The 57,671-nt window shown below is 53.1% G+C and carries 52 protein-coding genes (1 of these 52 running past the window's edge); 32 read left to right on the top strand and 20 right to left on the bottom strand.

Annotation, left to right across the window (positions count from 1 at the left end):
• The 5 genes from EKD02_RS05450 to EKD02_RS05430 all read left to right on the top strand — a co-directional run.
• Nucleotides 1-409 carry the final stretch of a S66 peptidase family protein gene (locus EKD02_RS05450; RefSeq protein ID WP_011889285.1) on the top strand. The gene continues 548 nt to the left of window position 1, outside the view, so 409 of the gene's 957 nt are visible here — the last part of the coding sequence; its start codon lies beyond the left edge, outside the window; its stop codon occupies nt 407-409.
• A 128-nt stretch (nt 410-537) separates the two neighbouring features.
• Nucleotides 538-819 carry an ATP-dependent Clp protease adaptor ClpS gene (locus tag EKD02_RS05445; RefSeq protein ID WP_011889284.1) on the top strand — a complete coding sequence of 94 codons (282 nt, stop codon included), beginning with the start codon at nt 538-540 and terminating at the stop codon, nt 817-819.
• A gap of 100 nt (nt 820-919) precedes the next feature.
• On the top strand, nt 920-2,389 hold the full coding sequence (locus EKD02_RS05440; RefSeq protein WP_160460110.1) for a glycine--tRNA ligase: 1,470 nt from the start codon (nt 920-922) through the stop codon (nt 2,387-2,389).
• Between the two features lie 39 nt (nt 2,390-2,428).
• A complete protein-coding gene (locus EKD02_RS05435) occupies nt 2,429-3,571 on the top strand; it encodes a geranylgeranyl diphosphate reductase (protein ID WP_011889282.1) in 1,143 nt (380 codons plus the stop codon).
• Nucleotides 3,572-4,300: a DUF3593 domain-containing protein gene (locus tag EKD02_RS05430; protein ID WP_126341686.1), complete on the top strand. Its 729-nt coding sequence runs from the start codon at nt 3,572-3,574 to the stop codon at nt 4,298-4,300.
• On the opposite strand, the gene EKD02_RS05425 is transcribed toward EKD02_RS05430, so the two are convergent.
• The 3 genes from EKD02_RS05425 to EKD02_RS05415 form a co-directional block, all read right to left on the bottom strand.
• A complete protein-coding gene (locus tag EKD02_RS05425) occupies nt 4,239-5,921 on the bottom strand; it encodes a S41 family peptidase (RefSeq protein ID WP_126384356.1) in 1,683 nt (560 codons plus the stop codon). The two genes, EKD02_RS05430 and EKD02_RS05425, sit on opposite strands and share 62 nt — an antisense overlap.
• 29 nt (nt 5,922-5,950) lie before the next feature.
• Nucleotides 5,951-6,814 (bottom strand): 2,3,4,5-tetrahydropyridine-2,6-dicarboxylate N-succinyltransferase, encoded by an 864-nt coding sequence (locus EKD02_RS05420; protein ID WP_126384353.1) that lies wholly within the window; start codon nt 6,812-6,814, stop codon nt 5,951-5,953.
• 82 nt (nt 6,815-6,896) lie between these two features.
• On the bottom strand, nt 6,897-8,591 hold the full coding sequence (locus tag EKD02_RS05415) for an Rne/Rng family ribonuclease (protein ID WP_126384349.1): 1,695 nt from the start codon (nt 8,589-8,591) through the stop codon (nt 6,897-6,899).
• Nucleotides 8,592-8,818: 227 nt separating this feature from the next.
• Between EKD02_RS05415 and rnhB the strand changes: the two genes are divergently transcribed.
• From rnhB to gyrB, 3 genes are all read left to right on the top strand, one after another.
• Complete coding sequence (gene rnhB / locus EKD02_RS05410) at nt 8,819-9,490, top strand: ribonuclease HII (protein WP_244924405.1); 672 nt, start codon at nt 8,819-8,821, stop codon at nt 9,488-9,490.
• Nucleotides 9,487-9,882, top strand: coding sequence for a YraN family protein (locus EKD02_RS05405; RefSeq protein WP_126341681.1), 396 nt, complete (start codon nt 9,487-9,489; stop codon nt 9,880-9,882). The genes rnhB and EKD02_RS05405 overlap by 4 nt, the downstream gene beginning before the upstream one ends.
• Before the next feature lie 76 nt (nt 9,883-9,958).
• Nucleotides 9,959-11,887 carry a DNA topoisomerase (ATP-hydrolyzing) subunit B gene (gyrB, locus tag EKD02_RS05400; RefSeq protein WP_011889275.1) on the top strand — a complete coding sequence of 643 codons (1,929 nt, stop codon included), beginning with the start codon at nt 9,959-9,961 and terminating at the stop codon, nt 11,885-11,887.
• On the opposite strand, the gene EKD02_RS05395 is transcribed toward gyrB, so the two are convergent.
• From EKD02_RS05395 to EKD02_RS05375, 5 genes are all read right to left on the bottom strand, one after another.
• The gene (locus tag EKD02_RS05395; RefSeq protein WP_126341680.1) at nt 11,876-13,195 is read right to left on the bottom strand and encodes a peptidylprolyl isomerase; all 1,320 of its coding nucleotides are present in this window, start codon (nt 13,193-13,195) and stop codon (nt 11,876-11,878) included. The two genes, gyrB and EKD02_RS05395, sit on opposite strands and share 12 nt — an antisense overlap.
• 67 nt (nt 13,196-13,262) lie before the next feature.
• A complete protein-coding gene (gene secF / locus EKD02_RS05390; RefSeq protein WP_126384343.1) occupies nt 13,263-14,198 on the bottom strand; it encodes a protein translocase subunit SecF in 936 nt (311 codons plus the stop codon).
• Nucleotides 14,199-14,222: 24 nt separating this feature from the next.
• Nucleotides 14,223-16,007 (bottom strand): protein translocase subunit SecD, encoded by a 1,785-nt coding sequence (gene secD, locus EKD02_RS05385; protein WP_126384340.1) that lies wholly within the window; start codon nt 16,005-16,007, stop codon nt 14,223-14,225.
• 153 nt (nt 16,008-16,160) lie between these two features.
• A complete protein-coding gene (locus EKD02_RS05380) occupies nt 16,161-17,456 on the bottom strand; it encodes an NAD(P)/FAD-dependent oxidoreductase (RefSeq protein WP_126384337.1) in 1,296 nt (431 codons plus the stop codon).
• A 15-nt stretch (nt 17,457-17,471) separates the two neighbouring features.
• Nucleotides 17,472-17,813: a c-type cytochrome gene (locus EKD02_RS05375; protein ID WP_011889270.1), complete on the bottom strand. Its 342-nt coding sequence runs from the start codon at nt 17,811-17,813 to the stop codon at nt 17,472-17,474.
• A gap of 417 nt (nt 17,814-18,230) precedes the next feature.
• Between EKD02_RS05375 and mnmG the strand changes: the two genes are divergently transcribed.
• The 3 genes from mnmG to EKD02_RS05360 all read left to right on the top strand — a co-directional run bounded on the left by mnmG (nt 18,231) and on the right by EKD02_RS05360 (nt 23,949).
• The gene (gene mnmG / locus EKD02_RS05370; protein WP_126384334.1) at nt 18,231-20,096 is read left to right on the top strand and encodes a tRNA uridine-5-carboxymethylaminomethyl(34) synthesis enzyme MnmG; all 1,866 of its coding nucleotides are present in this window, start codon (nt 18,231-18,233) and stop codon (nt 20,094-20,096) included.
• 149 nt (nt 20,097-20,245) lie between these two features.
• Complete coding sequence (locus EKD02_RS05365; RefSeq protein WP_185805699.1) at nt 20,246-22,648, top strand: DNA polymerase domain-containing protein; 2,403 nt, start codon at nt 20,246-20,248, stop codon at nt 22,646-22,648.
• A gap of 77 nt (nt 22,649-22,725) precedes the next feature.
• A complete protein-coding gene (locus tag EKD02_RS05360) occupies nt 22,726-23,949 on the top strand; it encodes an FprA family A-type flavoprotein (RefSeq protein ID WP_011889267.1) in 1,224 nt (407 codons plus the stop codon).
• Between the two features lie 67 nt (nt 23,950-24,016).
• Here EKD02_RS05360 and EKD02_RS05355 read toward each other — a convergent pair whose 3' ends face one another.
• The 4 genes from EKD02_RS05355 to dnaA all read right to left on the bottom strand — a co-directional run bounded on the left by EKD02_RS05355 (nt 24,017) and on the right by dnaA (nt 28,363).
• Nucleotides 24,017-24,322 (bottom strand): DciA family protein, encoded by a 306-nt coding sequence (locus EKD02_RS05355; RefSeq protein WP_011889266.1) that lies wholly within the window; start codon nt 24,320-24,322, stop codon nt 24,017-24,019.
• 2 nt (nt 24,323-24,324) lie between these two features.
• Nucleotides 24,325-25,440: a DNA replication/repair protein RecF gene (gene recF / locus EKD02_RS05350; protein ID WP_126341673.1), complete on the bottom strand. Its 1,116-nt coding sequence runs from the start codon at nt 25,438-25,440 to the stop codon at nt 24,325-24,327.
• Between the two features lie 67 nt (nt 25,441-25,507).
• Nucleotides 25,508-26,632, bottom strand: a complete 1,125-nt coding sequence (dnaN, locus tag EKD02_RS05345) for a DNA polymerase III subunit beta (RefSeq protein WP_126341672.1) — start codon at nt 26,630-26,632, stop codon at nt 25,508-25,510.
• A 285-nt stretch (nt 26,633-26,917) separates the two neighbouring features.
• Nucleotides 26,918-28,363 (bottom strand): chromosomal replication initiator protein DnaA, encoded by a 1,446-nt coding sequence (dnaA, locus tag EKD02_RS05340; RefSeq protein ID WP_244924404.1) that lies wholly within the window; start codon nt 28,361-28,363, stop codon nt 26,918-26,920.
• 428 nt (nt 28,364-28,791) lie between these two features.
• On the opposite strand from dnaA, the gene rpmH reads away from it, so the two are divergent.
• Genes rpmH through rlmD form a run of 6 tightly spaced genes read left to right on the top strand, consistent with a single transcriptional unit; the run spans nt 28,792 to nt 33,585 of the window.
• On the top strand, nt 28,792-28,953 hold the full coding sequence (gene rpmH, locus EKD02_RS05335) for a 50S ribosomal protein L34 (RefSeq protein ID WP_011891004.1): 162 nt from the start codon (nt 28,792-28,794) through the stop codon (nt 28,951-28,953).
• 22 nt (nt 28,954-28,975) lie between these two features.
• Entirely contained in the window at nt 28,976-29,455 is a 480-nt protein-coding gene (locus tag EKD02_RS05330) for a ribonuclease P protein component (RefSeq protein WP_011891003.1), read from the top strand.
• 35 nt (nt 29,456-29,490) lie between these two features.
• On the top strand, nt 29,491-29,778 hold the full coding sequence (gene yidD, locus EKD02_RS05325) for a membrane protein insertion efficiency factor YidD (RefSeq protein WP_244924403.1): 288 nt from the start codon (nt 29,491-29,493) through the stop codon (nt 29,776-29,778).
• Nucleotides 29,779-29,780: 2 nt separating this feature from the next.
• Nucleotides 29,781-31,523, top strand: a complete 1,743-nt coding sequence (gene yidC, locus EKD02_RS05320; RefSeq protein ID WP_126384328.1) for a membrane protein insertase YidC — start codon at nt 29,781-29,783, stop codon at nt 31,521-31,523.
• 14 nt (nt 31,524-31,537) lie between these two features.
• Entirely contained in the window at nt 31,538-32,131 is a 594-nt protein-coding gene (locus EKD02_RS05315; protein WP_011891000.1) for a phosphatase PAP2 family protein, read from the top strand.
• Nucleotides 32,131-33,585 (top strand): 23S rRNA (uracil(1939)-C(5))-methyltransferase RlmD, encoded by a 1,455-nt coding sequence (rlmD, locus tag EKD02_RS05310; RefSeq protein ID WP_126384325.1) that lies wholly within the window; start codon nt 32,131-32,133, stop codon nt 33,583-33,585. Before EKD02_RS05315 ends, rlmD begins: the two co-directional genes overlap by 1 nt.
• Here the strand turns inward: rlmD and EKD02_RS05305 are convergent.
• The 6 genes from EKD02_RS05305 to EKD02_RS05280 all read right to left on the bottom strand — a co-directional run bounded on the left by EKD02_RS05305 (nt 33,552) and on the right by EKD02_RS05280 (nt 38,026).
• The gene (locus tag EKD02_RS05305; RefSeq protein WP_126384320.1) at nt 33,552-33,986 is read right to left on the bottom strand and encodes a YkvA family protein; all 435 of its coding nucleotides are present in this window, start codon (nt 33,984-33,986) and stop codon (nt 33,552-33,554) included. The genes rlmD and EKD02_RS05305 overlap by 34 nt on opposite strands.
• Nucleotides 33,983-34,798 carry a rhomboid family intramembrane serine protease gene (locus EKD02_RS05300; RefSeq protein ID WP_126384317.1) on the bottom strand — a complete coding sequence of 272 codons (816 nt, stop codon included), beginning with the start codon at nt 34,796-34,798 and terminating at the stop codon, nt 33,983-33,985. Before EKD02_RS05300 ends, EKD02_RS05305 begins: the two co-directional genes overlap by 4 nt.
• 29 nt (nt 34,799-34,827) lie before the next feature.
• The gene (locus EKD02_RS05295) at nt 34,828-36,021 is read right to left on the bottom strand and encodes a phosphoglycerate kinase (protein WP_126341668.1); all 1,194 of its coding nucleotides are present in this window, start codon (nt 36,019-36,021) and stop codon (nt 34,828-34,830) included.
• 119 nt (nt 36,022-36,140) lie between these two features.
• A complete protein-coding gene (gene mltG / locus EKD02_RS05290) occupies nt 36,141-37,115 on the bottom strand; it encodes an endolytic transglycosylase MltG (RefSeq protein ID WP_126341729.1) in 975 nt (324 codons plus the stop codon).
• Nucleotides 37,116-37,137: 22 nt separating this feature from the next.
• Nucleotides 37,138-37,464, bottom strand: a complete 327-nt coding sequence (locus EKD02_RS05285) for a chorismate mutase (RefSeq protein WP_126384314.1) — start codon at nt 37,462-37,464, stop codon at nt 37,138-37,140.
• Between the two features lie 46 nt (nt 37,465-37,510).
• Nucleotides 37,511-38,026: a YacP-like NYN domain-containing protein gene (locus EKD02_RS05280; protein ID WP_126384310.1), complete on the bottom strand. Its 516-nt coding sequence runs from the start codon at nt 38,024-38,026 to the stop codon at nt 37,511-37,513.
• 113 nt (nt 38,027-38,139) lie between these two features.
• Here EKD02_RS05280 and mraZ point away from each other — a divergent pair, with 113 nt between their 5' ends.
• The 15 genes from mraZ to EKD02_RS05205 are packed head-to-tail and all read left to right on the top strand — an operon-like array spanning nt 38,140 to nt 56,059.
• Nucleotides 38,140-38,610 (top strand): division/cell wall cluster transcriptional repressor MraZ, encoded by a 471-nt coding sequence (mraZ, locus tag EKD02_RS05275; protein WP_011890992.1) that lies wholly within the window; start codon nt 38,140-38,142, stop codon nt 38,608-38,610.
• Nucleotides 38,610-39,593, top strand: coding sequence for a 16S rRNA (cytosine(1402)-N(4))-methyltransferase RsmH (gene rsmH / locus EKD02_RS05270; RefSeq protein ID WP_011890991.1), 984 nt, complete (start codon nt 38,610-38,612; stop codon nt 39,591-39,593). Before mraZ ends, rsmH begins: the two co-directional genes overlap by 1 nt.
• 5 nt (nt 39,594-39,598) lie before the next feature.
• The gene (locus tag EKD02_RS05265) at nt 39,599-40,054 is read left to right on the top strand and encodes a hypothetical protein (protein WP_126384308.1); all 456 of its coding nucleotides are present in this window, start codon (nt 39,599-39,601) and stop codon (nt 40,052-40,054) included.
• 27 nt (nt 40,055-40,081) lie between these two features.
• On the top strand, nt 40,082-42,076 hold the full coding sequence (locus EKD02_RS05260; RefSeq protein ID WP_126384305.1) for a PASTA domain-containing penicillin-binding protein: 1,995 nt from the start codon (nt 40,082-40,084) through the stop codon (nt 42,074-42,076).
• The gene (locus EKD02_RS05255) at nt 42,073-43,620 is read left to right on the top strand and encodes a UDP-N-acetylmuramoyl-L-alanyl-D-glutamate--2,6-diaminopimelate ligase (RefSeq protein ID WP_126384302.1); all 1,548 of its coding nucleotides are present in this window, start codon (nt 42,073-42,075) and stop codon (nt 43,618-43,620) included. Before EKD02_RS05260 ends, EKD02_RS05255 begins: the two co-directional genes overlap by 4 nt.
• Nucleotides 43,617-45,038 carry a UDP-N-acetylmuramoyl-tripeptide--D-alanyl-D-alanine ligase gene (locus EKD02_RS05250; protein WP_126384299.1) on the top strand — a complete coding sequence of 474 codons (1,422 nt, stop codon included), beginning with the start codon at nt 43,617-43,619 and terminating at the stop codon, nt 45,036-45,038. The genes EKD02_RS05255 and EKD02_RS05250 overlap by 4 nt, the downstream gene beginning before the upstream one ends.
• A gap of 10 nt (nt 45,039-45,048) precedes the next feature.
• Complete coding sequence (mraY, locus tag EKD02_RS05245; protein WP_126384296.1) at nt 45,049-46,152, top strand: phospho-N-acetylmuramoyl-pentapeptide-transferase; 1,104 nt, start codon at nt 45,049-45,051, stop codon at nt 46,150-46,152.
• Nucleotides 46,149-47,546 carry a UDP-N-acetylmuramoyl-L-alanine--D-glutamate ligase gene (murD, locus tag EKD02_RS05240; RefSeq protein ID WP_126384291.1) on the top strand — a complete coding sequence of 466 codons (1,398 nt, stop codon included), beginning with the start codon at nt 46,149-46,151 and terminating at the stop codon, nt 47,544-47,546. The genes mraY and murD overlap by 4 nt, the downstream gene beginning before the upstream one ends.
• Nucleotides 47,546-48,709, top strand: a complete 1,164-nt coding sequence (locus tag EKD02_RS05235) for an FtsW/RodA/SpoVE family cell cycle protein (protein WP_126341661.1) — start codon at nt 47,546-47,548, stop codon at nt 48,707-48,709. Before murD ends, EKD02_RS05235 begins: the two co-directional genes overlap by 1 nt.
• Nucleotides 48,706-49,812, top strand: coding sequence for an undecaprenyldiphospho-muramoylpentapeptide beta-N-acetylglucosaminyltransferase (murG, locus tag EKD02_RS05230; RefSeq protein ID WP_126341660.1), 1,107 nt, complete (start codon nt 48,706-48,708; stop codon nt 49,810-49,812). The genes EKD02_RS05235 and murG overlap by 4 nt, the downstream gene beginning before the upstream one ends.
• Before the next feature lie 5 nt (nt 49,813-49,817).
• On the top strand, nt 49,818-51,227 hold the full coding sequence (gene murC, locus EKD02_RS05225) for a UDP-N-acetylmuramate--L-alanine ligase (protein ID WP_126384288.1): 1,410 nt from the start codon (nt 49,818-49,820) through the stop codon (nt 51,225-51,227).
• 48 nt (nt 51,228-51,275) lie between these two features.
• Nucleotides 51,276-52,073: a cell division protein FtsQ/DivIB gene (locus EKD02_RS05220; RefSeq protein WP_126384285.1), complete on the top strand. Its 798-nt coding sequence runs from the start codon at nt 51,276-51,278 to the stop codon at nt 52,071-52,073.
• Nucleotides 52,074-52,118: 45 nt separating this feature from the next.
• On the top strand, nt 52,119-53,411 hold the full coding sequence (gene ftsA, locus EKD02_RS05215) for a cell division protein FtsA (protein ID WP_126384439.1): 1,293 nt from the start codon (nt 52,119-52,121) through the stop codon (nt 53,409-53,411).
• A 42-nt stretch (nt 53,412-53,453) separates the two neighbouring features.
• Nucleotides 53,454-54,731, top strand: coding sequence for a cell division protein FtsZ (gene ftsZ / locus EKD02_RS05210; protein WP_126384282.1), 1,278 nt, complete (start codon nt 53,454-53,456; stop codon nt 54,729-54,731).
• Between the two features lie 32 nt (nt 54,732-54,763).
• Nucleotides 54,764-56,059, top strand: coding sequence for an acetyl-CoA hydrolase/transferase family protein (locus EKD02_RS05205; RefSeq protein WP_126341727.1), 1,296 nt, complete (start codon nt 54,764-54,766; stop codon nt 56,057-56,059).
• Nucleotides 56,060-56,142: 83 nt separating this feature from the next.
• Here the strand turns inward: EKD02_RS05205 and bchU are convergent, their stop codons facing one another.
• Nucleotides 56,143-57,162, bottom strand: coding sequence for a bacteriochlorophyllide d C-20 methyltransferase BchU (gene bchU / locus EKD02_RS05200; RefSeq protein WP_126384436.1), 1,020 nt, complete (start codon nt 57,160-57,162; stop codon nt 56,143-56,145).
• An 83-nt stretch (nt 57,163-57,245) separates the two neighbouring features.
• Nucleotides 57,246-57,671: integrase core domain-containing protein (locus tag EKD02_RS05195; protein WP_148102964.1), on the bottom strand; the 426-nt coding region annotated here is incomplete at its 5' end.

Genomic DNA, 57,671 nt, shown 5'->3' with positions numbered 1-57,671 from the left:
GATAGGGGGAAATCTCGCCGTACTTGCGTCTCTGGTTGGCACCCCATACATGCCTGATCTACAGGGGGCGATCCTCTTTCTGGAAGATGTCAACGAACCGGCATATCGCATTGACCGCATGCTCTCGCATCTTGCAAATGCAGGGCTGCTTGGAGGATGCAGAGGGATGCTTCTGGGAGCTTTTTCGGGTGAGATGACCGCCACCGAGCAGGAGGAGGCCCGTCTGAACAGCATCTTCACCTATTACAGCAGGGCGATGCTCAGTGGGGGCCCGGTTATGCAGGGGCTCTCCTACGGGCACATCCGTGACCTCATGACCCTTCCTGTGGGACTGACATGTTCGCTTGAAGTGGCTCCGGGCGGATCTTTTTCGCTTCAGGCATCTTCGCCGGCCGTCCTCCGCCCCTGAGTACTCCTTGCTTAGCGGCTCCTGACGCAGTATTTTCATCTATACTGTCGGCAGAAAGCCAACCCCGTAAATACCGAGAGAGAAAGACTGTTCACATGCAGAGAAACATACTGATCACACAGGTCGCAATGGAAGCGGAGCCGGAGACAAAAGTGCTTGCCTCAATTCCCGGCGTAGGAACTTCAGAACCATTTCGGGTGGTGCTGTTCAATGACGAGGAACACTCATTCGATGAGGTGATTTTCCAGATCATCAAGGCAGTCCGCTGCAGCAGGGCAAAGGCGGAGGCGCTGACCATGGAAGTCCACAACAGCGGCCGGTCGATAGTCTACACGGGGCCGATTGAGCAATGCATCAGGGTGAGTGCCGTCCTTGAAGAGATAGAGCTCAGAACAGAAATCCAGTCCTGACCCACCCTTCCTGCCATTTTCCCGCACTCTTTCTTATATTCGTTAGTCTGTTTTCTGCCCTTGTGGCAGTTGCCGCATTTTTCAACACTGTTTCAGCACCATGACCAATCCCGATTCAGCACGCGTCAAGGGTTCAGCGCCCGCGCCCGATAAAGTTATGCACAAACTGGTTTCACTTGCCAAACGGCGGGGCTTTGTTTTCCCTTCCTCGGAAATCTACGGTGGCCTCTCAGCCTGCTTTGATTACGGGCCGCTGGGCAGCGAAATGAAAAAGAACATCAAGGATCTCTGGTGGAGGGCGATGACCCGCCGCCACAGGAACATTGTGGGACTTGATGCATCAATCATGATGAACCCTACCGTTTGGGAGGCATCCGGGCATGTATCAAGCTTCAATGATCCAATGATTGACGACCGGACAACAAAGCGCCGCTACCGGGCCGACCACCTGATTGAGAACCATATTGAAAAGCTCCGCCGTGAGGGCAAAGAGGAACAGGCTCTTGCTGTTCAGGGTGCGTATGAAGCTGCCGGCACCGCTCCTGACCCCAACAAGGCGCTCTACTCGCTTATCATTGACGAAGGAATCAAGGCTCCCGACACCGGTTCCGGCGACTGGACGGATGTACGCCAGTTCAACCTGATGTTCCAGTGCGACATGGGCGCAGTTGCCGACACCTCCGGCACAGTATACCTGCGTCCGGAAACGGCACAGGGCATTTTTGTCAACTTCCACAATGTTCGTGAAGCATCGCGCATGAAGGTGCCATTCGGCATTGCGCAGATTGGCAAAGCGTTCAGAAACGAGATTGTGAAAGGGAATTTCATTTTCCGCATGGTTGAGTTTGAGCAGATGGAGATGCAGTACTTCGTCAAGCCCGGCACCCAGGTGGAGGCGTTTGAAGCCTGGAGGGAGGAACGGTTCAACTGGTACACCTCTTCACTCGGCATCTCACCTGAAAAACTTCACTGGTACAAGCACGACAAGCTTGCCCACTATGCCGACCTTGCCTACGACATCAAGTTCGAGTTCCCGTTCGGCATCGAGGAGATTGAGGGAATTCACTCCCGTACTGATTTTGATTTGAGCCAGCACCAGCAGTTCTCCGGCAAAAACATGGAGTATGTCGATCAGGTAACCAATGAGCGCTACACCCCCTATGTGGTGGAAACATCGGCAGGTTGCGACCGGCTCTTTCTTGCTCTGCTTTCAGACGCCTACCATGAAGATGTTATTGATGGTGAGGAGCGCGTACTGCTGAAACTCGCGCCGAAGGTTGCGCCTGTCAAGGCAGCGGTTCTGCCGCTGATGAAAAAGGGCGAAATGGCGGAGGTGGCTGAAAAACTCCGGGCAGAGCTGTCGGAACAGTTCCTGGTGCAATATGACGACGCTGCCTCAATCGGCAAGCGCTACCGCCGCCAGGATGAAATCGGCACCCCGTTCTGCTTTACCGTCGACCACCAGACCATTGAAGATGGCACCATAACCGTCCGGTACCGCGACACAGCGGCACAGGAGAGAATCAACATAACAGAGGCCGCTGCATTCCTTGCTTCCGCTATGGCATAAAGGGGAAGTTTTTCAGATAACCTCCATTCCGATGAACCAATGCGATACGATACGGCAGTCATAGGCGGAGGGCCCTCGGGGGCTGTAGCCGCAGCGGAACTTGCACGAGCGGGCCTTTCTGTGATCCTTCTTGAAAGAAACCTCGAAAATATCAAGCCCTGCGGGGGAGCCATTCCTCTCGGGCTTATAGAGGAGTTCTCGATTCCGGATGAACTGGTGGAGAAAAAGCTCTCCCGGATGCGGGCCCGTTCACCCAAAGGACGAACGATTGAGATGGTTATGCCGAACGGCTTCGTAGGAATGGTGCGCAGGGAAAAATTTGATCACTGGCTCCGCAGCGAAGCCGAAAAAGCTGGAGCCGAGGTGCGCGAAGGGCTGATGTCGTCAATCATGCCGACTGACGACGGCTACCTCATCACCACACTGAACGACAAGATCCCGCCCTTTGAGGCGCGCCACATCATTGGAGCTGACGGGGCGAACTCGAAAACCGCTGAAGAGCTGAGCTTCCCCCAAAACGAGCTGAAGGTGATTGCCATGCAGCAGCGGTTCCATTACACCCCCTCTATTGAACGGTTTCGCACTATGGTGGAAATCTGGTTTGACGGGGAAGTTTCACCCGATTTTTATGGCTGGATTTTCCCGAAGGCCGACCACCTGGCGATAGGAACCGGCACCGAGGACAACCGGCACAGCATCAAGGGCCTTCAGAAGCGATTCGTTGAAAAAATTGGAATAACCGACGCACCCTTTCTTGAGGAGGCGGCAAAAATCCCCATGAAGCCAAGAAAGTCATTTTCCTCAGCGAAAAACATTCTGGTGGGAGACGCTGCAGGCCTGGTTACACCTGCAAACGGTGAGGGCATATTTTTTGCCATGCGCTCAGGAAAGCTCGGAGCGCAGGCCATGATACGCCATATCAGGGAGGGCGCTCCTCTTCAGGAGTATGAAAAGGAGTTCCGCCGCCTGTATGCTCCGATCTTTTTCGGCCTCGAAGTGCTGCAGAGCGTTTACTACAAAACCGACCGGCTGAGGGAAAGCTTTGTTGCAATATGCGCCGACCGTGATGTACAGAACATCACCTTTGATTCCTACCTCTACAAAAAAATGGTTCCGGCAAAATGGGGCGTACAGATGAAGATTTTCTCCAAGAACATCTACCACCTGATCAAAGGAGGATAAATGCTGCTCTCCTTTCCCAACTGGATCATCCATATCTTCTCGTCGCTGGAGTGGCTGGCGGCCTCACTGCTGCTTGTGCGCTACGGACGCCTCATCGGCCGCAGGAGCGTCACCATATTGGGTCTCTCCATGCTGCCCCACTGGGCGGGAAGCCTCTCGGTGCTTGCATACCATATAACAACAGACACCGTCCCCTTTCTGCTTGATCTGTCGGAAATCATCAATCTTTTCGGAAGCATTTCCCTTCTTCTGGCAACAGTGAGCATTCTCAAAGAGACAAAGAAAGCCGCTCCGGCCGGCTTCATGGCGCTCATGGGCGCAATCATGATTTCCGGAAAACCGCAGTCGTGGCTCGGCGAGGATGTTTTTGATGCCATCCTGCAGCTCTCAAGCGTTGTCTATATTTCGTTTCTGATTGTGCTGCTTGTCATATGGCGACGCAACAGGGACCTCTTTTCAGGGCTGACTGTGGGGGGATTCTGGTTTGTTCTTGTCTTTATTTCGGTTACCGTCTTCTGCATGTATCTGGCAACCGAGGTCCGGGGCTACCCGACCCTCTCCCATGACGACCTTCTGCATGGCTCTGCAGAGAGTCTGCTGAGCATCAGCAATCTGATGATTGCCCTGGGAGTGCAGAAGAGCATCAGAAACTTTCAGAAACGCGCCCTCAGGGACGGAGCAGACGGGCGTATTGCCGGGGGGCTGAAAGCACCTCCGCAGCCTTTCTGAAAAGAGGGTCGCGGGCCAGCTCAAGGCGGCGGGCGGCCTTGGGGTCGCATAGCCGGACAATCTCTTCACGAAGCGCCACTGCAACATCCTCCGCAGCACCGGCAACCTCCATTTTCCTCAGCCGTTCAAGCTCATCCCGTCCAGCCTCAAGCACCTGCAGGCTCTTCTTTCCACCCTCACCCCCGTCAAAGCTCTCCATAAAGAGATCAAACCGCTTTTGGTCTGCAGAGCGGTAAGAAAAGTCGTGATTCTCAAGAAAATGGTTGAACGCCGGCATCAGAGCTGCGCTATCTGGAGATGCTCCAACGCCGGAAGCAGCCTGCTCGAGAGAGAAGAGGAACAGCATCCCCCGATAGCGCAGCTGGTCAAGATAGGCAGATTCCCCTGGAGCCTCAACGGTAATATCAGGAGCTATGCCCCCTCCGCCATAAACCTTCCTCTTTGCTGCCGTCCTGAACACTTCATGTCCATCGCCATCTCGTTTGCGGGGTGTCAGCACATCACGGGCAGAGGCCAAAGCGCCGTTCTCCTCTTTCTGGATAAGACGGCCCGACGGTGTGTAGTATTTTGCCGTGGTCAGCTTGAGAGCACTATCGTAGGGAAGGTTGATGACTGACTGAACCAGCCCCTTGCCAAAGGATCGTTCGCCGATCAGAATGCCACGGTCAAGATCCTGCACGGCACCGGAAACAATTTCCGCCGCAGAGGCACTTCTGGCGTTGATGAGAATGGCGAGCGGAATGTCGGACTCCTCCGGAGGCCGCTTGGTCGTGTAGGACTTTGTGCTGCCCGCAGAACGGCCGCGGATGGAAACAACAGGACTCTCCTCCGGCACAAACAGCGAGGTAACATCAACTGCTGCGTCAAGAAGACCTCCCGGGTTTTCCCGTAAGTCAAGAATAATACCCTTCGGAGGGCTGCCTGAATGTGCGGCCTCCTCCCTGATGCCCGCAAGAGCCTTCTGTACATCTTCAAATGAACGGGTGCCAAAGCTCTCCAGCCCGATGTAGCCAAACCCATCCACAAGACCACTGAAGGTCACCGTACTGAGCCTGATTTCCTCCCTCAAGAGCCCAAATGTCAAATGGCCCGAATTTCTGCGGGCCACCGCAAGGGCAAGAGGAACGCCGGCATTCCCCTTGATAAGTTCACGAACCCGGTCAAGGCTTTTTTTCTTGAGCTGAACCCCGTTGATTTCTGTAATCCGGTCGCCCACCCGCATTCCGGCCTTTGCCGCAGGCCAGCCCTTTTCCACTGATGTCACAAAGATGGAGCCCTCAATTGAGGCAATGGTGATGCCGATGCCGGCATACTGGCTGTTTGTCAGCTCACCGAGTTCTCGCGACTGCTCTTCGTCCAGAAAAACGGTGTAGGGGTCAAGGGGCTCAAGCATGCCATCAATGGCCGAATACGACAGCCGGCTGATGCTGAGCGTGTCCACATAGTTTTCGGCCACTTCACGATACACATCACCCAGAAGCTCAATGCCTTTGACGGCAGAAAAATAGCGGTCATCGGCAGCTTTGGCTGATAGGGAAGGGGGAGAATACAGATGAAACACAATAACCAGTGCGGCAGCACATGCCATGAAAAGCCGATGGTCTCCTGAATGCTGTTTCATGCCGTCATTGATTTTCCGGTTATCCCCCCTTACCGGAGAGCCTCTTCGAGAGCTGTGGCCGCATCCGTCCTTGCATCGCGGTACTTGATGATGATCGGGGTGTAGATTGACAGACCATGAACGGTAGCAAAATCGCCTTTCAGTCCGCGAGAGCCGGCAACGACCACGGCCCCTTCGGGAATGACAAGGGGGGAGTCCTCCGTTCTGCGGTGAATGGTATTGTTGACCATATCATAGACCGGGGTTGAACCGTTGAGAATCACGCCGGTCCCGATGACGGATCGCTCACCCACTATGGTGCCTTCATAAATGCCGCAGTTGCCGCCCACCATCACGCCGTCCTCAATGATGACAGGCATGGCTCCTACCGGCTCCAGCACGCCGCCAACCTGAACGGCCGCCGAAAGATGGACATTCCGGCCAACCTGGGCACAGCTGCCCACAAGAGCGTGTGAGTCAATCATGCTGCCTTCGTCAACATAGGCCCCCACATTCACATAGGCGGGGGGCATCATCACAACTGAGGGAGCAAGGTATGATCCGTCGCGGACCGAGGAGCCGCCGGGCACAATCCGCACACCGCAGTCGTCAGCAAACTGACGGAGAGGATAGGTATCCTTATCGATGAAGGTGAATGCGGAGCCTTCCGCCCCCGACTCCACCCGCCCGGCCTGAAGACGGCCAAGCTTCATGCCGAGCAGAATTCCCTGCTTCACCCAGCCGTTGACCTGCCAGACGCCATCAAGCTTTTCAGCTGCGCGCACATGGCCGCTGTTGAGCAGCTCCTTGAATTGCATAAAAGCGTCGCGGGCTCCCGCAACCTGCCCAACATCGGCTGCCGCATATTTGGCATAGCCGAGAATCTGTTCTTTCAGTGCATCATACGCTCCCATAATCAGTCTCCTTCGTGCTTTCGTTCTCCTCCCCCCGGGGCCGCCGCATCTGAGCCGCCTCATCGGGCGGGAGAGGTTTCATTTATAGATCGCCGTATTCGGCAGTAATGTCTTTGCTGTTTTTTCTTGAATAGAACCTGAAATCGTCACTCCTGAGACTCTCATCCTCTTTCACCCTCACAAAGAGGAGGTGCTGGAGAAACCACTTCATCTCGGTCTTCATGTCGCTGTTCTGTAGAGGCTCAATAACGGTAGGGCTTACATAGAGGTCGAGCTGCTGGAACTTCATGCTCTGCTGTAGAGCATATTTGCGCAGCCAGCGTTCAATCTGGTTGATTGTGGTGAACCGGGCCTGCACCACTCCCGAACCGCCACACGCCGGACACTGGTCGCCCATGCGCTGCATAAGGCTCGGCCGTATCCTTTCACGGGTAATCTGCATGACACCGAAGTCCGAGAGAGGGAGAATGTTGGATTTTGCACGGTCGTTGCGCAACTCTCCCTTCATGGTGTCGTACACCTTTTTTGAGTTGCGGCTATCCATCATGTCGATGAAGTCAACAACAATAATTCCGCCGATATCGCGAAGCCTGAGCTGCCGCACAACCTCACGGGCCGCCTCGAGGTTGGTTTTCAGGGAGTTCTCCTCCTGTTCCCGCTTGGCTGCATAACGGCCACTGTTGACATCAACAACCACCATGGCCTCGGTGTGCTCAATGATGATGTAACCACCAGACTTGAGCCATACCTTGCGTGAGAAAATGGACTCAACATCCTTTGCGATGCCGTACCCCTCAAAAAGCGGCAGCTTCCCCTGATAGAGCGACACATTCTTTACCATGTCCGGAGCCGCCCATTCAATGTAATTGAGCGTCTCCTTGTGTATGGAGGGGGAGTTTGCAACAATTTCGGTGACATCTGAATTCAGCGAGTCACGCAGAACACTCGAAATGATTGTGTCCTCCTTGAAAATAAGCTGCGGCGGAGTGGCATCCTTAAGTTTTTCCTCAATCTGCGTCCACTTGCCAAGCAGCATTTCAAGATCCTGTCGAAGGAGGGACTCTTCCTGCATTTCGGCAACGGTACGGATAATGGCACCGAACCCTTCGGGAAGCATGGAGCGGACAAGTTTTTTCAGGCGTGCACGCTCCTTACGCGACACAACCCTGCGGGAAACCGCCACCTGTCCTCCTCCAAACGGAAGCAGAACCATGAAACGGCCGGCAATGGTAATGTCGGAAGTGAGCCGTGAACCCTTTGTGCTGATGGGCTCCTTGATGACCTGGACAAGAATGGAGTCGTTCGCCTTGAGCTTGCCGGCAATCATCTGTGTATAGGACTGCCGTTTTTCAGCCTGCTCAGAGCGGCTGTCCTTCCCTGAGGCCGAAGGACCCCGTCCTCCGCTCCGCGCCACCGTCTTTGCGCCGGAAGGTTCAGCCTGGACCGCAGAACTCCCTTTTGCATCGCCCTCTTCATCTCCCTCACCACCATCATCGTCATCGTCATCGTCTTCAATCAGCGCCTTGTAATCTTCGGTTGTGGTGCCCACATCGGAAAAATGGAGGAAGCCGTCGGATTTCTGGCCGATATCGACAAACGCAGCCTTGAGCCCCTCAATAACCTTATGAACCCTGCCAAGATATATATCGCCAATGCTTCGGCGGCTTTCAGGCCGCTCAATGATCAACTCTGCAAGACGACCCTCTTCAACAAGCGCGACCTGTATCTCGTCGCCGGTCTTGTTCATCAGCAGCTGTTTTTTCACACTCTTCTTCATAGTAATATCAGACCTTTCCCTTTTTTAATAATGGACGGGAAGCCGCCGTTCATGCCCCGCCAAATGACCCTGCCTACGCACACCACATTCCCGGCACCCTCTCCTCCTGAGAGACGCCATCAATTCAGAAACCCCCGACATCAGGGGACGATGGGCGTCAGAAGCAAAAACAGTACTTGCAAGCTAACTATCAAGATAAGAAATTAAAGGGCTCCTGTACAACTTTGGTGCAACCGCCCCGATGTCCGGGGAAAAACGAACCGACAATAACAGGCACACGCATGCTGACCGACTATGAAGAGCAACTCTGGAACTCAATGGAGCGCATCTGCGGGATAGATGAGGCGGGCAGAGGCCCCCTTGCCGGACCGGTGGTTGCGGCTGCGGTGGTGTTCCCCCGCTGGTTCCGTCCCGGAAAGGGGATTCTCGGCCGCATGAACGACTCAAAAAAACTGTCGCCCTCACTGCGCCGGGAGATGGCGCCCGCAATACAGGATGCCGCCCTTGCCTGGTCGGTCTCAGTTGTTGATGCCCAAACCATAGACCGCATCAATATTCTCTCTGCAACCATGCTTGCCATGAACCGGGCGGTTGGCGGACTCGGACTCACGCCCGACATGCTCCTTGTGGACGGAAACAGGTTCTCCCCTGAAACTCCGGTTGCCTACAGAACTCTTGTAGGGGGAGACGCATACATCTACTCGATAGCTGCCGCATCAGTGCTTGCAAAAACTGCCCGTGATGCAATCATGAGCAGCTATGACCGGGAGTATCCGGAGTATGGATTCGCCCGGCATGCGGGATATCCGACCGCCATGCATATCAGCGCAATCCGCCAGCACGGGCGATGCCCCATACATCGCTTCAGCTTCAAGGTCAGGCGACTCAACGAAGCATGAACAGCAATCAGCCATGGCTCCTTGGAAGGGAAGGAGAGCGGATCGCCGCAGGGTTCCTTGAGAAGAAAGGCTACCGGATCGTGCAGCGAAACTTCCGGTTCCACCGCAACGAGATAGATATCATTGCCATGGACGGAGAGACGGTCTGCTTCATAGAGGTCAAAACCAGAAGTTCAGCAACAAAAGGAGAGCCCGCAGAAGCTGTAACGCCAGGAAAACAGCGGGAGATTGCCCGGGCCGCTGAAGCCTGGCTGGCATTCAGCTCTGAAGGGGAACCGGACTGCCGGTTCGATGTCGTCGGAATCATTGCCGAGCCCCTCTCCGGAGGGCGTTTTCGGGCACGAAGCGTCGAGCTTTTCACCGATGCATTTCATGACCCCGGAAGGGGGTGAAAATACCACATACTTGCCTGATTTTTATTATCTTTGCATAGCATTCTATAACCTCCAGTCATTGTAACTGTCAATTATGCAGGAAGCCGACATCCAGACCCCCACCCCGACAAATTACGGAGCAACAAACATACAGGTCCTTGACGGAATTGCGCATGTGCGCATGCGTCCGGCCATGTACATCGGCGACATCCACAGCCGCGGGCTCCATCATCTCATTTATGAAATCGTAGACAACTCCATCGACGAAACACTTGGAGGCTACAACGACTATATCTTCGTTTCGCTCAACCCCGACGGCTCGGTCACGGTCATAGACCATGGACGCGGCATTCCGGTGGACATCCATCCGGACAAGAAGAAATCGGCCCTTGAGCTGGTCATGACCCTTATCGGTGCAGGCGGTAAGTTCGACAAGGGGGCCTACAAGGTTTCCGGTGGACTGCACGGCGTCGGTGCATCTGTGGTCAATGCCCTGTCAGAGTGGTGCGAAGTTGAGGTTTACCGTGACGGGAAAGCATGGTTCCAGAGATACCACAGAGGCGTACCCGAAGGCGATGTCAAAGAGATCGGAGCCACTTCCGAGCGGGGCACGAAAACCACCTTCATGCCCGATCCCGAGATATTCAAAGTGACCGAATTCCGGAAAGACATCATCATCGACCGGATGCGGGAACTCGCATTCCTGAACAGTAACCTCAAAATCGTTGTCCAGGACATTGAGGGAGAGCAGGAGACATTCCATTTTGAAGGCGGCCTGAAAGAGTTTGTTCTCTTCACCGACGCCAACCGGCTCAACCTCATCAAGGAGCCGGTATACATTTACGGCGAAAAAGATTCGACCATCGTTGAAATTGCTCTGCAGTACAACGACTCCTATCAGGAAAATGTGTTCAGCTATGTCAACAACATCAATACACACGAGGGGGGAACGCATGTCACCGGATTCCGTAAAGCACTGACCCGTACCCTCAACTCTTACGCACAGAAAAATGACCTCCTTAAAAATCTGAAGCTAGCCCTCACCGGCGACGACTTCAAGGAGGGGTTGACGGCCGTCATTTCAGTCAAGGTTGCTGAACCGCAGTTTGAGGGACAGACCAAAACAAAGCTCGGCAACTCCGAAACACAGAGCATTGTTGAAAGCGTTCTCAACGAGCAACTCTCCGATTTTGCCGAAAGCAACCCCAATGTGATCAAAATGATCATAGAAAAGGTGAAGGGGGCGGCCATGTCACGGGAGGCTGCACGAAAGGCCAAGGAGCTGACACGGAGAAAATCGGTGCTGGAGAGTTCCGGACTGCCGGGAAAACTTGCCGACTGTTCCATCAACGACCCTGAGCACTGCGAACTCTATATTGTGGAGGGCGACTCTGCAGGCGGCAGCGCCAAACAGGGGCGCGACAGAAGCTTCCAGGCAATTCTGCCGCTGAAAGGAAAGATTCTCAATGTGGAAAAAGCCCGACTCCATAAATTGCTGGAAAACGAGGAGATCAAAACCATCATCCTTGCGCTCGGCACCAACTTCGGAGAAGAAGAGTTTTCACAGGAGAAACTTCGCTACGGCAAAATCATCATCATGACTGATGCCGATGTTGACGGCGCACATATCCGCACCCTGCTGCTCACCTTCTTCTTCCGCCACATGCGCTCGCTCATTGAGGCAGGGAAGGTCTATATTGCCCAGCCGCCACTCTATCTGGTTAAAGCCGGAAAAGATCAGCAGTACGCATGGGATGACGAGGAGCGCAACAGCATTGCCGATATGATGAGGAAAGGAAAAGCCAATGTGCACATCCAGCGCTATAAGGGTCTTGGAGAAATGAACCCCGAACAGCTCTGGAGCACCACAATGGACCCGGAACACCGATCGCTTCTGCAGGTCAGCGTTGAAAACGCAATGGAGGCCGATAAAGTATTCTCAACGCTCATGGGGGACAAAGTGGAACCACGCCGTGAGTTCATTGAGAAGAACGCCCGGTATGTCCGCCGCCTAGATGTCTGAACGGCGGACAAAGACTTCGCTGCGCAGCTCACTGACCCACTCGTTGAAGAGGCGCTGTTTTTTATCATCCAGAGCAAGCTGCTCAAGCATGGCATAATCCTTTTCGGGATCAAGCGTATGCGGCAGACGGCGCTCGTTCAGTCTGAACATGCCATAGAAAGGCTCTCCCCTCGGCGGAGTGATTTTCCGGGGGTGGCTTATTTCCCCCTGCGTTCTGAGTCCGCCGATGATTGCCTGAAGTTCCGGACGCAGCGAACGGGGATCAAGATATGGTCGGGAGGAGCCTGACGCCAGAACAGCTCCGCCAAGGCTTGCAGACACCGGATCGTCAGAATATTTACGGGCCATCTCAGCAAAACTTCCCTTCCCCTCCAGCAGTCCGGAACGGATAGCTTCAAGCAAAGCCACTGTTTCAGCTTCATCCCTGTCCGATCGATCAAAAGCAACCAGAATATGACGGACATGGATTGAGCGCCCCTCCCTGCCGAGCCGCTGAATGATATGAAAGCCATAGCGTGTCTCCACAATCCCCGACACATGCCCATCTTTCAAGCCGTAGGCTGCATCTTCAAAAGGCTTTACCAGCTCTCCCCGCTGCACAAAACCAAGATCTCCTCCAAGTTGCGCAGAGCCCGGATCGTCAGAGTAGCGACGGGCAAGTTCATCGAAGCTGAGAAATCCTGTTGTGAACTTCTTCTCAATATCCTCAATCTTCTTTCGGGCAGAAGCTTTCGCAGCTCTGGTCACACCGGGAAACTTCAGAATCTGGGAGACGGAAACCTCTTCCGGCAGCGTCGGCATGGCATCACGGTTATCACGGTAAAACGACATGACCTCACCGTACCCTATTGTCACACCCGAAAATTTCTGGCGACGGAGAGTCTCTATCATCTGCTGGCTTCGAATCTCGCCGGCCAGATCGCGCCGGATGCCCTCAATGCTTTTGCCGAACTGCCGTTCCATATCCTCTTTTGAGCTAAAGCGTCTGCTCAGCTGGCGAAGACGGGCATCGGCTGAAGAGGCGATATCGTTTTCGCTGATGCTGACGCTGTCAATCCGGGCTTTTGCCAGAATGATTTTCTGGTTGATAAGGCCATCCAGAATGGAGCTCCGCAGACTGCGGTCGTCCTTCAGGTCGGGGTATTGCAGACGGGTCATGGTTTCGCGGCTGTCAAGCTCCGAGCGAAAAATAACATCACCGCCAACAACGGCGACAACCTTGTCGGCAACCGCCGCCCCTGCCGGAGAGAGAGGGAAGAACGAAAGCAGAAAAAGCGGCAGAAGCGCTCTGAGGAATCGGTTTTTCATGATATGGTTGTTCAGGGTGAGATGGAGGCCGTCCGTCAGAAACAACGCACGGCCCCACAGAGAATTGCTACGCCTTCTGGCTGCCCCGTAGCTTCACCGGAGCTTTTGAGCGTTTGATCCACTCAAAGGCAAGCGGGGCGGCAACGAAAACAGAAGAGTATGTTCCAACCAGAATGCCGGCAAAGACAGCGAATGCAAATGCCCTGATGGCTGGCCCTGCAAAAATGAACAGTACCAGAACGGTCAGAAGGGTTGTGCAGGAGGTAATGATTGTCCGGCTGAGCGTGCGGTTCATGCTCTCGTTGAAAATCTGTTCGTATTCGGAGGGCTTCCTGTTTCTGATGTTTTCGCGAATTCGGTCGTACACAACGACAGTATCGGTGATGGAGTAACCTGCAATTGTCAGAAATGCTGCAATGATGCTCTGGTCCATCTCAAGCGGCATAACTTCAAACACGCCGCCAAGAAGGCTGAAAAGCCCGAGAACAATCAGCACATCATGAAAAATGGCAACAACCCCGGCTGCGGCAAACTTGAGCTCGAAGCGGATGCCGACATAGATGAGAATGGCAAGGAGGGCTGCTCCCATCGCCTTGAATGCCGACCATTTAAGGTCGGAAGCAATACTTGGACCCACAGCGTCGATACGGACAATCTCAAAGGGGTTGCCTTTGAGATGCGAGTTGAGAGCTCCCGAAATCAGAGATTTCAGTTCATTGGTGTCGCCGTTGAAAACGGTGCTCAGAAGAAAGGAGCGGTCCATCCCATACTGTTTGATGGTTCCCGACACCCCGGCATCACGCATCACCGAACGAAGCTCACCAACAGGAACATCCTGCTCAAAACGGAGCACAACCTCCGAGCCGCCCCTGAAATCAATGCCATAGTTAAGTCCCCGAACAGCAAGGGAAACGAGGCCTGTCAGGAGAAGCAGAAGGGAAATGGCATAGGCTATTTTACGGCGCCCGAGAAAATCAATACTGGTATTGCTGAAAATCCTCATTGGTTGAAACTTGTAATTACAGGGTTAACCGAAACTTTTGGATGACATCAGGTTCTTCGAAACAAGCAGCCTGAAAATCTCACGGGTAACAACAATTGCCGTAAACAGGCTCGCCGCCGTTCCAATCATCAGCGTAACGGCAAACCCCTGAATCGGACCGATGCCGTAGGTGTAGAGAAGAAAGGCTGCGGCAAGTGTGGTGACATGTGAGTCAAGAATGGAGGAGAACGCACGGTCATAGCCCTCACTCAGAGCTGAAGTGATGCTGCGTCCCGCAGCCAGCTCCTCACGGATACGCTCGTAAATAAGAACATTGGCATCAACCGCCATACCCATTGTGAGAACAATACCGGCAATACCCGGAAGGGAGAGCGATGCATTGAATCCGGCAAGAACCGACAGGACAATGAGCACATTGAGCACAAGAGCAACATCGGCCGCAAGCCCCCCCTGACGGTAATAAAAAATCATGAAAACAACCACAGCTGAAAATCCCCAGATGAGCGACTGCAGTCCGGCACGGATATAGTCGGCTCCAAGAGAAGGGCCGACAGTGCGCTCTTCAACAATCCGAACCGGAGCAGGCAGGGCACCGGCTTTCAGCACAATTTCAAGATCTTTTGCCTCTTCAAGGCTCTGAATGCCGTTGATGACCGAGTTCCCGTTGGGGATTTTTGACTGCACGACAGGGGCGCTGTATACAGCCCCATCAAGCACAATGGCTATCCTTTTGCCGATATTGGCCCCGGTAATGCGGGCCCATTTCGAAGTTCCTTCGGAATTCATTGACATCAGAACCTCCGGCTGCACACCCTGAGATCCGAATGTCGCCTTTGCCTCGGTAATCACGCCCCCTGTCAGTTCCGGCGTTTTGCGGACAAGATAGAGAGAGTAGAGCCTGCTCCCGTCGTCAGCCTCATCGGCCCGGGCGGCAAGCAGAAGCTCGCTGTCGGGGGGAAGCTGTGAAAGGGCTTCAGGGCGCTTGAGCATATCCGACGCCAGTTCGCGATTTTCTGCGCGCACAGCCGCATTGTCGCTGCCGTAGACCTGCACAAAACTGTAAAGCCCATTGTTGGCGGCGTCATTGGAAGATCCGGAAGAAGAGGGCGCAGAGAGGGCGGTGTTGATGGCGTCAAGAGTTCTCTGCAGCGCTCCCTTTTCCCGCAGAAGCCTGAACTCAAGCTTGGCGGTACCTTTCAGAAGGTTGCGCATCCGGTTTTCATCGGAAATGCCGGGAAGCTCAATAATGATCTTCCGGTTTCCCTGAGTGGTGATCATCGGTTCAGCAACACCGTACTGGTCAATCCGGTTCCGGATGATTTCACGGGCTCTGACAAGTGCGTCAGCAGCCTCTTTCCTCAACTTCCCCTGTATCTCCGAATCACTGTTGCGGATATCATAAAAATACCTGCTGAGTCTGATATTCTGTTTCCTGAAAGCCGCCGACACAAGATCAATCACATCGGCGTCGGTTGCTGCCGCCTGGCGTCCAACCTCCTCCATGATTGCATCAAACTTCGCATCGCGATTCCACGCCTTCTGCATGAAAAGGTCAATCTGGTCTACCTCCATCACCAGATGCATCCCCCCTTTCAGGTCGAGTCCCAGCTTCAAGCCTTTCTGTCGGGCATCTTCAATTTCATCACGATGGTTCAGCACAAAATTCAGACTGTCCCGGGGAGAGCTGAACGCTTCAAGCTGCTTTCCCAGGGAATACTCCTTCCAGGTCGGCACAAGAGACCAGAGGGCAAGGAGGGTGACGCCGACAATAAGAAGAAGGTTGTATCGTTTGTTTTTCATTGATGGCATAATCATTTACACTCAAAAAAACCGGTTCAGCCAATATATGAAACGGCACAGTGAATATCTAACAATGCCGGGCCCGTTCATCGGCGCCGGACTCAACAGGAAAGCCCGGCGCAAAGACCGGGCATTCCAACCGCTTCATCCCCCATCGGGGCACTATCCCCAGATATCCTGAGCGATGTTGTTGTACCAGCCGCGGGCAAAAGTAGCCTCTTCGCTGAGCTGATCGTCGTCAGCGTCCATCGGGGTCAATCCGCCTGCTCCCTTGATGGAGACAATGCCGTCCGCAGTCAGTTTGTAGACAGCAGCAACCGAGATTCCATATCCGGGACCAATGAGGCTGTAGCATGTATTGACAAGCGATGGCGCCACAGGAACCTCACCACGGAAGAGCCTTGCAATTGCTGCGGCAGTCACCTTTCCCTGGCTGCTGGCCGCAAAACCTGACTTCGGCATCGCCCCTGCCGTGCATGCGTCCCCAATAACATGAATACCCGGCTGAATCAGCGATTCAAAAGAGACCGGATTGACCGGGCACCACCCTGAGGAATCAACAAGACCGGCATCAAAAGCGATCTTTCCTGCTTTCTGAGGAGGAATCAGATTGATGACATCGCCCTTTTCAATACCGAACTCAGTCGTCACCCTCATGGCTGATGAATCGACATTCAGTATCCTTCCCCCCGTCGATGCACTGCGCCACTCAATCATTCCCGGATAGAGCCGCTCCCACCCTTTGGTAAACAGTGCCTGTTTTGAGAATTTTTCTTTGGCATCCAGAATGAGAATTCTTGACTTCGGCTTGTTCTCTTTCAGATAGTGCGCTATCAGACTCGCCCGTTCATAGGGGCCCGGCGGGCAGCGGAACGGGTTGGCCGGAGGACAGATGATGACTTTTCCGCCATCCTTCAGACTGTGCAGCTGCTTCTGCAGCAGCACAGTTTGAGGACCGGCTTCATAGGCATGAGGCATGACTGACTCTGCCACCTTTCTGCTGTAACCCTCAATGGCCTCAAAGTCGAAATCAATGCCAGGAGAAACAATGAGCCGGTCATAGCCAACAACCTTGCCGCTTTTCAGCTTTACCGTACTCTTGACGCCGTCCACGGAAACAACTGTGTCGGCAAGAACATCAACCTTATACCTGTTTTTCAGGACAGCATACTTCTGAGCAATCTCCTGCATGGTTTTCAATCCGCCAATGACCCAGTTGCTGAATGGACAGGTATAGAACACCGCCTTTGGTTCAATGAGTGTAACGGAAATTGAGGAATCAAGTTTTTTCAGATACTTGGCAGCTGAAGCGCCGCCAAATCCACCACCCACAACAACCACCCGTTTTGAGGCAGCTGCCCCTGCTCTCAGGGGAAATGCTCCAATTCCCAGAGCAGAACCAGCAGCACCTGTAAAGAGGAGTTTACTGAAATCACGACGCGAAATATTCTGACCCATAATCGTCCTCCGGGGTTAATTGTTGTTCTGCCACACTGTTCCGTAATACTCGGCAATCAGCCGGATCTCTTCATCGGTATATCCCTTGGCATGACGCATCATGACGGTTGAATACCGCCTGCCTGATTTGAAATCCTTCAGCGCCATTTCCAGATATTCGGGGGACTTTCCATAAAAGGAGGGGATGATGCTCACGCTTTTTCCATCTGTACCATGACATGATGCACATGAAAATGCGAGAATCTGCCCTCGCGGATCAACAGCAGCTTCCTCTCGTTCCTTCGCATCAGCACCGCCCGGAACCGATGCGAAGAGAAGTGCCGCGGCAACCAGCATCACTTTGATTTTTTCTTCCATAGGGCCTTCCTCCATAATTGAATGTTAATGGAACAGAAAACGGATATCAACAATTGTTAACGATCTCTATCAGTCATTCGAGCCCGGCGTCCAATACGCTCACCATGCAACAACGCAGACGCCACGAGACAGCCCGGCCACAAACGCCCATATCCGTAACACATGAGCAGCATAAGCTCAAGAGAACCGGTCAAATCCTACCAGGCAACTATATGTATATATAATAAAAATCAACTCTTTCTGCAAAACCGGAGGGGGCCCAGCATTACGCCGATATCACTCTTTCTGCCTCCTGCCTCGAGGAGCTGAAGAGAGGGAGAGAATCCTCCCAATATTCGTATCTTTCCCGACAACGACCCTCCGACGAGGAATGGAAAAACTGATGTTTCATGTGAAACAACCTTTCTAACGCCCATTATGTACGATATTATTGTAGCCGGTGCAGGACATGCCGGATGCGAAGCTGCACTTGCCGCAGCCCGGTCGGGCAGCAGCTGCCTGCTGATTTCGTCTGACCTGACGGCGGTTGCCCGCATGTCGTGCAACCCTGCCATTGGGGGAGTCGCAAAGGGGCAGATAACCAGAGAAATAGATGCGCTCGGTGGAGAGATGGCAAAAGCCATTGATGCGACAGGAATCCAGTTCAGAATGCTTAATCTGAGCAAAGGGCCCGCAATGCATTCGCCAAGGGCCCAGGCTGACAGAACAGCCTATACAGAGTATATGAAACGAGTGCTGGAGGCTGAGACCAACCTTGACCTTCTTCAAGACACAGTCACGGGCATTGAAGTGCGAGGCGGACAGTTTTTCGGGGTAGAGCTTCAGTCGGGGAGGATACTCCGCGCCGGAGCTGCCATCCTGACCTGTGGAACATTCCTCAACGGACTGATTCATATCGGAATGAACCATTTCCCGGGAGGGAGAACGATTGCTGAGCCTCCGGTAACGGGACTGACAGAGAGCCTTGTGGCAGCGGGGTTCACGACAGCACGCCTGAAAACCGGAACACCACCACGAGTTGACAGGAGAAGCATTGATTACAGCATTGTCATTGAGCAGAAAGGAGACGAGAATCCACCTCCATTCTCGTTCAGCTCAGGAAGCATTGCGGGAAAGGAACAGATCAGCTGTTTCCTGACCAAAACAACCCATAAAACCCATGAGATTCTGAGGACAGGTTTCGACCGGTCACCTCTTTTTTCTGGAAAGGTCCAGGGAGTCGGCCCCCGATACTGCCCTTCAATTGAAGATAAGATCCATCGATTTACAGAACGCGACAGCCATCATATCTTTCTTGAACCAGAAGGATTTCATACCAATGAAATGTATGTCAATGGTTTTTCGACTTCTCTTCCTGAAGATATACAGATAGCAGGACTGCAATCAATACCCGGCATGGAGGAGGTTAAAATGATCCGTCCCGGATATGCAATTGAGTATGACTACTTTCACCCAAGCCAGATCCGCAGATCGCTGGAAACAAAAGCCGTTGAAAACCTGTACTTTGCCGGACAGATAAACGGCACATCCGGATATGAAGAGGCTGCGGCCCAGGGGCTTATGGCCGGAATCAACGCATCCCGGAAACTTAAAGAGCTCCCACCAATTCACCTGCAGCGGTCTGACGCTTATATTGGCGTCCTGATTGACGATCTCGTCACAAAGGAAACGAATGAACCCTACAGGATGTTCACCTCATCAGCCGAACACCGCCTCATCCTCCGCCATGACAACGCTGACCTCAGGCTCCGCAAGTTCGGCCATACCGCAGGCCTTGTTGACGATGACACATACAGGGAAACACTCAACAAAAATGATGAGATTGTCCGCATGACTGCTTTTGCCAGATCAAGAACCATACCCGCAGAGGCCCTGAACAGCCTCTTGCCGGCGGAATTGAACCGGCCCATGACAGGAGGGCAGAAAGCCGCATCCGCACTCAAGCGCCCGGGCATTACCCTCAACAGACTTTTTGCCGCACTTCCCGATTTTGCCAAAGAAGCACGGCTCATTTCATCAAACCCACTCGTACACGAGCAGGTAGAGATCAATCTCGCTTATGAAGGCTATTTGAAAAGAGAACTGCTGCAGACTGAAAAGGTTGCGAGGCTTGAGTCGCTCATACTCCCCGAAACATTCAATTATCACTCAGTTACCGGCCTATCAAGCGAAGGGCGTGAAAAACTCCTTCACTTCCGGCCCGAAACTCTTGGCCAGGCCTCAAGAATTATGGGTGTCTCGCCTTCCGACATCTCCGTCCTCATGGTTCGTCTTGGACGGTAGGTAATGTGTCAATGTTTCACGTGAAACATTGACATGACACTAACGGGTTATGGGCACAAGGCCAAAACAGGAACAGATGAAACTCCCGGCCCCAGATGCAACGCGCCGGGCAAACAGAATGCCGTGAATAACGGATGAACAGAGAAGCCATGGAATCAATCGTCAGCGACATAGTGAACAATACGCTCCTCTACGGAAAAGACGGCGAAGAGCGGATTGTTGGTGCTTATCAGCGATCAGACACCTTAGTCAGAATATTCAACAGAACGGACAGCGGAAAAGTCACCTTTCACGACGAGCCGTGCTATCCTTATTTTTTCCTCTCGGAAAGCACCCTGCTCAGCAACTTCAGAATACCCAACGGGGGTAAATACTGGCCGGTCGCTTTGAGCGGAAATAACTTTTATCGAAGTCTTGCCATATTCCAGCGATGGAAAGATTACAGGGAAGCGCTTGATCATATTGCGCGGAACAGCCGAACCGGGATGGGAGATGACGCAGAAGAGCCGACTGCACGAGGGTTTGTGCCAAATACATACAGCAAGGGTGATGCTGTAACGCAATATATGATGCAGACAGGCAAAACCTTTTTCAAGGGCATGATATTTGATGACCTCTACCGGATGCAGCTTGACATTGAAACTCTCTATGATCCTAAGAACAAACCGCGAACTGGCATAAGCATTGGGGAAGATGAAATAATCATTGTCTCTCTTTCTGACAACAGAGGGTGGGAAAAGGTGATCCATGGGAAAGAGCAGGGAGAAAAGGCGTTACTTGAGCAGTTGGTTGACATTATCAGTAAGCGTAATCCTGATGTAATAGAGGGGCACAACATTTTCGGGTTTGATCTTCCCTACCTGCAGGCACGATGCTCGTTTCATTCGATTCCATTTGCCATAGGGAGAGATGGGTTGGTGCCGAAAAGTTATCCGGCCAGCATCCGGTTTGCAGAGCGGAGCATTGACTACCTCTTTTTTGACATCCCGGGCCGAAATGTCATTGATACCCTTTTTCTCGTCCAAAGCTATGACATTTCAAAACGCTCCATGCAGAGTTACGGGCTCAAGGCCGTAGCGCGACATTTCGGGTTTGCATCTGAAAACCGCACATATGTTGACTACAGCGAAATTGCCGATTTATGGAGAGGAGACACAGACAGGCTGCTGCGCTATGCTCTTGATGATGTCCGTGAGACCTGCAAGCTTTCTTCACTGCTTTCAGGCAGCAACTTCTATCTGACTCAAATGTTGCCGTTCAGCTACGCCCAGACGGCAAGAATGGGACAGGCTGCGAAAATTGAAGCACTTATGACAAGAGAGTATCTGCGAGTGAAGCACTCTCTACCAAAACCATCAGCAGGCCGGCAACAGTTCGGAGGCTATACTGCGGTCTTTCTCAAAGGAGTTCTGGGACCTATCGTCTATGCTGATGTTGAATCGCTCTATCCCTCAATCATGCTTTCGAGCAACATCTGCCCTCGAACGGATGAACTGAGGGCATTTCCTGGAATTCTGACTGATTTGAAAGCGCTGCGCCTGAAAACAAAGGGAATGGCTGCAGATGAGAAAGCAGCAGGGAACGGGCAACTGTCGGCAAATTACGATGCCATGCAGAGCTCATTCAAAATTCTCATCAATGCCATGTATGGATATCTCGGCTTCGCCGGAGGAATATTCAACGATTTTGCAGAAGCCGACCGGGTCACCTCAACAGGCCAGTCAATAGCCCGACAGATGATTCGTGAATTTGAGGCTGAAGGGTGCCGGATCATAGAGGTCGACACTGATGGAATTCTCTTCATTCCCCCGGACAGCGTTACCACGGAAGCGCAGGAACGGGATCTGGTACAAAAGGTATCGGCACTCATGCCTGAAGGCATACGGATCGGTTTTGACGGGCGCTTCAGGAAAATGATTTCGTATATGAAAAAGAATTACGCCCTGCTGGATTACTCAATGACCATGACGCTGAAAGGCTCCTCACTGACAAGCCGTAGCGGAGAGAAATTCGGCAGGGATCTTGTTGAGCGCGGGTTTGAAAAACTGCTTGCTGAAGATATTGACGGGCTTCACAATCTCTACACACACTACAGGAACAAAATTCTTAACCACGAGCTTGACATAACGGAGTTTTCGAGAACAGAAAGCATGAAAAGCTCGCTGGAAGAATATCTGGGCGATGTACAGGCAGGAAAACGGCAGCGGGCCGTCACCTATGAAATAGCCCGGCGAAAAGGGGGGAGAATCACCAAAGGTGACCGTATTACCTACTACATTTCAGGAAGCGGAACCGCAAGCGCATCATTCGACCGGGGAAAAGCTGCCGACGAATGGAGGGCGGATGCGCCTGATGAGAACACGGCATTCTATCTGAAGAGGCTTGACGAGCATTGCCAGAAGTTCCTTCCTTTTTTCAAACCGCAGGACTTCAGTATGATATTTTCGGATGACACTCTTTTCCCCTTCTCCGCGGAAGGCATCATGCTGCAGGAAAAAACAGTGAGTCAGGAAAGCCAGGGGGAGGAAAATGTAATGGAGGGGGAACAATAAAGCGGCCGGAGGTGTAATATTTTATTATGTTTACTGATATCGCACAGATACACAACAATCCATAGACACCTGAAGCAATGACGGATAAAAAAATATTACCGGTAACCGACGATGTCACCTGGATAGGGGTTCTTGACCCCGGGCTCATCACCTTTGATATTGTGATGGAGACCAAATATGGCACCACTTACAATTCATATTTCATCAATGCGGATAAAAAAACCATCGTTGAAACAACAAAGGAAAAGTTTTGGCCTGAGTATCTCGCTAAAATAAAACAGGTTACAGACCCTGAAGAGATTGAATACATTATTGTTGACCACACAGAACCTGACCATTCCGGCAATATCCGCAATCTTTTGGCCATTGCTCCGAACGCAACTGTTGTGGGTAGCGGAAATGCGCTGAAATTTCTCCGTGACCAGACAGGCCACGACTTCCCTTCACTTACAGTAAAAACGGGGGATACGCTTGATTTGGGAAACAAGACGCTTCATTTCATCAATGCTCCAAATCTCCACTGGCCCGACACCATTTATACATGGCTTGAAGAGGACAGGGTACTCTTTACCTGTGATTCATTCGGTTCCCACTTCTGCAATGAGAAGATGTATGACGACGAAGTTGGTGACTTTGATGATGCCTTCACCTATTATTTTGACGCAATCCTGCGCCCGTTCAGCAAATACATGATACAGGCCGTTGAGAAAATACGCCCCCTGGATATTTCGGTCATATGCCCTGGACATGGCCCGATTCTGAGAAGCAACTGGAAAAAATATGTCGATCTCTCCCTGCGATATTCCCAGAGCGCCATTGCCCTCCCCAATGAAAAGAACATACTCATAGCCTATGTGTCGGCTTATGAAAACACTGCGATTCTTGCTGAAAAAATAGCCGAGGGGCTTCGCCAGTCCTGCGATTTCACCGTCGACATATGCGATGTGGAGCACATGCACTTCTCCAAGATGGAAGAAAAGATTGCACATGCATCTGGAATCATACTCGGCTCCCCGACAATCAACCAGAACATTCTGCCGCAGATCTACCAGCTGTTTTCAGCCATCAACCCCATCCGCGACAAAGGAAAACTCGGAGCGGCATTTGGTTCATATGGCTGGAGCGGAGAAGCAACCAAAATGATAGAGACAAACTTCACCATGCTGAAACTCAAGGTGTTTGACCAGAACATGAGAGTCAAATTCAAACCTCATGAAGCGGAGTTTGAAGCCTGCCGTGAGTTTGGCAAGGCATATGCCGAACGAATGATAGAAATGTATCAATTGAGCTGCAATCTCTAGCCGACTCTCATGAAGCTCAGTTCCGTTTCAGGAAGGAAAGGGCCGGCAATCCGGCTCTTTCGCCGTTCTACCGGAAAATGATGTCGCGGACCAGGGGTTTATCAGGCGGTGAGTTAAGCGCCACATTGAGTTTTTCAATGATGGATGACTTCCGGTAGTTCAGTTCCATTCTCCATGTGGAACTCCTGACGCGGACAACAATGGTTCCCTCAGTAAAGCGTTCCAGAGTGGTGACGGCTGCAACAGCATCACCGACAACCGTATTCCATATTCCCAAAGCATTGAACTGCGCAAAAGCCTCATCAAGACCCAAAGCGCGGTACATATCGCCAGCTATGGAAGAAAATTTTTTCGGGCTTCTCGTTAGCGACATGACTATACTTCTGAGTTCCGGGTGGAGGGAGTCGTCTGGAGATGGTGGACTGCTGAGCCCGGGTGATTTTTCAGATCAGCCGAAGAAATCAAAGTCTGACCGCATCCCTCTAGTATATCAAGAACTGCCGCGGTCCTTTTCCCATCCAACTCGCTGAATATGTCATCAAGAAGACAGATGGGGGTCTCACCGATTTTTTCATTGAAGTATTGGAACAGGGCGAGCTTCAGACTGATAAGAAATGTTCTTTGCTGCCCCTGTGAGCTGTAGCGTTTGCTCTCCCGTCCATCCGAAAGAAAGATCAATTCATCGCGATGCGGTCCTGACAGGGTCTGTCCCCTAAGAATCTCCTGTTGTTCGTTCTCCTGAAAACGCTGAAGAAAACGCTCTCGAAGCTCGCTTTCCGGAACTGGTTCCAGCAATCTTCCTATGGTTGAGCTATACTCGATTGAAGGCGTTTGACCGCCTGAAAGATCTCTGTGAAGCGACTCGACAAAGGGATGGAATTCAGCAAGAAAACGAACTCTCCCCGCTGTTACCGATGCTGCTGAAGAAGCAAGATTTTCACTCCAGAGCTGCAGCATGGAGCGGTCTTTTCCGGGGCTTTGCGAAAGCTGCTGAAGCAATGCGTTTCTCTGCTGCAGCAAGCGTCTATAGATGAGAAGATTGTCAAGATACCGTCTGTCCGATTGACAGACGGCATTATCAAGAAACCGTCGCCTTTCTCCGGGAGGACCGCTGACAATAACAATTTCAGGGGGGGAAAAGGAAATACAGGGTATGGAACCAATATGAAGGGAAAAAGGCTTAAGCTCATTACCATCAATCTGAAGCTTCTTTCCACTCTCTTTTGTATAGGAGAGGCGAACAGCTGTCTCTATGCCGGACGAAGACTCAAACAAGGCTGTGAGAAGAAAATAACCTGCTGAAAAGGAGAGGCACTCGCCGTCAGCTGCACTGACAAATCCTTTAGTCAACGCACAGTAATGAATCCCCTCAAGAATAGATGTTTTACCTGATCCATTCTGGCCATAAATCAGATTGATTCCATCTTCAGGCTCAAAAGAAAATGAGCGGTGATTCCTGAAATTCTCAAACTGTATACTCCGTAGCCTCAAAAAACCTCTCGTTAAACCAGAATGCCCCACAACCATGATTGCCGGGCATTCTGAAGATTGCTCATACTCAGTTGTTGATACGGACCGGCATGACAAGGATGATGAGCCTGTCACTTTTTTCTTCGAGATGAGGGCGGAAAATAACAGCGGTGGTCGGACTTTTCAACTCAATGCTGACCTCGCTTTCATCAAGATGGGCAAGCGCGGCTTCAAGAAAACGGGAATTGAATCCTATGGAAATATCTTCCCCGGTATAATTGCACGCAAGCTCCTCAACAGCCGATTCACCTTCATTGGTGTTTTCAGCCATAATTTTAAGCACAGCCCCTTCAATCTGAACCTTGACATCACCGATACTTGAAAACCTCCCAACCCTTCGGATGGAATCATAAATGGTTGAGCGATTGATGACGAGCTGCTTGTCATGTTCAACGGGAATGACTGCCTCGTAATTGGGATAAGGTTCAATGATGAGTGCTGCATCAAGAACAATGTTTCCGCAGTTGAATCGAACAAACTTTCTCTCACTCTCAATACTCATACTTACCGTTTCTGTCTGTGCAAGTTTCTGCAGAATGGAAAGCACCCGGGAAGGAACAACAATCTTGAGTTTTTCAGGCATACAGAGAGATGAATCTTTTCTGCATCGCACCAGCCTGTGGCCATCGGTAGCTATGGCTGTAAGAAGATCACCTTCCAATTCAAAAAGAACACCCATCATGGCCGGTCGCATTCCGTCCACACTGCATGCAAAGGTTGTTTTCTGGATGATGTCAAGCATTTCTCCAGTTTCCATCTCAAGAGAGATGTCATAATTCTTTTCATGCTTTTCAGGCTGAGCCTGGAAAAGACAGGGCATGGTATATCGGCCTTTATCGGTTGTGATATTGACTGTTCCATGCTCACTGACTTCCTGGCGTTCAATGGAAAAGCTCACTGAAGTATCATACATACTCCTGAGAAACTCCTGAAGTGCTCGAGCGCGTATTCCGATATTGCCACTGTCGGATGTTTCAACTTCGCTTCGGGCAGTAATGGCGACTTCGCCGTCAGTAGCAAAAAAAGTCAATGCTCCGGGTTCAATTGAGAGATGGATGTTCTCAAAACGCTGATCAATTGATTTTGCCGGAATAGCCTGGGCAACTTTACCGACTGCATCCTGCAGCTGCTTGATAGAGGAGGTCAATTTCATCTTGTCCAACATTTACAGTTTTATGATTTTAAAAATAAGAGTTGTTGTTGCTGTAGAGAGTGTGGAAATCTTGACAACATCACCTCTCTCTTCCGTAAGGTGTTATTTTATTTAGAACTACAGTAAATCTTTTTTATTCTCCCGCTGTGTATAACCTGTTGATACTGCCAGTTCAGGGTTGTGGGTGGTTTGTTGACTGTTTTTCTCTTTCTCCTCTGGTGTTGACAACTGCGGGTCTGTCAAGATAGAGTGAACACCCTTTCAACATCTTATCCACACTGCAGTTTACATTGAAACGAGTTCAATTCTCCTTCTTATTTCATTGATTCGTCCCTGATCTTCTCCCTCTGATTCAATGCGTCTGGCGATAGTGTTGACGGCATGAATGACAGTAGAGTGGTCTCGTCCTCCGAAATGGAGTCCTATGGTTTTCAGTGATGATTCTGTCAGTTGTTTTGCAAGATACATGGCAATCTGACGGCCTGTTGCGATTTCCTTTTTCTTTGATTTGCCTTTCAGATCATTGGAGGTTATGGCATAAAATTCACAGATGACCTTGTCAATGGTATCAAGGTTCAGTTGTTTTGCGGTGTGCCGGATAATGTCTTTCAGGGTCAATTTTGTAAAAGAGAGGTCAATGTCGCGATTGTCGAGCGACCGGGCGGCAAGAAGCTTGACAATGCAGCCTTCCAGTTCCCTGACATTGTCTGTAATGTTGTTGGCTATGAATTCAATCACATTTTCATCAAGATCAACCCCGCTCTGCTGGAGTTTACTGAGAATGATTGCTTTGCGGGTTTCATAGTCTGGCGGCTGTATGTCGGCTGAAAGTCCCCAGTTGAAACGCGAGATCAGCCGGTCTTCAATCCCTTTGATGTTTTTGATGGGACGATCGGCGGAAAGAATAATCTGTTTGTTTGACTGATGCAGGGTGTTGAAAATATGAAATATCTCCTCCTGCGTTTTTTCTTTTCCTGAAAAGAACTGGATATCGTCTATGATAAGGACATCAATTGTGCGGTAAAACGACGAGAATTCCTGAATTTTTCCGTTCTGTATGGCATTGACAAAATCAATGGCAAATTTTTCGCTCGATACATAGAGTACTTTCGCCCCCTCTCGTTCCTGGCGGACTGTATTGCCAATTGCCTGCATCATATGGGTTTTGCCGAGTCCCACCCCCCCATAAATGACGAGCGGATTGAAGGCATTCTGTCCGGGATTCTGTGCAATGGACTTGGCGGCGGCAAAAGCAAGAGAGTTGCAGTCACCACGAATCAGTGTATCGAAGGTATATTTTGAGTTCAGCTGTGTTTCAAAGCGCTCAATATCTCTCTCGAAACTGTCTGATGATTTTTTAACGGCCCCTTCTGAGGCCTTTTTGTCCGGCTGGCTGTTCTGAAGCGGGAGCTGTATGGTGACGGGCTCAGTCTGGGATTTGTCCATCACTATTGAATACATCAGTCTGGCTTCGGGACCGATAATTTTCTTGAGTGCCGTGTTGAGGAATTGGGAGTAGTGTTCTTCAATCCATTCATAAAAAAAAGTGCTCGGAACCTCAATGGTCAACTCCCCCCCCGAAAGACCCAGCGGTTTTATGGGAGAAAACCATGTCTGGAATGCAAGGGGATTGATGTGTTCCCGAATGGCCTCAAGGCATGATTTCCAGACATGCTGCTCAGATGCATCAGCTGCCCGGGACTCATCCTTCTGTTGCTCCTGAACCTTCATACTGTCAGCGTAAAGCATAAAAAAACTATGGTTAAGCGAAACCTGAAAAGCCCCGCAGGGGAAACTGTCAACATAATGACAGAATCAAGGTACTCTTTTGAGGGGATATAAAATAATCGTCAGGGGATGAAAAATACGCAGTTTTCAATGCAGCTCCGTGGCAGTTATTAACGGAGTAAGTGTTTATTTAATAATACTTTGTTGGGTTTTTATGAAAAGTTATCCACATATGTTGAAAACTCTTTGTGTAGGCGGAATGAAGGATTTGGGGTTGTGAATTTTTTTTGTCCACATTTTATCCACATTTGTTGGCGGGAGGCCTGTCGGGAATTAATGCGACAGAGTTGTTTGTTTATCTCCGGGGATTATGGTAATTTGCACGCCCTATTATTTTGAATTTTTTACAATCTGGTGAGGAGTCATTTGAGATGAAAAGAACCTTTCAGCCCAGCAACAGAAAGCGGCGCAACAAACACGGATTCCGGCTGAGAATGTCGACCAAAAACGGCCGCAGGATAATTAATGCCCGCAGGGCAAAAGGACGCCATTCGCTTTCCGTGAGCAGCGATATGGGTACTGCCGGCAGATAACCTGACCGGCTTTCGGCATCCAATGCGGTGCCGATGTAACAAACAAACGCTCTTTCCGGTTTTGTCAGACAGGCATTCGCACAGGCTTCCACGCCATGAGATTTTAAGGAAAAAGGGGCTGATATCGCTTCTTTTTACTGGAGGTAAGAGCCTGAAGGGCAATTTCCTCCGACTGGTATACCTTTCTCATGATGCTGTCAGGGGCGGTTTTGCCTCCCCGCCATCAGTCATGTTTGCTGTCAGTAAAAAAACTCTGCCCGCTGCCGTCATGCGCAACAGGGTAAAGCGCTTGATGCGTGAAGCCTACCGCCTTGAGAAGCCGATGCTCCTCAGTCGTCTTGAAGATACGGGTGACAGAAAGGCCGGGGAGGCTCTTTCCATTGTGTTTCTTTACACGCGCAGGGGGTCTCATATTCCCTCGCTCCCGGATTTCAGGCGGGAGATGAATTCAGCCCTGCGGGAGATGTTGCTGAAGGCTGTGAGTGATCGGGAGAGAGAGTGAAGCAGTTTGGTCAAAGAGGTCTTACGGGTGAGACGATGATTACAGGAGGCTGGATGATGGATGTCAGGAGTGTTTTTGCCGCGCTGCCAATAGCGCTCATAAAATTTTATCGGGCGTATATTTCACCCCTGCTTGGCCCTTCCTGCCGATTTTACCCCACCTGTTCAGCCTACGCAATTGAGGCATTTGAGAGACATAATTTTTTCAAGGCAACCTGGTTGAGCGTCTGGCGTGTTCTCAGATGCAATCCTTTTTCCCGGGGCGGGTTTGATCCGGTTCCTCCGGCGAAAGGCGGTCAGGACGCCAACAAACAGCAGCAGTAATAATGGATAGAAATTCGGTAACGGGACTTGCTCTTATAGCCTTGATCATGATAGTTTGGCTTCAGTTCATGTCGCCGGACAAAAAACCTGTTATCCGCGAAAGCGCAAAAAAAGCGGCGCCTGTGGAGCAGGTGAATGTGCCTTTCAAGCCTGCGCCAGTTTCCGCTTCCGATGCATTCGGAGCATTTGCTTCAGCTGCAAACGGGAAGGCCCGAAAGATGGTTGTTGAAAACGACCTGTTCCGGGCAACCATCTCTTCAAAAGGAGCGACCCTGACCTCGCTGATCCTGAAGAAGCATCTTGATGGAGCCCTCCAGCCGGTTCAGCTTGTCAGCAACCGGGCAGATGGTGCTCTTTCATTGCTGTTTCTGACAAGAGAGGGACGAAAAATTGACACCCGCGACCTCTATTTCACCGGGGGTTCCGTTGATACGCTTCACACAATCACGGGGAAGGAGAGCTACAGTGTCCGATACCGCCTGAATGTTTCAAAAAACCGGAATATTCTGATAACCTACAGCTTTACCGGCGACAGTTACCGGGTCGGGTATGATGTGCAGCTGAATGGATTCTCCAGCGCCCTTGCCGGCAATGAATACCAGCTGCAGTGGGACGGTGGCCTTGGCTATACTGAGAAGAACCGCGAGGATGAGGCTCACAACGCACTTGCCGGAGCCTATCTCGGTGGCAGCCTCGTGAAGCTGGATGCAGCCAAGGATAATCAGGCATACCGCGAAGAGCAGTCGGGTGAAGCGAAATGGGTGGCTGTGCGCAATAAATATTTTGTAGCTGCGCTTATTCCCTCCGGGCCTACAGGCGGGTTCTATCTGGACGGCAGCAAAAAAGCCGGCAACGAATTTGAGAATTACCTTGCGTCGCTGAAAATGGAGGTTCCCGTATCAGGCGCCTCTCTCGACAACAGTTTCAGCCTCTATATGGGCCCTCTTGACTATGATATAGTCAGAGCCCAGAAGGCTGAACTGGAAAAAATCATGGATTTCGGCTGGGACTGGCTGACACGGCCGTTTGCCGAGTATATCATTCTCCCTGTTTTCAGCTGGATGAACAAGTTCATCCATAACTATGGTCTGATCATCATCATTTTTGCCTTCCTCATCAAGCTGGTGACCTATCCTCTGTCGCTTGCTTCGACCAAGTCCATGAAAAAAATGGCTGCGCTGCAGCCCATGCTCAAAGAGCTGCAGGATAAGTACAAGGACAATCCGGCAAAGCTGCAGAGCGAATTGGGACGCATTTACAAGGAGGCCGGTGTCAATCCTCTGGGGGGATGCCTTCCTGTGGTGCTTCAGATGCCGCTGCTCTTCGCCATGTTTTATGTGTTCCGTTCCTCAATTGAACTCCGCCAGCATGGATTTCTCTGGGCGCATGATCTTTCTGTTCCGGACTCCATTCTGAATCTTGGATTTACCATTCCGATGTATGGCGACCACATCGCCCTGATGCCTATCCTTATGGCCGGAACGGTGTTTGTGCAGCAGAAAATCACTCCGACGGCACAGACCAATGATCAGATGAAGATCATGCTCTACATGTTCCCGGCCATGATGCTGCTGTTTTTCAATAACATGCCCTCGGGTCTTGGTCTGTATTATCTGATGTTCAATGTGTTCAGTGTTGCCCAGCAGTTCTACATCAATTCGACCACGACTGAAGCCGACATGCCGAATGTGTCGATTGCCGCGCCCGCGCGTCAGAAGAAGAAAAAATCCGGCAGCGGAAAGTAGCGGGGGGACCGGCAATGCTGATTGAGCAGATGGACGCGGGGCTCTTTGCTTTCCTGAACCAGCAGCTGGTCCATCCGGCGGCTGATGACCTCTTTGTGTTCCTGACAAAAGCGAACCTTTCGCGGCATATTTTTGTGATTGCCGCACTTTTCATGCTTGTGCGTGGGGGCAGGCGCGGTTTGTTTGCTCTTCTGCTCGCTCTTCTGGCAGTCGGTGTTGCCGATTTTACCGCTTCGGGCATTCTCAAACCCCTTGTGGGCCGTATCCGTCCCTGCTTCGCACTTGAGCATGTCAGGCTGCTGATTGACCAGTCCCGCTCTTTTTCCTTTGCCTCTTCCCATGCTGCAAATACCGCGGCTGTTGCCACCATGGTCTGGGTTTTCTTTCACCGGGGATCTCTCCAGGAGCGGCTCTTTACGGCTACAATGATAGGCTATGCCCTTTTGGTAGGGTATTCAAGAATTTATGTTGGAGTCCACTATCCCGGTGATGTTGCAGGGGGCATGACAATCGGCGTTCTCTCTGCCCTCATTGTCTACCTGCTTTTTACCTGGACGACTAAAAATGCAGCCTGGCTTCGACTGCCAGCTGAAAAAAGGAGATCCTGATGGCTGAGGCCGCATACAGAAAAGGCGATATGGTTGAACTCCTTATAACCGACATGGCCGATAAGGATGAGTGTTTCGGGAAACTTGAGTGCGGAATGGGGGTGATGGTCGGAGGAATGCTTGCTGTTGGCGATCGTGTTTCAGCCCGTGTTACCCGTGTGAGACAGCGCTATCTGAAGGCCATTGCAGTTGAGGTTCTTGAGCCCTCTCTGGACAGGACTGAGCCGGTATGCGGGGATTTCGGTGTGTGCGGAGGCTGCAAGCTGATGCATATCCGTTACCCGGCACAGCTTCGCTATAAGGAAAAAAAGGTGCAGGACGCCCTGATCCATATCGGCGGCTTTTCGGAGCCTCCTATGCTGCCGGCTCTTGGGGCACCTTCCCCTGTCCATTACCGGAACAAAATAGAGTTCTCCTGTTCGGGCAAGCGATACCTGCGGCCCGAAGAGCTTTCAATGGATGAGCTGCTTCAGCCGAAAAATTTTGCTCTTGGCTTTCATGCTCCCGGTAATTTTGAAAAGGTGATTGATACCGCCCGCTGCCATCTGGCAACTGAAGAGATGAACAGTGTACTCCGGCTTACACGGGACTTTGCGCTTGAAAATGCCATGGAGCCCTATATGGCCCGCGAGCACACGGGATTCTTGAGGAATCTGGTTGTCCGCTCAAGCGTCCACACCGGGGAGGTGATGGTCAATATTGTCACCTCATGGTATGATGGAGAGCTGATGGAGAGCTACAGCGCACATCTTCAGTCGGGCATGCAGGGTGTTCCCCTGACTCTTGTCAATAATGTTACCAACCGCCGCAATACGGTTGCAACCGGTGATGTGGAGTACACAATCCTTGGCTCCGGCACCATTTCCGAAAAGCTCGGACTGCTTGAGTTCAGGATATCGGCGAACTCATTTTTCCAGACCAATACACTCCAGGCAGAGGCGCTGTATGGGCGGATTCAGGACGCCTGTGAGCTCAGGGCCGGCGACAGGGTGTATGATCTTTATTGCGGAACAGGAACCATCACCCTCTGGCTTGCCCGCCATGCTGAACGGGCAATTGGGCTGGAGGTGGTTGAAAGCTCCATTCAGGATGCCCGTTCCAATGCGGAAAGCAACGGCATCGGTAATGCATATTTTTTCCAGACAGACCTGAAGGACCTTGGGGCTATGATGGAGCAGCTTGAGGAGCACGGCCGGCCGGATGTGATTGTGACCGATCCTCCCAGAGCGGGAATGCACCCGAAAGCTCTTGAAACCATGCTGAAGCTTGGGGCTCGCCGTATTGTGTATGTGAGCTGCAACCCTGCCAGCCTTGCCCGGGATGGGAAAGAGATTGCCGGGGCGGGTTACCGGCTGGTTTCAGTGGAGCCGGTTGACATGTTTCCCCACACCGCTCATATCGAGAGTGTGGCCTGTTTCGATTATTCGGCCTCCGGGGGATGCAGCTCAGAGTAGTCGGCAGTTTCGGCAGCGTCGGCTTTTTCCTGTTCCCATCTGGTGAAACTGTCAATGTCACCGTTTATTGATGCCAGAACGGCGGTGATGAGGGCAAGGTCGTCAGCAAATCCGAGGAAGGGAATGAAGTCGGCTATGGCGTCCAGCGGTGACACAAAGTAAAGCAGTGCGGTGACGCTCATGACAATGGTCTGCCACGGTACTTCGCGATATTCTTTGGAGGCATAGCTTTTTACCATGCGCACAAGCGGCTGTATTTTCCTTGTGAGCTCCGGAACCCTTGAGGCGCTTGTGAGCGCACTGGAGCGGCTGATGGCTGAAGCAATAAGCTTCTGCAGCCGGCCCGGGGTTTTCAGGACCCTCTCCGCCCGTCCTTTTCCTGCCTCGATCTCTGCCTTCATTTTTTCCCCGCCTTGAGAAGCGTCTCCCTCTCGCTTTTTGAAAGTGAACTGTAGCCGCTTCGTGAAATCTTATCAAGAATACGGTCTATCTCTTCTTCCTGTACACGGCCCCCATCCTGCTTTATGGAGTGGATGACGGCCCCGCGTTTTTTTGTGCCTTCAAACAGCTTGTTGACCTGCTCAAGAGGGTTGAAGTCGCGCCGTTTGAGGGTGATGTAGATGAACCCTATCAGCATGCCTCCGAGGTGGGCAAAGTGGGCTATGTTGCTTCCGCTCCCCATGGTTCTGCTTCCCAGGCCCGACATGAACTCAATAAGCGCAAACCCGGCGATGAAGTATTTTGCCTTGATGGGAAAGAGGAAGTAAAGGAAGATATAACGGCCCGGAAACATCATACCGAACGCGAGCAGAATTCCATACACCGCGCCTGAAGCCCCTACGGTCGGGTAGAGGGTTCCCGAGGTGGCTACAAGATTGATGATGGCGGCGCCGACTCCACAGACAAAATAGTACCAGATAAACTCTTTTGTCCCCCAGTAGTTCTCTATTTCAGCACCGAACATCCAGAGGGCGAACATGTTGAAGAAGATGTGGGTGGTGCCTCCGTGCATGAACATGTAGGTGAAGGGCTGCCATATGCGGAAGTTTTCAGAGGCGGCGGGCCAGAGTGCGCCCTGAATGAAAATGAAATTCCCGAGCGGCGTGAAGTACTGCAGCAGGAAGATGGCTATGTTTGCAATGATGATTGCCTTGATTGCCGGGGGCATGAGTTGAAAGCCCCCGGGCCTGTAAGGCTGGCTGTACTGGTTCATAATCCTTGGTTTGGAAGGGATGGGCCTCCTCAGTCGTTCAGGGCAGCTATACCGGGCAGCTCTTTTCCTTCAAGGAATTCAAGGCTGGCTCCTCCGCCGGTTGAGATATGGGTCATTTTGGAGGCAAGCCCGGCTTTTGCAACAGCAGCTGCAGAGTCTCCCCCGCCGATGATGGTGGTTGCTCCTTTTGCTGTAGCCAGGGCCATTGCTTCTGCTACGGCAAAGGTGCCATTGGCAAAGCTGTCTATTTCAAAGACTCCCATGGGGCCGTTCCAGAGAATGGTTCTTGCTCCCAGTATTTCCTGACGGTAGGCTTCTATGGTGAGAGGACCGATGTCAAGCCCCATTTCACCAGCCTCAAGTTCCTTGACCGAGACGGCGCGGAAGGGAGCATCGGCCGCAAGTTCGGGAGCCGCAATCACATCCTGGGGAAGCAGAAGCTTGATGTTGCGGTTTTTTGCCTGCTCGAGAAGGCTGAGGGCGAGCTCCAGCTTGTTGTCCTCAACAAGAGAGCTGCCGGTTTCAAGACCCATTGCTTTGAAGAAGGTGAAGACCATGGCTCCGCCGATGAGAACCGTGTCTACTTTTTTGAAGAGGTTTTCAAGGACATCTATTTTGCCTGAAATTTTTGATCCCCCGAGAATGGCTACAAAAGGCCGTTCAGGTTTTTCAAGGGCTTTGCCGAGGTACATCAGCTCTTTTTCTATCAGGTATCCGGCAACAGCCGTAGGCACAAAGTGAGTGATTCCTTCAGTGGAGGCATGGGCCCTGTGTGCGGTGCCGAAAGCGTCATTGACATACATTTCACCAAGCGCAGCAAGCTCTTTTGCGAATTCCGGGTCGTTGGCCTCTTCTTCAGGGTGGAACCGAAGGTTTTCAAGCAGCATCACCTCGCCGTCCTGCAGCGCAAGGGCCGACTGCATCACCTCCGTGCCAATGCAGTCTTCCGCCATGGCGACCGGGGTGTCAATCAGTTCGGAAAGCTTTGCTGCCACGGGAGCAAGAGAAAAAAGCGGATTGACCTTGCCTTTCGGGCGGCCAAGGTGCGACATCAGGATAAGTCGGCCACCGTTGTCGAGAATTTTGCGGATGGATGGAAGTGCCTCCACTATCCTCTTGTCGTCGGTAATCTCCCGCTCATCGTTGAGGGGGACATTGAAATCTACGCGCATCAGTATCCGTTTGCCTTGGATGGTTATGTCCGACAAGGTCTTTTTCTGCATTGCTCACTCGGGTTGGTTTAAAAAACGCTCCATTCTGCTCTTTGAAAGTATAGGCAATATAATCAAGGGAACCGCAAAAAACCTGTTGTCAGTTCCTTCTTCCGCTCTCTATCCCTCTCTCACCTGCGGTCCCTGTTTGCCCGGTATCTCCTGATGTTCCGGTTGTGGGCGCTGAGGGTCGTTGAAAAATTGTGGCCTCCCTTTCCCGTTGCCACGAAGTAGAGGTAGCTGGTTTCTGCAGGGTTCAGGACGGCCAGAATCGACTGTGCTCCCGGGCTGCAGATGGGGCCTGGCGGAAGCCCCCGGTGCAGATAGGTGTTGTAGGGAGAGTCTGTCCGCAGGTCTTTGTAGTAGAGCCTCCGGCGCGGTCCGGGAATTGCATACTGTATGGTGGGGTCAGCCTGGAGGGGCATGTTTTTTCTGAGGCGGTTGAGGTAGACGCTTGCCACCAGAGGTTTTTCCTCATCAAGCGGGGTTTCAGCCTCAACAATGGAGGCCAGAGTCAGGAGCGCGTTTTCGTCAAGCCCCTTCCCTTCAGCCACGCTCCTCAGGCTGTCGGAGAAGAATCGGTGGAACTGGCGCAGGAGAAACTCCTGAGCCTCTCCCGGCGTGCTGGCCCAGGGGAAGTTGTAGGTTCCCGGAAAGAGATAGCCCTCCAGTTTCCGCTTTGTGGCTTCGCAGGCAAAGCTGGTTGAGTCGATGTCAAGATGACGCGAGATGATGGCTGCCGTGGCGGAGATGTCAAGCCCTTCTGGAATGGTGACACGGACCTCATCCTGGTCGTGGCGGTGCAGGTACTGGAGCAGTCCGATATTGGAAAGCCCCGGGGGAATCAGGTAGCGGCCCGGCTTGATGTTGTGGAGCGAGGGAACAAGCCGGCCAATGACCTTCAGCGGCCAGCGGACGGTTATGGCTCCGTTTGTCTCCAGGTCTCTGACAATGGTGGAGAAGGGGGTGCCGCGGTGAATCTGGAGTCGTGTGGATTCGGGCGCAGTGTTGAGTCCGGGAAGAAACAGAATCACGCCTGCAGCGGCAGCCAGAATGAGTATGACTGTCCGGAGGAGATGGCTGCGCAGGTTTGAGGGTGAGGGCATAAGAGAAAAGGGAGCGGGGTTATCACACCCTGTCGGCTCTATCTCGGCTCTTCCACTCATGCTGGAACAGACGGGTTTCTTCTATGATGCAGCGGTAGATTTTTTCAAGGGCCCGTGTCTGCAGTTCCGAAGAGGTTCGGCCAAGAACATTGTCGAGCACCTCTTTTTCGCGTTCCGGCTGCAGTACCTGCTCTCCGATTTCGGCTTTCAGGGCGCTGATGTTTTCAGCGCAGCGCAGGCGCTCGCAGAGCAGAGCGGAGAGTTTGAGGTCGATGGCATCAATTTTTTTTCGCCAGTCATCCAGACGGATCCGGCATGCTTCCTGATTGGCGGGGTCGAGGGTCGTCATTTCTTTATTGGCTGTTGAATTGGGTGAATAGCTGTACAGGTCGGTTTCAGCCGTCCTGTTTGCGTTTGAAGAGAAGTTTCCATCTCTCCACCTCATCTCCGGTGAGTTCATCACTGGAAAATTTTTTCCGGTTATCTTCCTGCTCTCCCCCGTCTCCTTTCCTTCCGGATCGGGGCGTCAGCATGGAGGCAAAGGTTTCGGACTTTATGCACTCTGCCCCGAAAGCCGAAGCGTACCGGCGGATCTCTTCGTCCGAACTCACAATAGTAACCATTTTTACTCTCGGGTTCAACGATTTAACATAATCAACTATCCATCGGTCAGCACTTTTCCGGCGCGAGGTGAACACTGTGTGAAGCGGGGAGTGAGTGCTGCTGTCGCCATGCCGGCCATCGCCGTCGTAAACGAGGGTGAGGGTGCGGCGGTGCACCGTCTGGAAGTGGAGAAGGCGCTGTTCAAGCTTTCTGCGAAAAGGCTCAAGCGGGGTTGAGGGCGCAGGATGGTAGAGTGCGTGGAGAAGGTTGTATCCATCAACAACAATTTCCCTGCCGCGTTGATTCATGGGGTTTTGAGTCAGGGTGAAAACCGGATGGTATAAAATAAGGGAATATTTTTTTTGTGCATGTATTTTAATACATTTGTATGGTGGTGAAAAATGGTAAAAAATGGGTCATGATGGCCGGTTTTATAGGAAAAGAACGACATAGCATTGATGAGAAGGGGCGGCTGATGATTCCGGCGAGGTTTCGCCGGAAATTTGCAGATGCCGGCTCCTGTGATGGCGGAGCCTCGGAGTATGGCCGGTTCGGTGCGCTTTATGTGATGAAGACTTCTGACGGCTCGCTTGAGCTGTATGAACCCTCGGTATGGGAGGGAATGGGAAAGAGCATCTCTGCCCTGTCCGACTTCAATCCCGAAGAGAGGCTTCTTAAAACACTTATGTATGAGTGCCTGGAAATGGTGGAGCTTGACCGTCAGGGCCGCATTCCCCTTTCACGCGAGTTTCTTGAGCATGCCGGGATTTCGGGCGAAGTGGTTATTCTTGGAGCAGATACAAAAATGATTGTCTGGGAGCCGGCCAGGCTCCGCGGTGTTGTTGATGGAAGCAGCGGGCGGTTCGCCGCGCTTGCGGGGCGGTATTTCTGATGGGCGGTATGAAGAGTTGTTATCATGAGCCGGTTCTTGCTCCGGAGTCGGTTTCCATGCTTGTCCGCGGTCCCGGCCTCTATCTGGACGGAACACTGGGTGGCGGCGGCCACTCGCTTGCCATTCTCTGTGAGCTTGAGCGTTCAGGCTGGCTGGAGGGTTCGCTTCTTTTGGGAATTGATCAGGATGATGAGGCGCTGCAGGAGGCCGGGGAGAGGCTTGCGGATTATCGGGAGCATGCGGTTGCCCTCAAGGGGAATTTCGGGAACATTGCGGCGCTGAGTGCACGCGAGGCCGGTTCGCGGGGTATGGAGCCGCAAGCCTCGGGGATCCTTCTGGATCTCGGGGTGTCGTCCCACCAGCTGGATGTTCCGCTTCGCGGGTTCAGTTACATGCAGCCGGGGCCTCTCGACATGCGTATGGACAGCGGGGCGACGGGGACTGCCGCCGATATTCTCAATACTGCTCCAGAGGCGGAGCTTGCTTCAATTTTTTTCAGGTATGGAGAGGAGCCCCTGAGCCGGGTGATTGCCCGTGCGGTGACGACCCGTAGGGTTGAGAAGGGCCCTTTTCATACAACAGATGAGCTTGCGGATTTGGTGCGCAGTGTGGTGTTTGGACGGGAGCGGGTGATGAAGTCGCTGTCCCGTGTGTTTCAGGCACTGAGGATTGCGGTGAACCAGGAGCTGGAGGTTTTGGAGAGGGTCCTCGGGGATGGAGTTATGCTGCTCAAACCGGGAGGGAGAATGGCTGTCATCAGTTACCACTCGCTTGAGGATAGGATGGTCAAGAGGTTTTTTTCTTCTCTGACGACGGCCGACTGGGGCCCGAAAGGGGTAGGGCTGAGGGAGCCGGTGAGGCCTGCCGCAGCAATTGCCGTTACAGGAAAGCCGGTTCGGGCAGGGGCGGAGGAGGTTGCCCGGAACCCCCGCGCCAGAAGTGCGAAAATGAGGGTGATTGAAAAAATGGAGAACAGGGAGTGAAGAGTATGTTCAGCCTGAGTGCCATTGCTGCCAGAAGCAGTCACTTTTTCAAGGGGCCCGGGCCTCTTGACCGGACGGCGGAAGTTTCTCTGCCGGTAGAGATTCCTTGTAATGAGGAGCCTGTGCTTCAGCCCTCTTCCCCCCGGGGGCATACAGGAGTAGGGGTTGATGAGGCTGGAGGGGTGAGGTTTGACTTCAGCAAGCTGCTGCGGCTTCGTTCCTTTGTCATTCTTCTGGCTGTCACCGTAATCGGGCTGTTTCAGGTCAACAATATTCTGGCCATAAAAAATCTTTCTGCGCGCAATGACCGTCTTCGCAGTACCATCCGCCTTACCCGGAGCGTGCTTGCTTCGCAGGAGCTGAAGGTGCGTGAGCTGCAGAGCATTCATAGCCTTACGGAGGTTGCCGGGGGGCTTGGCCTTACCTCTTCACCGGAGCCTCCTGTTTGGCTTGAACCCTGAACCGCGATAGAGACAAAAGAGACCCTCATGCATGATGAGCCGAACATTCCGAGCGCTGAAGAGAGCCTGTTTGCCCGCAGGATAGGGGGTGTTGTGCTTGGATTTGTCCTGTTTCTGGCTGGCCTTGTCGCTATGCTCTTTCATATTCAGATTATTGAGGGAAGCGGGTATCGGGACAAGGCGGCACGGCAGTATCTGCGGGAGGTCACCAGCGTGGCCAGCAGGGGCGACATTCTTGACCGCAGAGGACGAATGCTTGCCGAAAGCATTGAGTCGGTATCGTTTTATGCCGATCCGAGGATAGTGCGCCGGACCCCGCATCCAAGGGGTAAAGGGCGTCATGGAACATTTGACAACTCTTCTCATATTGCATCGCTCTTCGCCCGTCATCTTGGAGGCAGTCGCCAGTCGTACCTTAAAGAGCTGAGAAAGAGCCGGGGTGTGGCTGTTCTCGGACGGAAGATACCCATTGCAAAGGCCATGGCGCTGATGCATGAGAAGATTCCTGGCGTATGGTTCGACCGGGAGCATCAACGCTATTATCTGAATGTGGCGGCCCAGTTGATAGGGGTCACCAACAGCAGCAACCACGGAATCAGCGGGATTGAGCTGAAGCTTGACAGAGAGCTTCGGGGGCGCGACGGTACAACTGTCTATCAGAGAACGGCTACGGGCGAGAAGTTTCCTGCTCCGGATGCACGCCAGCAGGAGCCCCTGAAGGGGAAGACGGTGGAGCTGACCATTGATGGCGATATCCAGAGCGTTGTTGAGGATGAGCTTGCCGGAATTGTGTCGAAATACAACGCTGCGGCAGCAACGGGCATTGTGATGGAGGTGAAAACAGGCGAGATTCTTGCCATGGCCAACAGCCCCACATTCAACCTTAACAACCGTTCGACATGGACGCCGGAAAAGGCGAGAAACCGTTCGGTGACGGACAGCTTCGAGCCGGGATCAACCTTCAAGATAGTGATGGCTGCAGCGGCAACCGATGAGCTGCACATGAAGGCCGGGGACATGGTGTTCGCACATAATGGCACCTTGCCGGTCTACAGACTGAAAATAACGGATCACGAGCCTTACGGGGATATCTCCTTTCGGGAAGCAATCATGTATTCAAGCAACATCGTGGCGGCCAAAATTGCAATGGAGGTTGGGGGTGAGAAATTCCATGAATATGTCCGCCGGTTCGGCTTTGGTTCAAAAACAGGTGTCGGGTTGATAGGAGAGCTTCCCGGTAAGGTGAAGCCCCTGAAAGAATGGAGCGGAACAACCCTTCCCTGGATGGGCTATGGGTATGAGGTGATGACAACGCCGCTTCAGATTCTGCAGGCCTATGCCGCCGTAGCCAATGGCGGGGTGCTGATGCGTCCGAGGATTATCAGAAAGGTTCGGGAGCCGGATGGGCGGGTTGTGAGCGAGAGTAAGCCTGAGGAGGTTCGCCGCGTGATGTCCAAAAGGAGCGCTGATTATCTCAGTCGTGAGTATTTCCGGGCTGTGGTTGACAGTGGAACGGCAGTCAGCGCAGCCATTCGGGGGATAAGTGTTGCCGGAAAAACCGGTACGGCCCAGCGCGTGACCGATGGCAGCTACAGGAGCAGGGTCTATGTTTCTTCATTTGTCGGCTATTTCCCCGTAGAGGATCCCCGTTATGCAATCATCGTCCTTGTTGAAGATCCGAAACCGGCCTATTATGCCTCCACTGTAGCAGCCCCTTCGTTTTCCTCTATTGCTTCAAGGATGATTGCCTGTTCCGGGGAGCTTCAGCAAAACCTTTCCATGCATTCCGCCGAGCAGGAGGAGCTCCGTTCCATCAGAACCGTAGCCGTGCCCGAACTGGCAGGCATGAGTGCTGATGATGCAAAACGGCTGTTGCGGTGGCTTGGGTTGAGAATGGATGTTTCCGGGGAGCGGAAGGGTTTCGTTGTCGCACAGAGTATTGCGCCCGGAAGCCGGGTGGAAAAGAAAAGGACCATAACGGTGACCATCGCAGATCAGGATATGGAGAGGAGGACCATGTGAGCACTTCCCTTCCCGTTTCGCGTTTTCTTGATGCGCTCACCGCGCCGGAAATTCTTTCGGATGCCCCCTGCCGGGGATCTCTGTCGATGATTTCCAGCGATTCGCGCGACATTGAGCAGGGCGGCCTGTTTGTTGCAGTCAGGGGATTTCAGGCTGACGGACATGATTTTGTGGCTGATGCAGTCAGTCGGGGTGCCGCGGCTGTCATCTGCGAAGAGTTCCCCGGGGGCGATGTCCCTCCGGGAGTCTGTTTCATAAAGGTTCCCGATGCCCGCCTGGCGCTTGCCGAGGCGGCGTTCGCATTGTATGGCGGGGCTTCGGAGCAGCTTGATGTCATCGGGGTGAGTGGAACAAATGGCAAGACGACGACGGCGATGCTCATTGCTGCCATGCTCAACCATAATGGTATCCGTTGTGGTTATATCGGCACGGGTCGGGCTGTGATCGGGGATGAGGAGATTCCTCTTGAGAGGACCACTCCCGAGGCCCATGGACTGCACAGGCTTCTGAGGAGAATGGTTGATGAGGGTTGCCGGGCTGTTGCCATGGAGGTTTCATCACATGCACTCATGCTTCAGCGTGTTCACGGTGTCCGTTTCAGGGTTGCTGTATTCACCAACCTGACGGTTGACCATCTTGATTTTCATGGTTCAATGGAGGCGTATGCTTCGGCCAAACAACGCCTGTTCCGGCAACTTCTGCCAGAGGGCAGGGCGGTGCTCAATATGGACGATCCCCGCGCTTCCTTTATGGCCGAAGGGCTCCCGCCTGCGTCTTGTAGCGGATGTTCTCTCTCTGGCGTAGAGAGGCGGGCCGATTGGAATGTTTGCGGGGAGTGGTTCCTGGCAGAGGTTACCGGTGAGGATGCTCAGTCCTCGCATCTGCGGCTTTCATTTCCTGATGGAATGTTTGATGGAGAGCTTCTGCTTCCGGGAAGATTCAATGTGATGAATGCGCTGCTTGCCGCAGCCACCTGCCATGCAATGGGAGTATCGGGAGGGGCTGCTGCTGCCAGCTTCCCCTTCCTGCCTCCGGTTCAGGGCCGCATGGAGCGGGTGGACGGAGGGCCGGGCAGGGTCAGGGCGATTGTTGATTATGCACATACGCCTGACGCTCTTCAGCGGGTTCTTCAGACGCTTGCCCGTCTGAAGCCGGTTGGCGGGCGGCTGGCTGTGGTTTTTGGTTGCGGAGGTGACCGCGATGCTTCCAAGCGGCCGGTCATGGGCCGGATTGCCGAGGAGCTTGCCGATATGGTCATTCTTACTTCCGACAACCCGAGGAGTGAGGATCCGGAGAGGATTCTTGACGATATTGAGCAGGGAATGAGCTGCATTGGCCATCGCCGGATTGCGGATCGGGGGACGGCTATCAGCACGGCTGTTGCAGAGCTTGGAGAGCTCGACATTCTCCTTGTGGCGGGTAAAGGCAGAGAATCATATCAGGAGAGTATGGGAAAACGGGTGTTTTTTTCGGATCGGGAGTTTCTGCTCAACTCCCTTGGGGCGGATGGCTGCATGCCTTCAGCAGGTGGGGAGGGCGTATGAAAGGGGTGCTCTCATTACATGATTTCAGGCGGTGTGGCGAACTTGTCATGAACCCCGGGGAGCCAATGCCTCCTGAGGTTGCGGATCCGGTGGTCAGCATTGATTCAAGAAAGGTTGAAGAGGGGGGGATTTTTGTTGCCCTGCTGGGTGAGCGGACGGACGGCCATCGGTTTGTTGATGATGTGTTCCGGCGGGGCGCCAGAATGGTGATGGTTTCACGGGAGTGGTATTCGGCTTCCGGCTCTCCCCTTCCTCCTCCCGGGCGGGGAACTCTTGTTGTTCAGGATACCGTTTCGGGGCTGCAGCAGCTGGCAGCAATCTATAGGGAGTCGTTTTCCATTCCGGTGGTAGGCGTCGGGGGAAGCAACGGAAAAACCACGACCAAGGAGATGCTTGGCGCGGTTCTTTCTACAGCGATGCGGGTCCATATGAGCCACGCAAATCTTAATAATCATCTTGGCGTTCCGCTGACGCTTCTTGCCATGAGGCGGGAAACGGAAATTGCTGTTGTGGAGATGGGTATCAACCATCCCGGAGAGATGGAGCTTCTCACCTCAATTGCACGGCCGTCGCACGGCCTTTTGACCAACATCGGCCATGAGCACCTTGAGTTTCTTGTGAATCTGGATGGAGTTGCCAGAGCGGAGCGGGCTCTGTTCTCCTTTCTTGATGAAACAGGCGGAACCATTTTTGTCAATAATGATGACCCTCGTCTCCGCGATGCTGCAACCGACCCTCAGCGCCATATACTCTACGGAATGCATTGCGGGGATTGCTGCTCATGCCGGGGCGGGGCCCTCAGCGTTCTTCCCGATGGCTCTCTCCGGTTTATGCTGTATTCAGAGCGGGGGGATGAGGAGATACGGCTTAATTTTACGGGCCGGCACAATGTGCTCAACGCGCTTGCGGCCGCAGCAGTAGGGATCTTTTTCGGTATTGAGCCCCGGGAAGTACGGCGCGGCCTTGAGGGGCTTGTGCCGAGGGAGGGCTGGAAGCGGCTTGAGGTGGTTTCTGCCGGTGGGGTCACCCTTCTCAACGACACCTACAATGCCAATCCCGACTCGATGCGTCTGGCCATTGATGCTCTTCTTGACATGCCCTGTCAGGGACGGCGTATCGCTGTTATCGGTGACATGCTTGAGCTTGGAGATGCGGGCCCAGGAGAGCACGAGGCGATGGGAAAATACCTGGCTGGCAGCTCAGTGGATATGATTTTTTCCTTTGGGGAGCTTGCCGGGAGCATCTGCTTCCTGAACCCCGGCCGATGCCGGGGCCATTTCACCAGCCGCGAAAAACTTTTCGATGCTCTGTCCCGTGAACTCGAAGAGGGTGATACGGTCCTGTTCAAAGGGTCGCGCGGAATGAAGCTTGAAGAGACGGTTACGGCAATTCTGGCCGCGAGAACAATAAACAGCTGAAAGACGCACTATGCTCTATTATCTGCTCAAGTACATCAATGAAGTCTTTGATCCTCCGGGGCTCGGTGTTATCGAGTACCTTACATTCAGGGCAAGCGCAGCGGCCATAACGGCGCTCCTTATCACCCTGGTTGCGGGACCGGGGTTCATCGCCTTGCTCCGGGCCCGTTTCATCGAGCCGGTAAAGGAAGAGGCCCCTCCCGAACACAGGAAAAAGAAGTTGCCGACCATGGGGGGGCTGCTCATCATCATTTCGGTTGAAGTTTCTGTACTGCTCTGGGCGAAGTTCACTGACCCCCATGTCTGGCTTATCATGCTTGCGCTTCTGTGGATGGGGGTTATCGGCTTTATTGACGACTACAGTAAAGTGGTGCTGAAGGTGAAGGGGGGGCTTTCTGCGCGCTGGAAGCTGGTCGGTCAGATTTCCCTCGGGCTTGTTGTGGGTATCTACACCTCAATGGACCCGGCGTTTTCTGTGCTGATGAGAGAAACTACGGTACCGTTTTTCAAAAATCTGACCATTGATTACGGTATTTTTTATGTCCCTGTGGTCATTTTCATCATTACTGCCCTCTCCAATGCCGTCAACCTTACGGATGGTCTGGACGGTCTGGCTGCCGGAAGTTCAGCTATCGTCATTTTCGGGCTCGGTGGATTCGCCTATCTTGCCGGTAATGTCGTCTATGCATCCTATCTCTCAATTCCGTTCATTCCGGGGGGCGGTGAAATTGCTGTTGTCTGTATGGCTGCCACTATGGCCTGTGTGGGTTTTCTGTGGTTCAACGCCAATCCGGCAGAGATCATCATGGGCGATACCGGTTCACTTGCCCTTGGCAGCACCATTGCTGTGACCGCCCTGCTTATCAAGCAGGAACTCCTTCTTCCGGTGCTTGGAGGTCTCTTTTTTCTTGAGACGCTCTCGGTCTCCCTTCAGGTGCTCTATTTCAAGTATACCCGGATGCGTTTTGGTGAGGGTCGCAGGATTTTTCTGATGGCCCCTCTGCACCATCATTTCCAGCTCAAAGGGTGGGCGGAACAGAAAATCGTGATACGGTTCTGGATTGTCACCATCCTCCTTTTTCTCACCAGCCTCATGACACTGAAACTCAGATGACGGGACAGAGTGTATCGGGAGCACGGGTATCGGTTATCGGTGCCGGAAAAAGCGGTGTGGCTGCGGCCATTCTGCTGGCAGGTCGCGGGGCCTCGGTGCTGCTCAGCGAGCTTGGCTCTCTCGGGGAAGATGAGATTGAGCGGCTTCGTCAGTGCGGTGTTGGCGTGGAGTCGGGTGGTCATTCAGAGCGAGCTCTCGATGTTGACTTTTCGGTTGTCAGCCCGGGCATTCCTCCCTCAGCTTCGGCCGTGAAGGCGCTTGAGGAAAGAGGGATTCAGCTCTACAGTGAAATTGAGGTTGCATCCTGGTTCTGCCGTGCGCGGATTGTGGGGATTACCGGTACTGACGGCAAAACAACCACTGCCACACTGGTGCATGATATTGCAGCAGCCGAGGGATCTCTTCGGGGAAACCGCGCCTGGGGAGTGGGCAATATTGGCGTGCCGTTTTCCGCCATGGTTGGTGAAATGGAGGAGGGTGACACGGCGGTAGTGGAGCTGAGCAGCTATCAGCTTGAGCGGTGTGTCTCATTCCGCCCTGATGTGTCAGTTCTCACCAATATCACTCCCGACCATCTCGGCCGTTATGACGGAAGCATGGAGCGGTATGCGGCGGCGAAGTTCCGGATATGCATGAACCAGAAAGAGGGGGATACCCTTATATACAATGCAGATGATTCTCTTCTTGAGGAGCATTTCGGCGGTGGCGCCTTCCCTTTCAGGCGAGTTCCCTTCTCTCTGGAGGAGCCGCCATCAGCTGGCGTGATGCACGACGGGGTATTTCTTCGTGATGGAGAAATAGTGGTTGCGCGGGACGGTGGTGAGCGAAGGGTTGCCAGGACGGATGGGTTCCTGAAAAACAGTTTCCGAGGTCGTCATAATATATATAATGCCCTTGCGGCAGTTGCCGTGTCTGAGGCTCTGGGGATTGGTGACGGGGTTGTGCGGGACGGGCTCGGGGCTTTTCAGGGCGTTCGGCACCGCCAGCAGTTTGTCCGCCGTCTGGGGGGTGCTGATTGGATCAATGATTCGAAGGCGACCAATGTCAATGCTATGCGTCAGGCTTTGGAGGCTGTGGAGGGGAAGATTGTGCTGATTGCCGGAGGACGCGACAAGGGCAATGACTATCGTCCGGTTCTTCCTCTTGTGGCAGAAAAAGTGGAGCTTCTTCTTTCCATCGGGGAGTCGAGGGCGCTGCTTGCCGAGGCATTCAAAGGGGTTGCGAGGATTCAGGAGGCGGCTTCGCTTGAGGGTGCGGTGTCGCTGGCCCGTGCTGCGGCAGGAGAGGGCTGGACGGTGCTGTTTTCTCCTGGATGCGCAAGTTTTGACATGTTCAGGAATTTTGAAGAGCGCGGAGATCATTTCATGCAGTGTGTCAACAGTCTGGAGGAGTGATGGAGAGCGTAGAAACATCACGCGCCGGGGCGATTGCCGGCAAAATGCTGCTCCTCATTGTGGCGGTACTGATGTGCATCGGGGTGGTTGTGGTATACAGCAGTGGAGCCGGATGGGCTGAAACCAAGTTCTCAAACCGCGAGTATTTCCTTTACCGGCATCTGGTGTTTACTGTTGCCGGCATCGGGGTGGTGCTCGGGGTTGCGCGCATTGACTACCATCTGTTCCGGAAAATAAGCAGGCTGTTCCTTATGGCCGCCATTGGCATCCTCCTGCTGCTGCTCATGCTGAAAGTGGTCGGGGTCATTCATGGCGCCGCCCGATGGATAGGGTTTGGTCCGGTGAAGTTCCAGGCCTCTGATCTTGCCAAATATGCGCTCATTTTCCATCTGGCCCGCCTCCTTGAAGAGAAGCAGAGCTATATCAAGGAATGGACTTCCAGTTTTCTTCCCATGCTTCTGCTTCTCCTCACGGTTGTTGTGCTTGTTGCTCTGGAACCGAATTTCAGTACAGCCTCTCTGATCGGCATCATAGGATTGACGCTGATGTTTATCGGCGGGGTGAGTCTTCGTCATCTGGGCGTGACGCTGCTTTCAATGCTCCCGATTGCCGCTGCTTATGCCATGAGCGCCCCTTACAGGATGGCCCGGCTGACTGCTTTTTTTACCTCGGATGAGAAAAAGCTGAGCTATCAGGTGGTTCAGGCGCTCATTGGGCTTGGAAATGGTGGCCTGAGGGGACTTGGCATGGGTGAGAGCAAGCAGCGGGAGCTCTATCTGCCGCTCTCCTACAATGATTTCGTTTTTGTTGTCATTGGTGAGGAGTATGGATTTATCGGGGCTGTCGTGGTTCTGCTGCTTTTTACCGCTCTTCTGGTTTGTGGTATCATCATTGCCAAGAATGCCCCGGATGCTTTCGGGCGCTATGTTGCAGCAGGTATTTCTGTGGCCATCACGCTTTTCGCATTCATCAATATTGCGGTGGCCTGCCACCTGATTCCAACCACAGGGGTGGCTCTTCCCTTCATCAGTTACGGGGGAACGGCGCTTCTTGCCAACTCTCTGGGAATTGGGATTCTTGTCAGTATTTCCAGTCACAGGAAGAGGATGATGAAGCGGGGGGCGAGAGAACCGGAAAACATAATGGAGGAAAGGGAACGATGAATATTCTGTTTGCCGGTGGGGGGACGGGAGGCCATCTCTATCCGGCTGTAGCGATGGCGGAGGAGGTGCAGCGAATGGTGCCCGGGGCATCCGTCCTTTTTGCCGGGACTTCCCGGGGTATTGAGGCCCGCGAGGTGCCACGGCTCGGCTACCGCCTCCACCTCCTTGAGGTTCGCGGCCTGAGAAGGGGACGGAGTCTGAAAGATATGGCGGCAAACATCGGTATTGCTGCCGATTTTGCTGCTGCTCTTGCTTCAGCGGTGGCACTTGTTCGGAGGGAACGGCCCGATGTTGTTGTGGGAACGGGAGGCTTTGTCAGTGCGCCGGTGCTTTTTGCGGCACAGCTTCTCGGAAAAAAGACGCTGATTCAGGAGCAGAATGCCTTTCCCGGCGTTACGACGCGGCTTCTTTCGGCTCTTGCTACCGAAGTGCATCTTTCCTTTGCGGAGGCGGCACGGTATCTTCCGAAACAAAAGGGGGTCATGGTATCGGGCAATCCTGCCCGTTCCTTCACGCAGGTGGATGCGTCAGCTGCCCGAAAGCATTTTGGTCTTGATCCTTCCCGCCCTACGCTTCTTGTGTTTGGAGGCAGCCGCGGTGCCCGTTCCATAAACAATGCGGTGCTTCGGCATCATGATCTGTTTTGTGCAGCCGCCAACCTTCTCTGGCAGACTGGTTCAGTTGACTTTGAACGGATCCGGGACGCCTGCCCGCCATCCAGGCATCTGCAGATTGTTCCCTATATTGAGGAAATGGGAGTGGCTTACAGCGCCTCAGATCTGGTGCTCTGCAGGGCAGGGGCATCAAGCATTGCGGAGCTGACAAATCTCGCAAAGCCCTCTGTTCTTGTGCCGTACCCCTACGCAACAGGCGACCATCAGCGCCATAATGCGCGCGCTCTTGTGCATTCCGGGGCGGCTGAGGTTATAGAGGATTCGGTTCTCGATTCCGAAGAGTCGGCTGCCGCCATCATGGAGCTGCTTCATGACGGCGCAAGGAGGAGCGCAATGAGTGAGGCTGCAGGACGGCTCGGGGCTCCCGATGCTGCCCGCCACCTGGCCCTTCGCATTATCAGTCTTGCAGGAACAAAACAAGGGAGTTGAACTCAATGGAGCTGGGAAAGACAAAACGGGTGCATATTGTCGGTATCGGCGGTGCGGGAATGAGCGCCATAGCCGAACTGCTGCTGAAGTCGGGGTTCGGGGTGTCAGGTTCCGATCTTTCTTCCGGTGAAGTTACCGAAAAGCTTGCCGCACATGGCGCCACCATCTATCTGGGCCATCAGGCATCGCAGGTTGAAGCGTGTGATGTTGTGGTATACTCATCAGCGGTGAAGCCGGAGGACAATGTTGAGATAGCGGCGGCTATGCAGGCGGGGATTCCTGTGGTGAAGCGTGATGAAATGCTTGGCGAGCTGATGCGTTACAAGTCGGGCATCTGCGTTGCCGGCACCCATGGTAAAACAACGACCACGGCCATGGTGGCGACCATGCTCATTGAGGCGGGAGAGTCGCCGACGGTGATGATCGGCGGCATTTCCGACTATCTGAAAGGAAGTACTGTGGTTGGCTCGGGAAAGTATATGGTGATTGAGGCAGACGAATATGATCGAGCCTTTCTCAAACTGACCCCCACCATTGCAGTGCTCAACAGTCTTGAGGCCGAGCACATGGATACATACGGCACACTTGAGGATTTGAAGAAGGCGTTTGTTGCTTTTGCCAACAAGGTGCCTTTTTACGGAAGGGTGATATGCTGCGCTGATTGGCCGGAAATCCGCGGGATCATCGGCTCCCTCAACCGCCTCTGCACCACCTTTGGTATTGATGAACCGGCCGATGTTTCGGCGACAGACATTGTTATGGCCAATGGCCGGACAACCTTTACCGTCCAGGCGTTCGGTGAGGTCTATCCGGGAGTGAGCATTGCTGTTCCGGGTCGGCACAATGTTCAGAACGCTCTTGCGGCTTTTGCCACCGGTCTTGAGCTTGGTCTCGACCCGGCGAGGCTTGTTCATGGACTTGGCTGCTACAGCGGCATGCGCCGGAGGTTCCAGATAAAGTATGACAACGGTCGCGGTCTTCTGGTTGTTGATGATTATGCCCACCACCCTTCAGAGGTCAAGGCTACCCTCAAGGCGGCCCGCAACGGCTGGCCTTCGGCGCGCATTGTCGCTGTATTCCAGCCTCACCTTTTTTCGCGCACCCGCGAGTTTGCTTCCGAGTATGGGTGGGCACTTTCGCGTGCCGACATGGTCTATATATCCTCAATCTATCCCTCCCGCGAAAAAGAAGAGGATTTTCCCGGTGTGGATGCCGGAATGGTTGCCGGTGCCGTCACGAAGGCTGGCGGGAAGCATGTCCTGTATGTCTCTGACTCAGGGGAGTTGAAGCGGCTGCTTCTTGACGAGGCTTCCGCCGCCGGGCCTCGGGGGACGATTCTTCTCTTTATGGGGGCCGGTGACATCACCGCCATGGCTTCGGAGGTTGCCCGCTGTGGAGAAAAAGAAAACTTGTGATGTTTTTTATTGTGGCTTGTTGTAATAAAACCGAAATGGTTGTTTCTTATGGTTGATTCCGCGGGGACCGGAACGGGAGCCAGTGCCGGCGGGGGATGGAAGGCGTTTCTTCTGGTGTTCTTTCCTGTCATGCTTATGCTTGTATGGCTCTCTTTTGCTGCATCAGAGTGGCAGAAAGATGTTCGGGTCCGCAGTGTTGCCGTGGATGGCGCGCAGCTTGTTTCTTCGGCGGCGGTTGCAAAGGGGCTTGGACGATGGAAGGGAAAAAACATTCATGATGTTGATACTTCCGCTGTTTCAGGGCGGGTTGCCGGAATGGCCTGGGTGAAGCATGTCAGGGTTGGCCAGGAGTTGAACGGGGTTCTTCGTGTTGTTGTCAGGGAGCGGGTTCCTCTGGCGGAAGTGTTTTTTGGCGGGGAGCGTTTTGTGATGGACTCCGAGGGGGTGCTTCTGCCTCCTCCTGCAGGCTTCGGGACGAAGGTGCAGGGTCTGGTAAAGGTTTCGGGCATCCCTTCACCCTCCCTGAGGGAGAGGGGGTTTCTCCGGGTTGACCGGAAGAGTCTTGGGTTGGTGAAGAGTTTTTCAGAAGCGCTTTCCGGAGTTCCTGACGCGGCTATTCTGGTTCGTGAGCTTCACCTTGAAGGGTCCAATGAAAGCTGGTTTTCGGTGGCCGGCGACCCGGCCCGGTTTATTGTGGGCAATGATGGGGACTTCAAGGAAAAGTTGGAAAAATTCGGGATATTCTGGCAGTCGGTGATATCCAAAAAAGGGTATGGCTGCTATCGTGTGGTTGATTTGCGTTTCAGGGACAGGGTGTTCACTACAGATGCAGCCACAGCCCCGTAAGAGAATGGTTAAACGACTGAAAATTCATGCATTGAAGAGGGAATGATGCCTACCAGTGATATAGCGATTGGTCTTGACATAGGAACAACCAAGGTCTGTGTTGTTGTGGCCGAACGGGACGGACGCGGCCAGCTCAATCTGCTTGGCAAGGGCCATGCGGAATCGGAGGGGCTGCAGCGTGCAACTGTGGTGAATGTACAGCGGACTGTTGACTCCATCAGGGCTGCTGTTGCTGATGCGGAACAGGAGTCGTCCATCACGGTTGGCCCGGTCAATGTCGGCATTTCGGGCACACATGTTCACTGCATCACAAGCGATGCGGAAATCAGCATCAACCAGACCGGCCTTGTTTCCGAGTCGGATGTACGGCGTTTTCTTCAGAAGGCGAGAGCCAATATCCGTTATCTGGATATGGAAAACGAGATCATCCATGTTATTCCCCAATCGTTCACCGTTGATGATCAGGAGGACCTTCCCGATCCGATAGGTCTTGCAGGCACAACCATGAAGGGCAGTGCGCTGATAGTGGTTGGGCAGAAAACCAAAATCCGCAATATCCGCGAGTGTGTGGAGAAGGCGGGGCTGCAGGTGGGCTCAATGACATTCGAGCCTATTGCTTCGGGGCTTGCTGTTCTCAAGGATCGCGAAAAACGCGGCGGGGTTGTCGTTATTGATATTGGTGGAGGAACGACGGAGGTTGCCCTCTATCTGAATGGAGCTCTCCATCATTCCGCAGTCATCAAGATTGCCGCCAATGATGTGACTCAGGACATTGCCCACGGGGTAAAGACGCTTCATGAGGTGGCTGAAGAGATGAAGCTGGCTCATGGATTCGCCTATCTCGGTGAGGGCGCTGGAGATGACGAGCTTGTTGTTGCGGGTGTGGAGGGTCGTCCTGAGAAATACTTCTCGAAGCAGTCGCTCACCCTGATTATTGAGGCGAGGATGATGGAGATTTTTGAAATGGTTCGTGATGTGCTGCGGGAGTCGGGACTGTATGATTCTCTGAATGCCGGGGCCATCATAACAGGCGGCGGATCGCTTCTGCCGGGCACTGCGGAACTTGCTTCGAGGGTTCTGGGACTTGATGTGCGTATCGGATACCCCGAAGGGGTGTCGGGGGGAATCAGGGGGTCTGTCGACAGCCCTGTGTATGCAACGGTTATGGGACTTGCCGGTCGAGTCTTTGAGCAGCCCATTTCCGGAGAGCCTCCGGCCGGGTCGGAGGGTGTGCCTCCGCCGCCTCAGCCGACGCCTTCAGGAGCGGAGCCTCCGGAGGGCGGAAGCAAGGGTGGAGGTATTGCCGATTTCTTCAAAAAAGTATGGGATCAGCTATGAATTGTCTGAAAAATCTCCCCCTGAAAGAGGAGGGTGCCGCATATGCCTTTTGAACTGGATCCCGGCCTGTTCGACAGTGAGCAGGGCAAGGGGGTGACCATCCGTATTGTTGGTGTTGGAGGATGTGGCGGAAACGCTGTCAACAATATGATAGAGAGGAAGATAGAGGGTGTTGAATATGTCGTCTTCAATACCGACAAGCAGGCACTGCTGAATTCAAAGGCACCCCTTCGGGTGGCTATCGGAAGGAAGGCTACCGGTGGTCTGGGTGCGGGCGCCGACCCGACAAAAGGGCGTCAGGCTGCCGATGATGACCGCGAATTGATTGCCGAACAGCTGAAAGGGGCTGATATGGTTTTCATTGCTGCCGGAATGGGCAAGGGCACCGGTACCGGTGCCGCCCCTGTCATAGCCTCCATTGCAAAGAACATGGGGATTCTTACCATCGGTGTGGTGACGCGGCCGTTCCGGTTCGAGGGCCGGGTCAAGGCCGAGATTGCCGATGCCGGCATTACGGAACTGCGAAAATACATAGATACCCTCATTCTCGTTGAGAATGAGAAGATACTCAGCATTGCCGACGAGGGAGTCAGTGCGACCGAAGCATATAATATGGCCAACGATGTGCTTTACCGGGCGGCAAAGGGAATTTCCGATATCATTACCAGCCATGGTCATGTCAATGTGGATTTCGCCGATGTCAAGAGCATTATGGCGGGAGCCGGCGATGCAGTCATGGGGTCGGCAGCCGCGGCAGGAGAGCGTCGCGCCTTGAAGGCGGCTTCGGATGCCCTTGGAAGCCCTCTGCTTGAAGGCGTCAGTCTCGGCGGATCGAAGGGGGTGCTTGTCAATATTTCGGGAGAGGTGAGCATGCGCGATCTTGAGGATGCCATGAGCCATATTGAGGAGCAGGTCGGTGGTGAGGCAAAAATCATCAACGGTTATGTTGACGAGGAGCAGGTTGGCGGAGAGATTCGGGTGACGGTTATTGTGACTGGATTCAGCCGCAGGCAGGAGTCTGCAGGTGCTCAACCGATAAAAGAAAAGGATGGGCCTCAGAGTGGCCCCCAGGTTGAGCCTTTCGGGGCTCAGAGAGGGAGCTCAAAAGGAGTGTCGCCTGAGAATCTCGCCATTCCCGCCTATATACGAAAGAATATCAGTATCCGTGGCCCTTATGACGCTCCAGGAGGAGGTTTCGCCGGGCATGAGGGCCGATTTGAACCGTACGGTCCCGGTGGACAGTGCAACCATGAAGATTTAATTCAGAAAGGTCAGTCAGATCTTCCGGCCTATCTTCGCCGAAATATCAATGGGATCTGACTCGGGCGTTTCTGGCAGACTACTATATGTTGATGAATTACAGTGCGCTTTCCGCTGAGGCCGCAGTGGCTGGAATTAAGTCGGGCGACCGCGTTTTCCTGCATACCGCGGCAGCAACCCCCCACCGGCTTATAGACGCAATGGTCGGGAGGGCAAATGAGTTGAGAAATATTGAGATTGTGAGTCTGCATACTGAGGGCGAGGCGTCCTATGTTCGCCCTGAGTTCCAGGAGAGTTTTCGTCTTAACTCTCTCTTTGTCGGTAAAAATGTCCGTGCTGCGGTGCAGAGCGGCGATGCTGATGCCATTCCTGTGTTTTTGAGTGATGTTCCCTCCCTTTTCCGCAACGGGATTCTTCCTCTTGATGTGGCCCTTGTTCATGTGTCGCCTCCAGACCGTCACGGCTTCTGCTCTCTGGGAGTTTCAGTGGACTCCGCCCTTGCTGCGGTTCAGAATGCCCGTCTCGTCATTGCGCAGGTCAACCCGAACATGCCCAGAACGCATGGTGAGGGGATGCTGCACATGAGCCACATAGATGCAATGGTGAGTGTTGACGACCCGCTGCCCGAGACTCCCGCCCATCCCCTGACCGACATTGAGCTCCGCATCGGACAGCATATCGCGGGAATCGTTGAAGATGGAGCAACTCTGCAGATGGGTATCGGAGCCATTCCCGATGCAGCACTCGCCGCCCTTTCGGGCCATAAAGATCTTGGTATCCATTCGGAGATGTTTTCCGACGGTGTGGTGGATCTTGTTGAAAAAGGGGTGATTACCGGCAGCAGAAAGAAGACCCATCAGGGCATTATTGTTGCAAGCTTCCTTGTCGGTACCCGCCGGCTTTTTGATTTTGTTGATGACAATCCGCTTGTTGAGATGTTCCCTTCAGATTATGTCAACGATACCCGGGAAATCCGGAAAAATCCGAAGGCGACAGCAATCAACAGCGCCATTGAAATTGACATGAGCGGTCAGGTCTGTGCTGATTCAATCGGGCAGAAGCATTTTTCAGGGGTGGGAGGACAGATGGATTTCATCCGCGGTGCAGCGCTTTCCGAGGGAGGGAAACCCATTATCGCCCTTCCCTCTACCACACGCAGAGGTGAGTCACGAATTGTGCCCCGACTCAAGCCGGGTGGCGGCGTTGTGACAACGAGGGCCCATGTGCAGTTCGTCGTTACCGAATACGGTATTGTCAATCTGCATGGAAAGAATCTCCGGCAACGGGCCGAAGCGCTTGCAAGCATTGCCCATCCGGATTTCCGTGAGGACATCAACCGTGAAGCTCATGCCGTGTATGGCTCAAGCGTCAGTGTTCCCGTGGCTTAGATCCAGCTGAAAAGGGCGAAATAAAAAAAGACCCCGGGCGGAATGCTTCTCTTCCGCCCGGGGTCTTTTTTGTTTTTTTTGGTTCAGCCCTTCTTGACTGCCTGGCAGAGAAGGTGGTTGTAGCGTCTTGTGATGCTGATATCGCTGAAGCCGATCTCTTCAAGAATGCCTCTGTAGCTCTCCTGCGACTTGAATCCGAGAACGGAGAAGGGCAGCCCGGCGCCAAGAATATAGTGGCTCAGGTAATCGAAATTGGGCTCTTCGGGATTATCGACAATCATGTCGAGAATAAGTATTCTTCCTCCTGCGGGAAGTGCGTCATAGGCTTTGCGGCACATCATGCCGGTCAGCTGTTCGTTTGCTGAATAGAGAATTCGGCAGAACATGACGGCATCTGCCGACGGATACGCTTCTTTGTAAATGTCGACAGCAGCTCCCTTAAGCCGTCCTCCAACGCCCTGCGCTGCGGCATTTTCGTCAACCAGACCGATGGCTCCGGGAAGGTTGAGTATTGTGGAGTTGAGTTCCGGATACTTTTTAAGCAGCGCAGCAGAGATGTCGCCTATTCCACCGCCGACATCAACAAGGTTTTTTGTCCCTGAAAGCTCCGCTTCTTCAAGGAGGAGTTTGATGGCAAAATATGCGTTACTGCGGTGGATCTCCTCAAAGTAGAGGTTGTCTTCCCTTGATATGGGAGGATAGGGAACCTCTGCACGGAACTCATGCTTTCCTCTGACTGCATCGGCAATTTTCAGGTAGTAGTTTTCTGACAGATGTGCCATTGCTTTGCCGACAGGAACCATATACATGTTCGGCTGGTCAGCTTGAGGCACGAACATTGCTCGAGCAAGAGGCGTCAGGCTCCATTTGCCATCAGATTCAAGCGTGATGCCTATCTGGCGGAGAGCTTCGAGCAGCATGACGAATCGTGAGGGGATGGCCTGACAGTCATCAGCCAGTGTTTCCGCCTCTTTGGGAGAGCCGGCCATATGGGTGAAGAGGTCAAGCTCAAGGGCAGCCTTGAAACAGCCGAATTCAACAAGTCCCTTGAAGATGAGCTCGTTGGCTCTCTCGTTCTGCTGTAATAATTGAATGTCATTCATCATGGTCATGTATTGGCTGCGGTTTTTAGTGGACCCCGTCCTATAGACAAAAAGGGCCTGAGTTTAAGTTGGCAACCTGCTGTTTATGCAGCAGAAAGGCGCTGCTCCTCTTGTTCATTTAACTCTTCCTGTGGCTCGTTCTTGAGCCGGTACTTGTCAACGATGTGGGCCCCGCCGCCTTGGCCTGAACGATACACTTCATCCGGAGTGCTGTAGTCCAGAGACTGATGTGAACGCACACTGTTGTAATCTACAAAATACTCCGTTAATCCCTGCTGTAATTCTGCCGGGGAGCCGTACCCCTTCACATAGAGATCCTCGTGCTTGACACTGCGCCAGAGGCGCTCGACGAAAATGTTATCAAGGGCCCTACCCCGGCCATCCATGCTGATGCGAAGTGTCGGGTACTTTTTGAGTGCGCCGATAAACGCATCACTGGTGAACTGGGAACCCTGGTCGCTGTTGAAGATCTCCGGGACTCCGTAGTTCCTGAACGCCTCCTCGAGACA

Origin of the sequence: Chlorobium phaeovibrioides (assembly GCF_003968655.1) — a bacterium.
Classification (GTDB): domain Bacteria; phylum Bacteroidota; class Chlorobiia; order Chlorobiales; family Chlorobiaceae; genus Chlorobium; species Chlorobium phaeovibrioides.
The sequence above is the reverse complement of the archived record's forward strand: the minus strand, read 5'-3'. Positions and strand labels throughout refer to the sequence as shown.

Excerpts from the sequence above, each read along its gene's own strand:
- EKD02_RS05445 (WP_011889284.1), top strand. The coding sequence starts at position 538 with ATGGAAGCGGAGCCGGAGACAAAAGTGCTTGCCTCAATTCCCGGCGTA.
- EKD02_RS05440 (WP_160460110.1), top strand. The coding sequence starts at position 920 with ATGACCAATCCCGATTCAGCACGCGTCAAGGGTTCAGCGCCCGCGCCC.
- EKD02_RS05435 (WP_011889282.1), top strand. The coding sequence starts at position 2,429 with ATGCGATACGATACGGCAGTCATAGGCGGAGGGCCCTCGGGGGCTGTA.
- EKD02_RS05430 (WP_126341686.1), top strand. The coding sequence starts at position 3,572 with ATGCTGCTCTCCTTTCCCAACTGGATCATCCATATCTTCTCGTCGCTG.
- EKD02_RS05425 (WP_126384356.1), bottom strand. The coding sequence starts at position 5,921 with ATGAAACAGCATTCAGGAGACCATCGGCTTTTCATGGCATGTGCTGCC.
- EKD02_RS05420 (WP_126384353.1), bottom strand. The coding sequence starts at position 6,814 with ATGGGAGCGTATGATGCACTGAAAGAACAGATTCTCGGCTATGCCAAA.
- EKD02_RS05415 (WP_126384349.1), bottom strand. The coding sequence starts at position 8,591 with ATGAAGAAGAGTGTGAAAAAACAGCTGCTGATGAACAAGACCGGCGAC.
- EKD02_RS05405 (WP_126341681.1), top strand. The coding sequence starts at position 9,487 with ATGAACAGCAATCAGCCATGGCTCCTTGGAAGGGAAGGAGAGCGGATC.
- gyrB (WP_011889275.1), top strand. The coding sequence starts at position 9,959 with ATGCAGGAAGCCGACATCCAGACCCCCACCCCGACAAATTACGGAGCA.
- EKD02_RS05395 (WP_126341680.1), bottom strand. The coding sequence starts at position 13,195 with ATGAAAAACCGATTCCTCAGAGCGCTTCTGCCGCTTTTTCTGCTTTCG.
- secF (WP_126384343.1), bottom strand. The coding sequence starts at position 14,198 with ATGAGGATTTTCAGCAATACCAGTATTGATTTTCTCGGGCGCCGTAAA.
- secD (WP_126384340.1), bottom strand. The coding sequence starts at position 16,007 with ATGCCATCAATGAAAAACAAACGATACAACCTTCTTCTTATTGTCGGC.
- EKD02_RS05380 (WP_126384337.1), bottom strand. The coding sequence starts at position 17,456 with ATGGGTCAGAATATTTCGCGTCGTGATTTCAGTAAACTCCTCTTTACA.
- EKD02_RS05375 (WP_011889270.1), bottom strand. The coding sequence starts at position 17,813 with ATGGAAGAAAAAATCAAAGTGATGCTGGTTGCCGCGGCACTTCTCTTC.
- mnmG (WP_126384334.1), top strand. The coding sequence starts at position 18,231 with ATGTACGATATTATTGTAGCCGGTGCAGGACATGCCGGATGCGAAGCT.
- EKD02_RS05365 (WP_185805699.1), top strand. The coding sequence starts at position 20,246 with ATGGAATCAATCGTCAGCGACATAGTGAACAATACGCTCCTCTACGGA.
- EKD02_RS05360 (WP_011889267.1), top strand. The coding sequence starts at position 22,726 with ATGACGGATAAAAAAATATTACCGGTAACCGACGATGTCACCTGGATA.
- EKD02_RS05355 (WP_011889266.1), bottom strand. The coding sequence starts at position 24,322 with ATGTCGCTAACGAGAAGCCCGAAAAAATTTTCTTCCATAGCTGGCGAT.
- dnaN (WP_126341672.1), bottom strand. The coding sequence starts at position 26,632 with ATGAAATTGACCTCCTCTATCAAGCAGCTGCAGGATGCAGTCGGTAAA.
- dnaA (WP_244924404.1), bottom strand. The coding sequence starts at position 28,363 with ATGAAGGTTCAGGAGCAACAGAAGGATGAGTCCCGGGCAGCTGATGCA.
- rpmH (WP_011891004.1), top strand. The coding sequence starts at position 28,792 with ATGAAAAGAACCTTTCAGCCCAGCAACAGAAAGCGGCGCAACAAACAC.
- EKD02_RS05330 (WP_011891003.1), top strand. The coding sequence starts at position 28,976 with ATGCGGTGCCGATGTAACAAACAAACGCTCTTTCCGGTTTTGTCAGAC.
- yidD (WP_244924403.1), top strand. The coding sequence starts at position 29,491 with ATGATTACAGGAGGCTGGATGATGGATGTCAGGAGTGTTTTTGCCGCG.
- yidC (WP_126384328.1), top strand. The coding sequence starts at position 29,781 with ATGGATAGAAATTCGGTAACGGGACTTGCTCTTATAGCCTTGATCATG.
- EKD02_RS05315 (WP_011891000.1), top strand. The coding sequence starts at position 31,538 with ATGCTGATTGAGCAGATGGACGCGGGGCTCTTTGCTTTCCTGAACCAG.
- rlmD (WP_126384325.1), top strand. The coding sequence starts at position 32,131 with ATGGCTGAGGCCGCATACAGAAAAGGCGATATGGTTGAACTCCTTATA.
- EKD02_RS05305 (WP_126384320.1), bottom strand. The coding sequence starts at position 33,986 with ATGAAGGCAGAGATCGAGGCAGGAAAAGGACGGGCGGAGAGGGTCCTG.
- EKD02_RS05300 (WP_126384317.1), bottom strand. The coding sequence starts at position 34,798 with ATGAACCAGTACAGCCAGCCTTACAGGCCCGGGGGCTTTCAACTCATG.
- EKD02_RS05295 (WP_126341668.1), bottom strand. The coding sequence starts at position 36,021 with ATGCAGAAAAAGACCTTGTCGGACATAACCATCCAAGGCAAACGGATA.
- mltG (WP_126341729.1), bottom strand. The coding sequence starts at position 37,115 with ATGCCCTCACCCTCAAACCTGCGCAGCCATCTCCTCCGGACAGTCATA.
- EKD02_RS05285 (WP_126384314.1), bottom strand. The coding sequence starts at position 37,464 with ATGACGACCCTCGACCCCGCCAATCAGGAAGCATGCCGGATCCGTCTG.
- EKD02_RS05280 (WP_126384310.1), bottom strand. The coding sequence starts at position 38,026 with ATGAATCAACGCGGCAGGGAAATTGTTGTTGATGGATACAACCTTCTC.
- mraZ (WP_011890992.1), top strand. The coding sequence starts at position 38,140 with ATGGCCGGTTTTATAGGAAAAGAACGACATAGCATTGATGAGAAGGGG.
- rsmH (WP_011890991.1), top strand. The coding sequence starts at position 38,610 with ATGGGCGGTATGAAGAGTTGTTATCATGAGCCGGTTCTTGCTCCGGAG.
- EKD02_RS05265 (WP_126384308.1), top strand. The coding sequence starts at position 39,599 with ATGTTCAGCCTGAGTGCCATTGCTGCCAGAAGCAGTCACTTTTTCAAG.
- EKD02_RS05260 (WP_126384305.1), top strand. The coding sequence starts at position 40,082 with ATGCATGATGAGCCGAACATTCCGAGCGCTGAAGAGAGCCTGTTTGCC.
- EKD02_RS05250 (WP_126384299.1), top strand. The coding sequence starts at position 43,617 with ATGAAAGGGGTGCTCTCATTACATGATTTCAGGCGGTGTGGCGAACTT.
- mraY (WP_126384296.1), top strand. The coding sequence starts at position 45,049 with ATGCTCTATTATCTGCTCAAGTACATCAATGAAGTCTTTGATCCTCCG.
- murD (WP_126384291.1), top strand. The coding sequence starts at position 46,149 with ATGACGGGACAGAGTGTATCGGGAGCACGGGTATCGGTTATCGGTGCC.
- EKD02_RS05235 (WP_126341661.1), top strand. The coding sequence starts at position 47,546 with ATGGAGAGCGTAGAAACATCACGCGCCGGGGCGATTGCCGGCAAAATG.
- murG (WP_126341660.1), top strand. The coding sequence starts at position 48,706 with ATGAATATTCTGTTTGCCGGTGGGGGGACGGGAGGCCATCTCTATCCG.
- murC (WP_126384288.1), top strand. The coding sequence starts at position 49,818 with ATGGAGCTGGGAAAGACAAAACGGGTGCATATTGTCGGTATCGGCGGT.
- EKD02_RS05220 (WP_126384285.1), top strand. The coding sequence starts at position 51,276 with ATGGTTGATTCCGCGGGGACCGGAACGGGAGCCAGTGCCGGCGGGGGA.
- ftsA (WP_126384439.1), top strand. The coding sequence starts at position 52,119 with ATGCCTACCAGTGATATAGCGATTGGTCTTGACATAGGAACAACCAAG.
- ftsZ (WP_126384282.1), top strand. The coding sequence starts at position 53,454 with ATGCCTTTTGAACTGGATCCCGGCCTGTTCGACAGTGAGCAGGGCAAG.
- EKD02_RS05205 (WP_126341727.1), top strand. The coding sequence starts at position 54,764 with ATGAATTACAGTGCGCTTTCCGCTGAGGCCGCAGTGGCTGGAATTAAG.
- bchU (WP_126384436.1), bottom strand. The coding sequence starts at position 57,162 with ATGAATGACATTCAATTATTACAGCAGAACGAGAGAGCCAACGAGCTC.